60 protein-coding genes and 4 pseudogenes (1 of these 64 only partly in view) are annotated in these 56130 nt (G+C 68.6%); 44 read left to right on the top strand and 20 right to left on the bottom strand.

Going from position 1 to position 56130, the window contains the following annotated elements; all coding sequences use genetic code 11:
• Positions 1-1895, bottom strand: partial view of an aconitate hydratase AcnA gene (acnA, locus tag ABZT04_RS22690; protein WP_356058723.1) — the 5' portion only. 820 nt of this gene lie to the left of the window's left edge; only the first 1895 of its 2715 coding nucleotides appear in the window; its start codon is at positions 1893-1895; its stop codon lies beyond the left edge, outside the window.
• Between the two features lie 258 nt (positions 1896-2153).
• Here acnA and ABZT04_RS22685 point away from each other — a divergent pair, with 258 nt between their 5' ends.
• From ABZT04_RS22685 to ABZT04_RS22675, 3 genes are all read left to right on the top strand, one after another.
• A complete protein-coding gene (locus ABZT04_RS22685) occupies positions 2154-2351 on the top strand; it encodes a DUF4236 domain-containing protein (protein WP_355901981.1) in 198 nt (65 codons plus the stop codon).
• A gap of 64 nt (positions 2352-2415) precedes the next feature.
• Positions 2416-3945, top strand: coding sequence for a UDP-N-acetylglucosamine 1-carboxyvinyltransferase (locus ABZT04_RS22680; RefSeq protein ID WP_356058722.1), 1530 nt, complete (start codon positions 2416-2418; stop codon positions 3943-3945).
• A gap of 544 nt (positions 3946-4489) precedes the next feature.
• Complete coding sequence (locus tag ABZT04_RS22675) at positions 4490-5269, top strand: intradiol ring-cleavage dioxygenase (RefSeq protein ID WP_356058720.1); 780 nt, start codon at positions 4490-4492, stop codon at positions 5267-5269.
• A gap of 85 nt (positions 5270-5354) precedes the next feature.
• Here ABZT04_RS22675 and ABZT04_RS22670 read toward each other — a convergent pair.
• A pseudogene (locus ABZT04_RS22670) lies at positions 5355-5917 on the bottom strand (DUF4360 domain-containing protein).
• 267 nt (positions 5918-6184) lie between these two features.
• On the opposite strand from ABZT04_RS22670, the gene ABZT04_RS22665 reads away from it, so the two are divergent.
• A complete protein-coding gene (locus ABZT04_RS22665) occupies positions 6185-7042 on the top strand; it encodes an intradiol ring-cleavage dioxygenase (protein ID WP_356058718.1) in 858 nt (285 codons plus the stop codon).
• Positions 7043-7085: 43 nt separating this feature from the next.
• Here the strand turns inward: ABZT04_RS22665 and ABZT04_RS22660 are convergent, their stop codons facing one another.
• The 3 genes from ABZT04_RS22660 to ABZT04_RS22650 all read right to left on the bottom strand — a co-directional run bounded on the left by ABZT04_RS22660 (position 7086) and on the right by ABZT04_RS22650 (position 9748).
• Entirely contained in the window at positions 7086-7682 is a 597-nt protein-coding gene (locus tag ABZT04_RS22660) for a phage integrase N-terminal SAM-like domain-containing protein (protein ID WP_356058716.1), read from the bottom strand.
• Positions 7683-7750: 68 nt separating this feature from the next.
• A complete protein-coding gene (locus ABZT04_RS22655; RefSeq protein ID WP_356058714.1) occupies positions 7751-8890 on the bottom strand; it encodes a tyrosine-type recombinase/integrase in 1140 nt (379 codons plus the stop codon).
• A gap of 96 nt (positions 8891-8986) precedes the next feature.
• Positions 8987-9748 carry a site-specific DNA-methyltransferase gene (locus ABZT04_RS22650; protein WP_356058712.1) on the bottom strand — a complete coding sequence of 254 codons (762 nt, stop codon included), beginning with the start codon at positions 9746-9748 and terminating at the stop codon, positions 8987-8989.
• A 580-nt stretch (positions 9749-10328) separates the two neighbouring features.
• On the opposite strand from ABZT04_RS22650, the gene ABZT04_RS22645 reads away from it, so the two are divergent.
• The 11 genes from ABZT04_RS22645 to ABZT04_RS22595 all read left to right on the top strand — a co-directional run bounded on the left by ABZT04_RS22645 (position 10329) and on the right by ABZT04_RS22595 (position 20383).
• A complete protein-coding gene (locus ABZT04_RS22645; protein ID WP_356058785.1) occupies positions 10329-11456 on the top strand; it encodes a C40 family peptidase in 1128 nt (375 codons plus the stop codon).
• 87 nt (positions 11457-11543) lie between these two features.
• The gene (locus ABZT04_RS22640) at positions 11544-11852 is read left to right on the top strand and encodes a DUF6112 family protein (RefSeq protein ID WP_329553670.1); all 309 of its coding nucleotides are present in this window, start codon (positions 11544-11546) and stop codon (positions 11850-11852) included.
• The gene (locus tag ABZT04_RS22635) at positions 11852-12541 is read left to right on the top strand and encodes a hypothetical protein (RefSeq protein ID WP_356058710.1); all 690 of its coding nucleotides are present in this window, start codon (positions 11852-11854) and stop codon (positions 12539-12541) included. The genes ABZT04_RS22640 and ABZT04_RS22635 overlap by 1 nt, the downstream gene beginning before the upstream one ends.
• A 28-nt stretch (positions 12542-12569) precedes the next feature.
• Positions 12570-13949, top strand: coding sequence for an ATP-binding protein (locus ABZT04_RS22630; protein WP_356058708.1), 1380 nt, complete (start codon positions 12570-12572; stop codon positions 13947-13949).
• Between the two features lie 148 nt (positions 13950-14097).
• Positions 14098-15564, top strand: a complete 1467-nt coding sequence (locus ABZT04_RS22625) for an SCO6880 family protein (RefSeq protein WP_356058706.1) — start codon at positions 14098-14100, stop codon at positions 15562-15564.
• A gap of 34 nt (positions 15565-15598) precedes the next feature.
• Entirely contained in the window at positions 15599-16051 is a 453-nt protein-coding gene (locus tag ABZT04_RS22620) for a DUF6238 family protein (protein WP_356058705.1), read from the top strand.
• 28 nt (positions 16052-16079) lie between these two features.
• On the top strand, positions 16080-17585 hold the full coding sequence (locus ABZT04_RS22615) for an ATP-binding protein (protein ID WP_356058703.1): 1506 nt from the start codon (positions 16080-16082) through the stop codon (positions 17583-17585).
• 33 nt (positions 17586-17618) lie between these two features.
• Entirely contained in the window at positions 17619-18083 is a 465-nt protein-coding gene (locus tag ABZT04_RS22610) for a hypothetical protein (protein WP_356058702.1), read from the top strand.
• 25 nt (positions 18084-18108) lie between these two features.
• Positions 18109-18798 carry a hypothetical protein gene (locus ABZT04_RS22605; RefSeq protein WP_356058701.1) on the top strand — a complete coding sequence of 230 codons (690 nt, stop codon included), beginning with the start codon at positions 18109-18111 and terminating at the stop codon, positions 18796-18798.
• 132 nt (positions 18799-18930) lie between these two features.
• Complete coding sequence (locus ABZT04_RS22600; protein WP_356058699.1) at positions 18931-19512, top strand: hypothetical protein; 582 nt, start codon at positions 18931-18933, stop codon at positions 19510-19512.
• A gap of 97 nt (positions 19513-19609) precedes the next feature.
• Positions 19610-20383, top strand: coding sequence for a hypothetical protein (locus ABZT04_RS22595; protein ID WP_356058698.1), 774 nt, complete (start codon positions 19610-19612; stop codon positions 20381-20383).
• A 248-nt stretch (positions 20384-20631) separates the two neighbouring features.
• Here the strand turns inward: ABZT04_RS22595 and ABZT04_RS22590 are convergent.
• Positions 20632-21461 (bottom strand): annotated as a pseudogene (locus tag ABZT04_RS22590) (IS5 family transposase).
• A gap of 120 nt (positions 21462-21581) precedes the next feature.
• Between ABZT04_RS22590 and ABZT04_RS22585 the strand changes: the two are divergent.
• Positions 21582-22475 carry an HNH endonuclease signature motif containing protein gene (locus ABZT04_RS22585; RefSeq protein WP_356058696.1) on the top strand — a complete coding sequence of 298 codons (894 nt, stop codon included), beginning with the start codon at positions 21582-21584 and terminating at the stop codon, positions 22473-22475.
• 129 nt (positions 22476-22604) lie between these two features.
• On the opposite strand, the gene ABZT04_RS22580 is transcribed toward ABZT04_RS22585, so the two are convergent.
• Complete coding sequence (locus ABZT04_RS22580) at positions 22605-23891, bottom strand: endonuclease domain-containing protein (protein ID WP_356058694.1); 1287 nt, start codon at positions 23889-23891, stop codon at positions 22605-22607.
• Between the two features lie 214 nt (positions 23892-24105).
• Here ABZT04_RS22580 and ABZT04_RS22575 point away from each other — a divergent pair, with 214 nt between their 5' ends.
• The 4 genes from ABZT04_RS22575 to ABZT04_RS22560 all read left to right on the top strand — a co-directional run bounded on the left by ABZT04_RS22575 (position 24106) and on the right by ABZT04_RS22560 (position 26617).
• Positions 24106-24381, top strand: coding sequence for a hypothetical protein (locus ABZT04_RS22575; protein WP_356058692.1), 276 nt, complete (start codon positions 24106-24108; stop codon positions 24379-24381).
• Positions 24382-24393: 12 nt separating this feature from the next.
• On the top strand, positions 24394-24615 hold the full coding sequence (locus tag ABZT04_RS22570) for a hypothetical protein (RefSeq protein ID WP_356058690.1): 222 nt from the start codon (positions 24394-24396) through the stop codon (positions 24613-24615).
• Positions 24616-24653: 38 nt separating this feature from the next.
• Positions 24654-25823: a hypothetical protein gene (locus ABZT04_RS22565; RefSeq protein ID WP_356058784.1), complete on the top strand. Its 1170-nt coding sequence runs from the start codon at positions 24654-24656 to the stop codon at positions 25821-25823.
• 326 nt (positions 25824-26149) lie between these two features.
• Entirely contained in the window at positions 26150-26617 is a 468-nt protein-coding gene (locus ABZT04_RS22560; RefSeq protein ID WP_356058688.1) for a hypothetical protein, read from the top strand.
• Positions 26618-26798: 181 nt separating this feature from the next.
• Here ABZT04_RS22560 and ABZT04_RS22555 read toward each other — a convergent pair whose 3' ends face one another.
• Together ABZT04_RS22555 and ABZT04_RS22550 are read right to left on the bottom strand one after the other, a co-directional pair.
• On the bottom strand, positions 26799-27800 hold the full coding sequence (locus tag ABZT04_RS22555; RefSeq protein WP_356058686.1) for a hypothetical protein: 1002 nt from the start codon (positions 27798-27800) through the stop codon (positions 26799-26801).
• A gap of 28 nt (positions 27801-27828) precedes the next feature.
• Positions 27829-27966, bottom strand: coding sequence for a hypothetical protein (locus tag ABZT04_RS22550; RefSeq protein WP_356058684.1), 138 nt, complete (start codon positions 27964-27966; stop codon positions 27829-27831).
• A gap of 69 nt (positions 27967-28035) precedes the next feature.
• Here ABZT04_RS22550 and ABZT04_RS22545 point away from each other — a divergent pair, with 69 nt between their 5' ends.
• From ABZT04_RS22545 to ABZT04_RS22520, 6 genes and pseudogenes are all read left to right on the top strand, one after another.
• Positions 28036-28209: a hypothetical protein gene (locus tag ABZT04_RS22545; protein WP_356058683.1), complete on the top strand. Its 174-nt coding sequence runs from the start codon at positions 28036-28038 to the stop codon at positions 28207-28209.
• 1150 nt (positions 28210-29359) lie between these two features.
• Positions 29360-30631: a hypothetical protein gene (locus tag ABZT04_RS22540; RefSeq protein WP_356058681.1), complete on the top strand. Its 1272-nt coding sequence runs from the start codon at positions 29360-29362 to the stop codon at positions 30629-30631.
• Between the two features lie 5 nt (positions 30632-30636).
• Positions 30637-31899 carry an MFS transporter gene (locus ABZT04_RS22535; protein ID WP_356058680.1) on the top strand — a complete coding sequence of 421 codons (1263 nt, stop codon included), beginning with the start codon at positions 30637-30639 and terminating at the stop codon, positions 31897-31899.
• A 54-nt stretch (positions 31900-31953) separates the two neighbouring features.
• A complete protein-coding gene (locus tag ABZT04_RS22530; protein WP_356058678.1) occupies positions 31954-33186 on the top strand; it encodes an ATP-grasp domain-containing protein in 1233 nt (410 codons plus the stop codon).
• A gap of 154 nt (positions 33187-33340) precedes the next feature.
• Positions 33341-35129, top strand: a pseudogene (locus tag ABZT04_RS22525) (TraM recognition domain-containing protein).
• A gap of 223 nt (positions 35130-35352) precedes the next feature.
• The gene (locus tag ABZT04_RS22520) at positions 35353-36528 is read left to right on the top strand and encodes a DnaB-like helicase N-terminal domain-containing protein (protein WP_356058676.1); all 1176 of its coding nucleotides are present in this window, start codon (positions 35353-35355) and stop codon (positions 36526-36528) included.
• 143 nt (positions 36529-36671) lie between these two features.
• On the opposite strand, the gene ABZT04_RS22515 is transcribed toward ABZT04_RS22520, so the two are convergent.
• The gene (locus ABZT04_RS22515) at positions 36672-36881 is read right to left on the bottom strand and encodes a hypothetical protein (RefSeq protein WP_356058674.1); all 210 of its coding nucleotides are present in this window, start codon (positions 36879-36881) and stop codon (positions 36672-36674) included.
• 265 nt (positions 36882-37146) lie between these two features.
• Here ABZT04_RS22515 and ABZT04_RS22510 point away from each other — a divergent pair.
• From ABZT04_RS22510 to ABZT04_RS22465, 10 genes and pseudogenes are all read left to right on the top strand, one after another.
• Positions 37147-37329, top strand: a pseudogene (locus ABZT04_RS22510) (hypothetical protein); the annotation flags it as partial.
• A 115-nt stretch (positions 37330-37444) separates the two neighbouring features.
• Complete coding sequence (locus ABZT04_RS22505) at positions 37445-38344, top strand: DNA cytosine methyltransferase (RefSeq protein ID WP_356058783.1); 900 nt, start codon at positions 37445-37447, stop codon at positions 38342-38344.
• Positions 38345-38437: 93 nt separating this feature from the next.
• On the top strand, positions 38438-39043 hold the full coding sequence (locus ABZT04_RS22500; RefSeq protein WP_356058673.1) for a DUF4913 domain-containing protein: 606 nt from the start codon (positions 38438-38440) through the stop codon (positions 39041-39043).
• A complete protein-coding gene (locus ABZT04_RS22495; RefSeq protein WP_356058671.1) occupies positions 39040-39900 on the top strand; it encodes a glycosyl hydrolase in 861 nt (286 codons plus the stop codon). Before ABZT04_RS22500 ends, ABZT04_RS22495 begins: the two co-directional genes overlap by 4 nt.
• The gene (locus tag ABZT04_RS22490) at positions 39897-40373 is read left to right on the top strand and encodes a hypothetical protein (RefSeq protein ID WP_356058670.1); all 477 of its coding nucleotides are present in this window, start codon (positions 39897-39899) and stop codon (positions 40371-40373) included. The genes ABZT04_RS22495 and ABZT04_RS22490 overlap by 4 nt, the downstream gene beginning before the upstream one ends.
• Positions 40370-41038, top strand: a complete 669-nt coding sequence (locus ABZT04_RS22485) for a hypothetical protein (RefSeq protein WP_356058668.1) — start codon at positions 40370-40372, stop codon at positions 41036-41038. The genes ABZT04_RS22490 and ABZT04_RS22485 overlap by 4 nt, the downstream gene beginning before the upstream one ends.
• A complete protein-coding gene (locus tag ABZT04_RS22480) occupies positions 41035-41859 on the top strand; it encodes a large ATP-binding protein (protein WP_356058666.1) in 825 nt (274 codons plus the stop codon). Before ABZT04_RS22485 ends, ABZT04_RS22480 begins: the two co-directional genes overlap by 4 nt.
• Before the next feature lie 23 nt (positions 41860-41882).
• On the top strand, positions 41883-42719 hold the full coding sequence (locus tag ABZT04_RS22475) for a winged helix-turn-helix transcriptional regulator (protein WP_356058665.1): 837 nt from the start codon (positions 41883-41885) through the stop codon (positions 42717-42719).
• 121 nt (positions 42720-42840) lie between these two features.
• Positions 42841-43782: a DUF317 domain-containing protein gene (locus tag ABZT04_RS22470; RefSeq protein WP_356058663.1), complete on the top strand. Its 942-nt coding sequence runs from the start codon at positions 42841-42843 to the stop codon at positions 43780-43782.
• A gap of 62 nt (positions 43783-43844) precedes the next feature.
• A complete protein-coding gene (locus tag ABZT04_RS22465) occupies positions 43845-44333 on the top strand; it encodes a hypothetical protein (protein WP_356058662.1) in 489 nt (162 codons plus the stop codon).
• A gap of 4 nt (positions 44334-44337) precedes the next feature.
• Here the strand turns inward: ABZT04_RS22465 and ABZT04_RS22460 are convergent, their stop codons facing one another.
• On the bottom strand, positions 44338-44598 hold the full coding sequence (locus ABZT04_RS22460; protein ID WP_356058660.1) for a hypothetical protein: 261 nt from the start codon (positions 44596-44598) through the stop codon (positions 44338-44340).
• A gap of 244 nt (positions 44599-44842) precedes the next feature.
• On the opposite strand from ABZT04_RS22460, the gene ABZT04_RS22455 reads away from it, so the two are divergent.
• From ABZT04_RS22455 to ABZT04_RS22420, 8 genes are all read left to right on the top strand, one after another.
• Complete coding sequence (locus ABZT04_RS22455) at positions 44843-45271, top strand: DUF317 domain-containing protein (RefSeq protein ID WP_356058782.1); 429 nt, start codon at positions 44843-44845, stop codon at positions 45269-45271.
• Positions 45198-45458 (top strand): hypothetical protein, encoded by a 261-nt coding sequence (locus ABZT04_RS22450; RefSeq protein WP_356058658.1) that lies wholly within the window; start codon positions 45198-45200, stop codon positions 45456-45458. Before ABZT04_RS22455 ends, ABZT04_RS22450 begins: the two co-directional genes overlap by 74 nt.
• 51 nt (positions 45459-45509) lie before the next feature.
• On the top strand, positions 45510-45722 hold the full coding sequence (locus tag ABZT04_RS22445) for a hypothetical protein (RefSeq protein ID WP_329348930.1): 213 nt from the start codon (positions 45510-45512) through the stop codon (positions 45720-45722).
• A 115-nt stretch (positions 45723-45837) separates the two neighbouring features.
• A complete protein-coding gene (locus tag ABZT04_RS22440) occupies positions 45838-46143 on the top strand; it encodes an esterase (protein ID WP_356058656.1) in 306 nt (101 codons plus the stop codon).
• A 96-nt stretch (positions 46144-46239) separates the two neighbouring features.
• Positions 46240-47391 (top strand): DUF3800 domain-containing protein, encoded by a 1152-nt coding sequence (locus tag ABZT04_RS22435; protein ID WP_356058655.1) that lies wholly within the window; start codon positions 46240-46242, stop codon positions 47389-47391.
• Between the two features lie 79 nt (positions 47392-47470).
• Positions 47471-47797: a hypothetical protein gene (locus ABZT04_RS22430; protein ID WP_356058653.1), complete on the top strand. Its 327-nt coding sequence runs from the start codon at positions 47471-47473 to the stop codon at positions 47795-47797.
• Positions 47794-48423 carry a hypothetical protein gene (locus ABZT04_RS22425; protein ID WP_356058652.1) on the top strand — a complete coding sequence of 210 codons (630 nt, stop codon included), beginning with the start codon at positions 47794-47796 and terminating at the stop codon, positions 48421-48423. Before ABZT04_RS22430 ends, ABZT04_RS22425 begins: the two co-directional genes overlap by 4 nt.
• A gap of 76 nt (positions 48424-48499) precedes the next feature.
• Positions 48500-48733, top strand: a complete 234-nt coding sequence (locus ABZT04_RS22420; RefSeq protein WP_356058650.1) for a hypothetical protein — start codon at positions 48500-48502, stop codon at positions 48731-48733.
• Positions 48734-48797: 64 nt separating this feature from the next.
• On the opposite strand, the gene ABZT04_RS22415 is transcribed toward ABZT04_RS22420, so the two are convergent.
• The 9 genes from ABZT04_RS22415 to ABZT04_RS22375 form a co-directional block, all read right to left on the bottom strand.
• Positions 48798-49202: a hypothetical protein gene (locus ABZT04_RS22415; RefSeq protein ID WP_356058648.1), complete on the bottom strand. Its 405-nt coding sequence runs from the start codon at positions 49200-49202 to the stop codon at positions 48798-48800.
• A gap of 104 nt (positions 49203-49306) precedes the next feature.
• Positions 49307-51082, bottom strand: coding sequence for a mobilization protein (locus ABZT04_RS22410; RefSeq protein ID WP_356058646.1), 1776 nt, complete (start codon positions 51080-51082; stop codon positions 49307-49309).
• A complete protein-coding gene (locus ABZT04_RS22405) occupies positions 51082-51738 on the bottom strand; it encodes a MobC family plasmid mobilization relaxosome protein (RefSeq protein WP_356058645.1) in 657 nt (218 codons plus the stop codon). The genes ABZT04_RS22410 and ABZT04_RS22405 overlap by 1 nt, the downstream gene beginning before the upstream one ends.
• Entirely contained in the window at positions 51735-51959 is a 225-nt protein-coding gene (locus ABZT04_RS22400) for a hypothetical protein (protein ID WP_356058643.1), read from the bottom strand. Before ABZT04_RS22400 ends, ABZT04_RS22405 begins: the two co-directional genes overlap by 4 nt.
• A 101-nt stretch (positions 51960-52060) precedes the next feature.
• Positions 52061-53110, bottom strand: a complete 1050-nt coding sequence (locus ABZT04_RS22395) for a DUF2637 domain-containing protein (RefSeq protein WP_356058641.1) — start codon at positions 53108-53110, stop codon at positions 52061-52063.
• Positions 53107-53679, bottom strand: a complete 573-nt coding sequence (locus tag ABZT04_RS22390) for a WhiB family transcriptional regulator (RefSeq protein ID WP_356058639.1) — start codon at positions 53677-53679, stop codon at positions 53107-53109. The genes ABZT04_RS22395 and ABZT04_RS22390 overlap by 4 nt, the downstream gene beginning before the upstream one ends.
• Positions 53680-53781: 102 nt before the next feature.
• Positions 53782-54489 (bottom strand): ATP-binding protein, encoded by a 708-nt coding sequence (locus ABZT04_RS22385; protein ID WP_356058637.1) that lies wholly within the window; start codon positions 54487-54489, stop codon positions 53782-53784.
• Complete coding sequence (locus tag ABZT04_RS22380; RefSeq protein WP_356058636.1) at positions 54489-55508, bottom strand: hypothetical protein; 1020 nt, start codon at positions 55506-55508, stop codon at positions 54489-54491. The genes ABZT04_RS22385 and ABZT04_RS22380 overlap by 1 nt, the downstream gene beginning before the upstream one ends.
• A gap of 1 nt (position 55509) precedes the next feature.
• The gene (locus tag ABZT04_RS22375) at positions 55510-55836 is read right to left on the bottom strand and encodes a transcriptional regulator (RefSeq protein WP_356058634.1); all 327 of its coding nucleotides are present in this window, start codon (positions 55834-55836) and stop codon (positions 55510-55512) included.
• Positions 55837-56130: the final 294 nt, after the last annotated feature.

Raw genomic sequence — 56130 nt, 5'->3', positions numbered from 1 at the left:
TGCCACTGGGCGTCGCCCGCGAAGACGTCCTGGTAGGACTTGTTGAACATGTCCTCGCCGATGGCGTTCGCCACGACGTCGTTGACCTCGGCCTCGGTGGGCCAGATGTCCTCGAGGTAGACCGGCTTGCCGTCCTGGTCGGCGCCGAGCGCGTCGCGGGTGATGTCCACCTTCATGGAGCCCGCGAGGGCGTACGCGACGACCAGCGGCGGGGACGCCAGGTAGTTCATCTTGACGTCCGGGTTGATCCGGCCCTCGAAGTTGCGGTTGCCGGAGAGCACCGACGTCACGGCCAGGTCGTGGTCGTTGACGGCCTTGGAGACCTCCTCCGGCAGCGGGCCGGAGTTGCCGATGCAGGTGGTGCAGCCGTAGCCGACGAGGTTGAAGCCGACCTTGTCGAGGTAGGGGGTGAGCCCCGCCTTGTCGAAGTAGTCGGTGACGACCTTGGAGCCGGGCGCGAGCGTGGTCTTGACCCAGGGCTTCCGCGTCAGACCCTTCTCCACGGCCTTCTTCGCGACGAGCGCGGCGGCGACCATGACGTACGGGTTCGAGGTGTTGGTGCAGGAGGTGATGGCGGCGACGGTGACCGCGCCGTGGTCGATCTCGTAGGTCGAGCCGTCGGGGGCGGTGACCGTGACCGGGTTCGACGGGACGCCGTTGGAGGACGCCGGCGCGTCGGAGGCCGGGAAGGACTCCTTGCCCGCCTCGTCGTCGTCGGCGACGTAGTTGCGCACGTCGCTCTTGAACTGCTCGGCGGCGTTCGCGAGGACGATACGGTCCTGCGGGCGCTTCGGGCCGGCAATCGACGGGACGACCGTCGACAGGTCCAGCTCCAGCTTCTCGGAGAAGTCGGGCTCGGCGGCCGGGTCGAGCCAGAGGCCCTGCTCCTTGGCGTACGCCTCGACCAGCGCGACCTGCTGCTCCGAACGGCCGGTCAGCTTCAGGTAGTTCAGGGTCTCGTCGTCGATCGGGAAGATCGCGGCGGTGGAACCGAACTCCGGCGACATGTTGCCGATGGTGGCGCGGTTCGCGAGGGAGGTGGCGGCCACGCCCTCGCCGTAGAACTCGACGAACTTGCCGACCACGCCGTGCTTGCGGAGCATCTCGGTGATGGTCAGCACGAGGTCGGTGGCGGTGGTGCCCGGAGTCAGCTCGCCGGTCAGCTTGAAGCCGACGACGCGCGGGATGAGCATCGAGACCGGCTGGCCGAGCATCGCGGCCTCGGCCTCGATGCCGCCGACGCCCCAGCCCAGCACACCGAGGCCGTTGACCATCGTGGTGTGCGAGTCGGTGCCGACGAGCGTGTCGGGGTAGGCCTGGCCGCCTCGGACCATGACCGTACGGGCCAGGTGCTCGATGTTGACCTGGTGGACGATGCCGGTGCCCGGCGGGACGACCTTGAACTCGTCGAACGCGGTCTGGCCCCAGCGCAGGAACTGGTAGCGCTCGCGGTTGCGGCCGTACTCCAGCTCGACGTTCTGCGCGAAGGCCTCGTGGGTGCCGAACTTGTCGGCGATGACGGAGTGGTCGATGACCAGCTCGGCCGGCGCCAGGGGGTTGATCTTCGCCGGGTCGCCGCCCAGCTCCTTCACGGCCTCACGCATGGTCGCGAGGTCCACCACGCAGGGCACGCCGGTGAAGTCCTGCATGATCACACGGGCCGGCGTGAACTGGATCTCCTGCGACGGCTGGGCCTGCGAGTCCCAGGTGCCGAGGGCGCGGATGTGGTCGGCGGTGATGTTCGCGCCGTCCTCGGTGCGGAGCAGATTCTCCAGCAGGACCTTAAGGCTGTAGGGGAGCCGGGCCGAGCCCTCCACCTTGTCCAGGCGGAAGATCTCGTACGACTCGTCGCCGACCTGCAGCGTGCTGCGGGCGTCGAAGCTGTTCGCCGACACGACAGTCTCCTTCATTGATGTGCGCGTTCCCACCGCATCCTGCCGCCACAACGTCTTGGCCGATCCGCTAAGGTAAGGCTAAGTTAGGTAAGCCTTACTCTCACGATCGGCGGAGTGTGCGACTGCGGTGCACCTCGGCAGATATCTCGATGTCGAGATAACTCTAGTATATGGGGGCGGGCTGGTCATGCCCGGATCCCCCCGCCGCCATATACGCCCACCTTCGGGGTATCCGATGCGGGACGAAAGGGGGCGGGAATGCCGCTCACATTCCGCAAGAGTTTCCGGATCCTTCCCTGGCTCCGGCTGAACATCAACAAGGGGTCCATGTCGTTCACCACAGGTGGCAAGCGTGGTCCGCATTACACCCGCAGCACTTCGGGACGTCGTACGACATCGATGGATTTGCCCGGACCTTTCGGGTGGCGCAAGACCCGCACCAGGAAGCACGACTGACCGGCCGTCACCCGAATGGCCCCCTCAAGAGGCGCCATCTCATATCTGAGATAACCTCGGCCTCATGGCAGACGACTACCTCGTACGTATCGGCAAGCTCATCCGTGACGCCCGCCAGCATCGGGGCTGGACACAGACCCAGCTTGCCGAGGCACTCGGCACCAGCCAGAGCGCCGTCAACCGCATCGAGCGCGGCAACCAAAACATCAGCCTTGAGATGATCGCTCGAATCGGTGAAGCGCTGGACAGCGAAATCGTCTCACTGGGCTATGCCGGTCCGATGCATCTGCGGGTGGTCGGCGGTCGTCGGCTGTCCGGCGCGATCGACGTGAAGACCAGCAAGAACGCGTGCGTGGCACTGCTGTGCGCCTCGCTCCTCAACAAGGGGCGCACAGTGCTGCGCCGGGTGGCGCGGATCGAGGAGGTGTACCGCCTTCTGGAGGTACTCGGCTCGATCGGCGTCCGCACCCGCTGGATCAACGACGGCGTCGACCTGGAGATCGTGCCGCCTGCCGAGCTGGAGATGGAGTCGATCGACGCGGAGGCGGCCCGCCGCACCCGCTCGATCATCATGTTCCTCGGCCCGCTGCTGCACCGCATGGACAGCTTCAAGCTGCCGTACGCGGGCGGCTGCGACCTCGGCACGCGCACGATCGAGCCGCACATGATCGCGCTGCGCCGCTTCGGCCTCGACATCGCGGCCACCGAAGGGCTCTACCACGCGCGGGTCGACCGGTCCATCTCCCTGGACCGGCCGATCGTGCTGACCGAGCGCGGCGACACGGTCACCGAGAACGCGCTGCTCGCCGCCGCCCGCCACGACGGTGTCACGGTCATCCGCAACGCGTCCTCCAACTACATGGTCCAGGACCTCTGTTTCTTCCTGGAGGCGCTCGGCGTAAGGGTCGAGGGCATCGGCACCACCACCCTCACCGTGCACGGTGTGCCGACCATCGACGTCGACGTCGACTACTCCCCCTCCGAGGACCCGGTCGAGGCGATGAGCCTGCTGGCCGCCGCCGTCGTCACCGAGTCGCAGCTGACGGTCCGCCGGGTGCCCATCGAGTTCCTGGAGATCGAGCTGGCGGTCCTGGAGGAGATGGGCCTCGACCACGACCGCACGCCGGAGTACGTCGCGGACAACGGCCGTACGCGACTGGTGGACCTGACCGTCCGGCCCTCCAAACTGGAGGCGCCGATCGACAAGATCCACCCGATGCCGTTCCCGGGCCTGAACATCGACAACGTGCCGTTCTTCGCGGCGATCGCGGCGTCGGCGCAGGGCCAGACCCTCATCCACGACTGGGTCTACGACAACCGCGCGATCTATCTGACCGACCTCAACCGCCTCGGTGGGCGGCTGCAGTTGTTGGACCCCCACCGCGTTCTGGTCGAGGGCCCGACCCGCTGGCGCGCCGCCGAGATGATGTGCCCGCCGGCCCTGCGGCCGGCCGTGGTCGTCCTGCTGGCGATGATGGCGGCGGAGGGCACGTCCGTGCTGCGGAACGTGTATGTCATCAACCGGGGTTACGAGGATCTGGCGGAGCGGCTGAACTCGGTCGGGGCGCAGATCGAGATCTTCCGGGACATCTGATCGGCGGAGTGTCGTGCCCCTAGGAGATGAGGGGTACGACACTCCTAAATGCCAGCTGACCTGCTGTTACACACTTGCAGGACCCTCCATTTGTCATCGCTGTTTTTCATCACCTTGTGCAAGGTGCGTGCAAGATGATCTTAAATTAGTGACGATGCATCAGGGATATCTGAGTGTCCGTCAGTCTTCACGGAGAGTGCTCGCCAAAGGGGCCTCGCAATGTCCGCACCGACGGTGCCACTGAACCGCCACCGACCCGTTCGAGGGCATCCAGACCTGACTGGTCGGCCATCCGCTGCTCGGTCGACCCTCGCCGCCGGCGCCCGACTCCTCCTCGACAAGGGAGCGGCGGCTTCTGGCCGGGCGGGGTCGGCGCGGCGAGAACGGCAGGGGTTCATCACCCACCCCTGTCCCGACCCATCGAGCCGGCAGCAAGCAGGTATCGGCAGTCGCCATTCCCCCTGTCTTGCAAAAAACTTGACGTCTCGTCACTTTGCGACGCTCACAGCCGACGGACAGGCTCCACTCCTACGGTGCCGTGTTCATGACAGATGCATCGAAAGGCGCGACAGGAGCAGGACCCAACGCGATCGGGCGCCGCACGGTCCTGATCGCCACCGGCACCACGGCCGCCGTACTGGCCGTCGGCGCCGCCGCGCCCGAAACCCCCACGACCACCGCCCCCACCACCCCCGCAGCGGCCGCGGCCGTCTGCACCCTCACAAAGGAGATGACCGAAGGCCCCTACTACCTCGACGACGCCCTTGTCCGCGCCGACGTCACCGAAGGCAAGGCCGGCGTCCCGCTCAAGCTGGCCCTGACCGTCGTGGACGACAGCACCTGCGCGGTGATCCCGAACGCGCTCGTCGAGATCTGGCACTGCGACGCGCTCGGCGAGTACTCCGGCTACGTCGGCAACAACGGCCACAGCGAATCGGACGACGGCACCTTCCTGCGCGGCGGTGTGCTGACGGACTCCAGCGGTCTCGCCAGCATCACCACGATCTACCCCGGCTGGTACCGCGGCCGGTGCATCCACATCCACGTCAAGGTGCACACCGGCGTCACGCTCACCTCGGACGGCTCGTTCACCGGCGGCCAGGAACTCCACACGGGCCAGCTCTTCATCGACGAGACCATCACCGCCGCCGTCGCCCAGATCTCGCCGTATTCGACCAACACGGTCACCCGCACCACCCTCGCCCAGGACTCGATCTACGACGACGGAGGCGCCGCGTCCGGCCTCATGACCCTGACCGCGCTGGGCAGTTCGACCTCGTCCGGCTACACGGCCACCCTCACCCTCGGCGTCCAGGAGAGCTGAGCCGGCCCGTCCCCCGATAGATTCCCCCACCGAAGGGGTGGCCCGCGGTGCGAAGCGGGCCACCCCTTCCTCGTGCCGTCTCAGGTCAGGAGCCCGGGCACTCCTTCCACGCCATGTGGTACACCGTGCTGATGTCGCCGTCCGTCGAGTCCATCGTCATGAAGCTGACCGCGCTGGACGGCGAGGAACCGGCGTTGACCCGCAGCTCCGTGTTGATGTTGAAGTTGCGCTGAACTCCGCAGGGTGCCCAGACCAGTTGGGCCACGTCCGTGGTGTGGTTGGCCTGCCAGTTGTCGTCGTAGGGGCCGTTGAAGGGGTGGTTCTTGGCCGCGGTGTTCGAGGAGCCCTGGAAGTAGTACGAGGCCTTCTGGGCGCCGCTCGCGCCGGGTTGGAGCGAGGCGAAGCCGCGGTAGTCGGCACTCGCGATGGCGTAGGTGAAGCCCTGCGGGACGTGGACGACCAGGTTGAGCTGGCAGTTCTTGCGGAACGCCGTGGGGTCGGAGTTGCCGCCGACCTGGGCGAGATACGCGCTGCAGGTCACCGTGAAGGCGGCGGGTCGTCGAAGCCGGGCGAGGGCGCGTGCCGCACGGGCAGCACGGTGGTGAGGAGAGCGGCGGCCGCGCCGCTCAGGAGGAGCCCACCAGGGATGGTTTCTCCTTGGGGTTGGGGGGTGGCCGCTCCCAGTCTTTGAAGAAACAATGGCGCTCCTGTGACGACCGACGGCGCGATCGCATCGTGGGAAGCCGCACACGGAACAGTCAGGGTGAACTCAAGCCATTCACAGAAGCGCCTTTCACACGCTCTCCACAGTGTGTGAACTCTGTTGAAATAAGGGGGAGTTGGCACATCCGTCCCCAGGCTCTTCACAGCCGCACATTAAGGAACTCTTCAGGTACGACCGTAACTTCGCTGCCCATGACGGAAAAACGAGAGCACAACGAGCAGCACGACCAACAGCCCGCCCGGCACCGCCGGGACAAGGGCCTCCAGCGCCGCCGCGTCCTGATCGGCGGCGGCACCGTGGCCATGGCAGGCGGTCTCCTGGCCGCCGGACTCGCCTCCGCCGACACGCCCGACTCGACGTCCAGCACGACCACTTCGGGATCGGAGGCGACCACCAACGTCTCCACCGACGCCTCCGCCTCCGCAACCACCGGCGTCTGCACCCTCACCGCCGAGGTCACCGAAGGCCCGTACTCCCTCGACGGCGCTCTGATCCGCACGGACCTCAGGGAGGAGAAGGACGGTGTCGAGGTCCAGTACACGTTCACCGTCGTCGACCAGGACAACGACTGCGCGCCGCTCGCCGACGCCCTGGTCGAACTCTGGCACTGCGACGCGCTCGGCGAGTACTCCGGTTACGTCGGCAAGAACGGCCACACGGAGGACGACGACGGCACCTTCCTTCGCGGCGGCCAGATGACCGACTCGAACGGACAGGTGGGCCTCACGTCCATCTGGCCGGGGCACTACGTCTCGCGTGCCGTCCACGTCCATATGCGAGTGCACACGGACGTGACGCTCGCCGACGGCACGTACACCGGCGGCACGGTCGTCCACACCGGCCAGTTGTTCTTCGACGCCGACATCAACGAGGAAGTGCAGGCCACTTCGCCGTACTCGGACAACACCACCGCCGAGACGGTCCTCGCCGACGACACGATCTACGACGACGGCGGCGCCGCGTCCGGTCTGCTCACGCTGACCGCCCTCGGCTCCAGCGTGTCCGACGGCTACACGGCCACCCTGACCGTGGGAGTCAGCACCAGCTAATCGGGAGGCGGTTGACAAGCACACACCGATCGGCGATCGCCGATCACACCCCAGTTGGCTGCCGCCCCTCGGCGGACTCGGACTCGGTCCGCGCCTCCAGCGCCTTCTCCCGGCGATGCGCGCGGATCGAGTACGCCAGGGCGGCAGCCCACATCCCGTACAGCACGACGTACACCGGAGCACTCGGCCGTGCCTCCGGGCCGCCTTCGTAATCCTGCAGGTGAGGGAGGGTATTCCACTCATGGCAGATCGCCACCGGATAGGTGCCGAATGCTTCTTCGCATGCCGGGCCCCAGCCGTAGCGGGCGTCGATAAGGAGCTCGGTGAACAGACGAACGGTGCCCTGGTAGCTGCGGATCGTGGAGGGCGCCAAGTGCCTCTCGCTCGTCAACGATGCTGACCACTCGTCCAGGTGGGCCGGCGTCCACTGCCACGGGTACTCGTTCGCGAACTCAAGGAACCGGCGGATAAGTCGTTCTCTCGGGTCGATCGTGTCGTCCCTCAGCCCTCGCGACTTCTGCTGAGCCCGCCAGCCACTCAGCATCGCGTCGAACATCGCGTCCTCCGGACGCAGCTGGACCACGCCGGAGACGAGCTCCATATGGACTGCCCCGGCCAGGGCCACCTTGCGCTGATGCACCACTCCAGACCGTCCCTCCTGAAGGGCGGATCATGCATCAGAAGGGATCACATCGGCAACATGCCTGTTCAGGCGGCTAGTTCGTAGTAGCGTCGGAGTCCATCAGTCTCTCGCCGTGACCTGGCGACCTGCGACTTCTCGCCCGTCAGATGCAATTCCCGAGGGTTCGTGTACAACGCCGTGGTCGACGCGTACGCGTGACCGACCTGGTCCTGCACGAACTTCTCCGGATAGCCGAACTCGACCAAGTGCGTGACGTACGAGTGCCTCAGGCAGTGCAGGTCCAGCTCCGGCGGCAGCCCGGCCGCCGTACGGGCGTGTGTGAACGCCTCGTTCGCGCAGTGCCGCGACAGCCGGCCCCGCCGCTCCGTCATCCACAGCGCAGGATGCCGCCCCGGACCGAAGTGCGGACGGACATCATCCACCCACTGCTCCAGCACCGGCACGATCCAGTCCATCTCGGGCACGGTCAGCACGGTGCGCCGCTTCGGCGCTCCCCCTCGCGATGCCTTGCCGTAGCGGACGAACACCGCCCCGAACCGGCCGAAGACCGCTGCCTTCGGGTTGTGCCGCAGGTCGGCCACGTCCAGGCCGCACGCCTCCTGACGCCGCAGTCCATAGGCGTAGACCGCCTTGAGCAACGCGGCATCCCGCATCGCCGCCATCGCCCCCTTGCGCCGCGTGGAGCGGATCTCCTCCACCCGGCCGTCTGTCGCGTCGAACAGCAATTGCACCTCGTCGTAGGTCAGCGGACGCCGCCGCGGGTCACCCTCGTACTCGCTGACGTGCGCGATGCTGTTCCACTCATGGAAGATCTGCTGCGGCGCCCGGCCGAACCTACGCACGCACTCCGCCGGCCAGCCGTACCGGGAGTCGGTGACGAACGCGCAGAACAGCCTCAGCACCACCTCGTAGCCACGCGCGGTCGACACCGCAACCGGCCGACTGGCCGAGCGCAGGTGACTGATGAATGCCTCCGCCTCGGCCGGCTGCCACTCCCACGGGTACTGACCCGAGAACGCGGCCAACCGGCGCACCAGCGCGATCCGTGGAGCGATCGTCTGGGATTCCTGCAGGAACCGAGCCCTCTGTTGACGGGCCCACGCTGACAGCATCGCCTCGAACACCGCCGTCGCCGGATCCAACAACGCCACGTCCTCGACGAGCTCCAAGCGGACGGACCCGGCCAAGTCACCTGAGTTCGACACCACGACCTCCGTTGCATCGAATGCAACAATGTTGAGCCCGATGCATCCTCAAGGCAACCCCCAAGGCACAACCCTCGGGGTCACCCTGACGGTCTGTCACTCATCGCCCGGACCTGCGAGAACGAAGTCCTCACGAGTGCGAGTCTGTTGCATCGTCTGCAACAGTCGCTGTTCGGCCACCTCGGCGTAGTGCGACGACAACTCGACCCCCACGAACCGTCGGCCCTCGCGCAGGGCGGCCACTCCCGTGGAGCCGCTACCGGTGAACGGGTCGAGGACGGTGCCTCCCTCGGGGCAGATCTGCACGAGCTGCCGCATCACTTCGACCGGCTTCTGGGTGATGTGCATCCGGTCCTTGCGAGGCTGGGACGCGATGAAGTGGCCGGGCAGGTACAGGTCGCGGTCCTTGGCCAGGCTGCCCTTGACGCCCCAGGTGATGAACTCGGACGACTGCTTGAACCCGCCCTTCCGAGGCCGGCTGGCGGGCTTGATCCAGGGAATCGTGCCGCTCCAGGTCCAGCCCGCCATCTGCAGGGCGTCGGACGTGGTCGGCTCCTGGCGCCAGTCGGAGAAGACGACGGCGACCGCGTGCTCGGTGGAGGCGCGGTACGCCTCGGTGAGCAGGGCGGTCAGCCAACTCCGGTACGAGCGCTGGTCGCGGTTTTCGCCGGGGAAGTTCTGGAGGTCGTGGGCGCTGTTGCTGGTGACGTACTTGGTACGCGCCGTACGGCTGGTGCGGTCCGAACTCGTGCGTCCGCCGGAGTTGTAGGGCGGGTCGGTGATGACGGCGTTGACGCTCTCGTCCGGGAGGGTCTTCAGCACGGTGAGGGCGTCACCTCGGTGCAGCGTGTAGCTCATGTGCGGGGCCTCTTTCAGGGCACGGCGGGACTTAGCCCGCTCCGGACGGCGCTCAACAGCGGTCGTTCGGGGCGGGGTTGCGCCGGACGGTAACCGCGATTTCCGGCCGCACCCAACGAACCGCGTCGCGGCCTGGGCTCGGTTCAGAGTGCCGTTTGGTACGGCCGGAATCCGGGTCTACTGTCTCGCACTGTCACCGAATGGAGCCCTCCTCCACTCCCGCTGACCTGTGTCTTTCCATGTTGCCGCGTCCAAGTGAGTGGCCTGGAGGGCCCGTTGCCCCTCGTTTGTCGAAGCCGTGAGGAGACCGGGTGTACCGCCTGAGATTACGAGCGCGGCCGGCTGCCGCGCGTGACCCGAGACTGGCGTCCGGGAGCTACCAACTCCCCTGACGCGGGGCCGCCTTGAGAGGCGGATTCACATCGGTGCGGTGCCGACGGCTTTGCACGAGGAGTCGGCACCGCGCCTCCTCCTGCGAACCACAAGGAGCCGCTGCGATGCAGCATGCCCTGACACCCCCACGCCCCGGCCCCACACCACCGTTCGATTGGCACCACCGTCTCGGTGAACGGCGATGGCGATGAAGAAGACCACCGGGGCCGTCGTCGGTCTCGTCGGGTCCGGTTCCCTGCTGCTGGCCGTTCCGATCCTCGCCGTCAGCGCCGGAAGCGCTTCGGCCTCATGCTCGACCAGCGACGCGCAGACGGTGGACGCCTCCGCCGTTGCCGTTCAGGTGAAGGCGATCCTGGACGACGGCGCCAAGGGGACGGTCTCCGTGCCGGGACTCGACGATCCGGCAGAGCAGTTGCCCAACGCCAAGACCATCCAGGCCACCGGCGTCGCGATGAACATCCCGGTCCGGGGACAGGTCGTGGCTCTGGCAACCGCTCTACAGGAGAGCGGCCTGCGCAATCTCACCTACGGCGACCGCGATTCGCTGGGTCTGTTCCAGCAACGTCCGTCGCAGGGGTGGGGCACCGCGAACGAGATCCTCGACCCGGTGTACGCCTCGACCAAGTTCTACGAGGCGCTGGAGAAGGTATCGGGCTGGCAGTCCCTGTCCATCACCCAGGCCGCCCAGGCGGTGCAGAGGTCCGGTTTCCGAGACGCTTACGCCAAGTGGGAGCCCCTGGCCTCCGCCTTGCAACAGGCCATCGAGCCCCTGTTGACGAACAGCGATAGCACGTCCGCCTCCGCCGGTACCAGCAACACTTCGCCCACTGCCGCGGGCAGGTGTACGAGCGACGGGGACGGAACCGACTTCGGAACCATCCCGGCGGGCGCGGTACCAGCCGGATACAAGATCCCCACCGACGCCCCGGTGAAGGTCCAGAAGGCGATCCGCTGGGCGCTCGGCCAGCTCGACACGCCGTATCAATGGGGCGGGAGCTGCACCAACTCCCACGGGTCTAATCCCATGGGCCGCTGCGACTGCTCCTCTCTGATGCAGCAGTCGTACAAGGCCGCCGGAGTCACCCTGACGCGGACGACGTACACGCAGGTCAAGGAGGGCAAGCCGGCATCGGTCGATGCCCTGCGGCCGGGTGACCTCGTCTTCACCGAGGGGACGACCCAAGTCCCCGAGCACGTCGGCATGTTCATCGGCGCGGGCCTGATCATCAACGCCCCGCACACCGGTGACGTGGTCCGTATCGCGACCCTCGCGTCCTGGAAGACGCAGATAGTCGCGGCCCGCCGAGTCGTCTGACCGGCGCTTCCCCTCCCCCTCTTCTTCTCGTACCGCCGCTTCGCCCTCGCGGGCTTTGGCATGCATTGAATCGAACTGGAGTTCTTAATGTTTCTCGCCGACAAGGTCGTCCAGCTCGCCTACGACCCCGGGATCAAACCGAACGAGGGCGGGCTGCCGGGCCTTTCCGTCCTCAAGCAGGTGATCGGCTCCATCAACCTCTTCGGGATCATCGCCGTGGTCGGCGCGCTCGCCGTCAGCGCGGGCGTATGGGCCTGGGGCCACCACTCCGGCGGTCACCAGGCCGAGGCCAACGGCAAAAAGGGCGTGCTGGTCGGCGCCGGCGCGGCCCTCCTGCTGGGCGCCGCGAACGGCGTAGTCGCGTTCTTCAGCACGCTGGGGACGCAGGTCCACTGATGCCTGCCCACTCCTCGAACCCCGGCGGCGCATCCCGCGTGCGCCGCCGGGCGCTGCTCGGCACCACCGTCCTGGCGGTGCTCGTCGCCCTCGCCGGCCTGGCCGCCTACCTCACCCGCGACAGCAAGAAACCCTCCAACTCCACTGCCCCGCAGGCGAGTCCGGCCGCCCCCTCTTCCTCGGCCGCTTCTCCGTCCGCCTCGCCCTCCCCCAGTGCGCACCCGCACACCCTCCCGGTTCCGCCCGACACCCACGATCCGGTCGTGTTCGGGAAGGCCGCCGCCGTAGCGCTGTGGGCCTACGACACTCGCGCGTACTCCCGGGCGGAGCTGCTGGCCGCGCTGCACGGGTGGCTGACCACCGAGTCCAGGTACGCCGACTCCGCCTCGGTCGACGCGGTCGTTCCCTCGGCCGTGCTGTGGAAGGAGATGGCCGCCAACGGCCAGTTCGCCACCGCCGCCGCGAACGAGGGGCACTTCCCGGACTCGTTCACCCAGGCCCTCCAGGCGGATCCCGGAACGATCACGCAGGCGTACGTCTACGCCGTGACCGTCTCCGGCAAGCAGTCGATCGCCTGGAACGGCTCTCCCGCCGGCGGTGCGGAGAGCCGTGCCACCACCCTCGCCATCCAGTGCCGTCCCTCCCGCTCCTGCGCCCTGGCCGGCGTCATGCCGTCCGTCGCGCCCTGACCCCTATTTCCGGAAAGGAGGCAGCGTCATGAGCGTCTGCGACTACCCGCTGATGGACAAGGTGTGCGGTGCTGTCGACTTCGCCACCAACCCCGCCGGGACCGTCACCGACGGCATCGGAGCTTGGATCGCGAAGTCGGCGGGCCAACTGGCCGCAAGCGCTGCGGATCTCGCGGCGAAGGCCGTCGACGAGACCACAGCCATCGATCTCAACGCCGGATGGTTCCGGGACAACTACGAACTCCTGCTGCCCATCGGGCTCGCGCTGACCGTCGGGACGTTCTGCATCCAGTTGATGTTCGCGGCCTGGCGGCGGGACGAACGCGCCCTCGCCCAGGCCGCGATCGGCACGATGACGGGGGTCCTGTTCTCCTTCTGCGCCGTCGCCTTCACCTCCGTCGCCGTCACCGTGGTCGACGCGTTGTCCGACGGTCTGTTCCAGGCGGCCAACACCTCGGTCGACGACGCGGTCCGGCGTGTGGTGAAGGTCAGCGAACTGGGGGCGATGTACAGCCTGGGCTGGGGCGTCCCATCCCTGGTCGCCGTCGGCTGTGCGATCGGCGCGTTCATGTACTGGGGAGTGATGGTCGCCCGGAAGGTCGGCGTTCTGGTCCTGGTCGCGCTCGCCGTGTTCGCCGGATCCGGGGGCGGCTGGGAGGTCGCCAAGCGGTGGCGGCGCGGCTGGATCGAGGCCACCGCCACACTGGTCGTCTCGAAACTCCTGATGACCGTCGTCTTCCTGATCGGCGTCTCGGCGATGGGCAAATCGGACACCCACGACGGCATGGCCGCCCTGTCCGACGCGATGGCGGGCATCGTCGTGATGGTGCTGGTCCTGCTGTGCCCGTACGCCACCTACAAGTTCGTCCACTGGGCCAGCGACGGCGGCGGCCACGACGACGTGCACCGCACGGGCGTGGCCGGCCTGGCGGTCGCCGCCGGGGCCGCGAAGACCGCGGGCAGCCTCGCGATGCAGACCCGGACCGGAAGCCCTGCTCCGCAGGGTCCCAGCCAGGTCCCCGGCGCAGGCAGCGACGGTGTTGCCTCCGGGATCAGCCCCTCGGGCGGCAACCTCAGCAAGGAGGGCATCGACGGCGGCTCGCCCAAGCCGCAGACCCGGTTCCGGTACGGCGAGGACCCCAACGCCTCCGGCGACAAGGGCCGAGCCCTCATCCAGCGCCCCGGCATCCCGCCCCTCATCACCAGGCCCGGCGGGGACGACACCGGAGGTTCCGAAGGAGGCGGCCCGGAAGGCCAGTTCGCCGGCGCTTCGGCGCCGGGCGGCAGCATGACCCGCGCCGGAAGCGCGCTGCCTGCCGCACCGCCGCCTTCCGCTGATCCGTCGGCAGCCGGTTCACCGACGCCGACGAACTGGGTGTACCCCTCCCAGCCACCGTCGGAGTCCTGAGCAACTCACCGACAGGGGGCGGGTTGCACCCGCAGCCCGCCCCATCGCCCCGCGCCACCGATCACCACAGCCGGAGTCCTGCCATGACCCCCGCCAGAAGAGTGCCGCACGCCTCGCTCCCCGCCCGCAACCACCGTCTGGAACCACCATGCCCGACAAGCCGCAAGTCACCACGGCCACAGTGAAGTTCCCGCACCGCAGCAGGCGCGGCATCCTGCTCGGCCTGACTGCCCCGCAACTGATCGCCGTCACTCTCGCCGGCCTCCTCCTACTCGCCGTGATCCTCACCTGCGGCGTGGCCGGCGCTCTCGAACTCATCCCCCTCTGGGCCACGATCGCCCTGTTCGTCTTCGTCCGCCACCGAGGCCGCGCCCTGGCCGACTGGGCTCCCATCGCCACCCGCTACGCCCTGCGCCGGATGCGCGGCCAGCTTGTCTGGCTCACCCGACCCTCCCGCCGCCCGGTCCGCGAAGGACTCCTCCATCTGCCCGGCACCGCGGCCAGCTTGCGGGTGGTCACCGCACCCGACCCCCGCTACGGCGCCGTCCACAACCCCCACACCGGCACCCTGACCGCCATCGTCAAGGTCTCCTCCCGCGCCTACGCGCTCCTCGACCCGGGCACCCAGCACGCCAACGTCACCGGCTGGGGACGCGCGCTGGCCGCGCTCGCCCGCACCGGCCACATCGCCCGGATCCAGGTGATCGAACGCACCGTCCCGGACTCTGGCGACGCCCTGCGCCGCTACTGGGAGGAACACGGCCGGCCCAACGCCCCCGTCGCAGGTGCGATCTACGGCGAGCTGATCCAGGGTGCGGGGCCGGCTGCGGCTCCGCACGAGGCCTACGTCGCGATCGCGCTGGACGCGAAGGCCGCACGGCGTCTGATCAACCAGGCCGGCGGCGGCCTGACCGGGTCCTTCAGCGTCCTGGCGCAGCTGACCTCAACCTTCGACCAGGCCGCGCGGACCGCCGGGCTCAACCCCACCGGCTGGCTCACCGCCCGCGAGATCGCGGCCGTCGTACGCACGGCGTACGACCCCAAGTCCCTTGCCAGGCTGGACCGTTGGTCCCCTGCTGGGCATCCCGAGGCAGAGCCCGCCGCTGCCGGACCCGTCGTGGTCGTGGAGAAGGCGGACCACATCGCGACCGACTCTGCCGTCCACGCCACGTACTGGGTGGAGAACTGGCCCCGCACCGAGACCTCGGCGGGCTTCCTGCACCAGCTCCTGTTCACCGCCGGGATCCGGCGCACGCTGTCGCTGTCGTACGAGCCGAAGGGACTGGACGCCGCCCTGCGTGACGTCCAGCGCAAGAAGGCCAGCGTGATCGCGGATGCCGCCGAGCGGGCCCGGCGCGGTCAGGTCGACTCCGAGGCGGACTCGATCGAGTACCAGGACATCAAGTCTCGTGAGCGCCAGCTCATCGCGGGCCACGCGGATGTCGCCCTGACCGGCCTGCTGACCGTCTCGGCGGACTCCGAGGAGGAACTCCGTTCCGCCTGCGCGGTCGTGGAAACCGCAGCCGTCGGCGCCCAGCTCGACTTGCGGCCGCTCACCTGGCAGCAGGCCGAAGCGTTCACCGCCGCCGCCATGCCGCTCGCCCTCGCCGCCTGACGCCGGCCCTCCTCCCCTCCGAAAGTGCACCCCCATGTCCCGCACCGCCAGCCCGACCACGCAGGACTTCGTGCCCTTCGCCACCGCCGCGCTCGACTTCCACCGCGCGCTCAACATCCCGGCCGGACCTCTGGTCACCACGCGCGCCGAGCTGGACGCCCTGCACGCCCACCTCATCGCGCTGCACGGTCTCCTCGATGCCCATACCTGCCGCACCGGACAGCTCGTCCCGGCCGAGGGCGACCACCTCCAAGCCGCCCGCACGCGGATCTGGCAGGCCGCCAACCACGTCCACGCCGCCTACCACGCGGCACCCCGGCAGGACTCCGGCGAGATGCCCGACCGCGAAGCATGCCAGGCCCAACTACCCGAAGGAGCACCCGAGTTGAGCATCTGCCAGCGCCACCAGCGCACCGCTCACCTGGTGCGCCGACGCACCACCCCGGCCGACCTGCACACGCCGTTCACCGGCCTCGTCCGCCGCTGACCCACCTTTTCTGTCTGGAGAAACCTTCATGCCCCGCACCCGCGCCAGCGCCTCCCCCCTGTTCGTCCCCCGCAAGGCAACACGCGCCGAACAACGAGCCGCCCGCACCGGTTTCGCCGCAGCCCGCCACAAGGCCCGCCGCGCCACAGCCCCGCCGAGGCACCGCGCCGAGGAGACCCTCGACCCGCAACTGCGGCCGACCTATCCGCCGTCCGGACGCCCCGGCCCCTCCTCCGCCCGGGGCGGCAAACTCAACCTGCCCGCCCACCGCATGACCACCGCCACCGTCTCCGGGGCCTACCCCTTCCTCGCCGAGGGCGGCCTGGGCGCGGAGGGCATCTTCATCGGCAGGGACGTGCACGCCGAAGCGGCGTTCTGCTACGACCCGTTCTCCCTGTACAGCAGCGGCCGGATCGAGGGCTTCACCAACCCGAACGCCGTCCTGGCCGGGATCATCGGCATGGGCAAGTCCGCGCTGGCCAAGTCCATCGCCACCCGGGCCATCGCCCACGGCTACCGGGTCTACGTCCCCTGCGACCCCAAGGGAGAGTGGACACCCGTCGCACAGGCCCTCGGCGGCTACAGCATCGCGCTCGGCCCAGGGCTCCCTGGCCGACTGAACCCCCTGGACGCTCCGGCCCGGCCTGCCTCGGTGAGCGAGAGCGACTGGTCGACCGAGGTCCGCAAGCGCCGCCTCCTGCTCCTGGCGGCCCTGGCGCGCACCGTGCTGAAGCGCGATCTGATGCCGATGGAGCACACCGCCCTGGACCTCGCGCTCGACTTGGTCGTCGCCGAGGCCGATGCTGACGGTACGGTGCCGCTGCTCGGCGATATCGCGCACGCCCTCGGCTCCCCCCAGCGTCTCGACCGGGCCCTCGGTGATCAGGCCGGGCGCATGGGGCCTGCCGCGCAGGATCTCGCGCATGCCCTGCGCCGTCTGGTGCACGGCGACTTGAGCGGCATGTTCGACGCTCCCTCGACCGTGGCCTTCGACCCGACTACCCCGATGCTGTCCATCGACCTGTCCCGCCTCGGCGGCTCCGGCGACGACACCGCCCTGGTCCTCGCGATGACCTGCGCTTCGGCGTGGATGGAGAGCGCGCTCGCCGACCCGGACGGCGGGCGACGCTGGGTGATCTACGACGAGGCCTGGCGCGTGATGAGGCACGTCGGCCTGCTGGAGCGCATGCAGTCCCAGTGGAAGCTCTCGCGTGGCCTTGGCATCGCGAATCTCATGGTCATCCACCGCCTCAGCGACCTACTCAGCGCGGGCGACGCCGGCTCGCGCGGCCGAGTGCTGGCCGAGGGCCTCCTGGCCGACTGCTCGACCCGCATCATCTACCGCCAGGAACCCGACCAACTCTCCGCTGCCGCCTCACTGTTGGGCCTAACCGGCGTCGAGACCCAAGCGGTGTCCGCCCTGACCAAGGGCCGGGGCCTGTGGAAGGTCGCGGGCCGGAGCTTCATCACCCAGCACATCCTGCACCCGGCCGAACGCGAGCTGTTCGACACCGACGCCCGCATGGCCGCCTAACCCAACATGCCTGCCATTGAAGGGAGTTGGGCCATGACGTCATCTGTATCGCGGGCAGACCAGCGAGTGCACGGGGAAGGCCAGGCCGTCAGCCCGGGCACCGCCGCGCTGGCCGTCGACTGGAACAAGCGTCTCGCCGCAGCCCGGCCCGGGGAGTTCGCCGAGCTGTTCCACGAGGCGATCACGGAGGACTTCGGCGCGGTGGCCGGGCTGCACCAGATGCTCGAAACCGCCTCGCAGTGGTGCCGCGCCCACGACGCCCGCGGCAGTGCCGTCGAGCTGGACGTCCTCGCCAACCGCCTGACCGACCTCGGCGAAGAGCTGCACCTCGTGGGAGAGGCCGTGGGCCAGGAGATCCACGCCCGCTCGCGTCGAACGGCAGCAGCAGCCCGGCTCTCCCCCGCCGTGCCAGTCCGCAGGACTTCCGTCGACTGGCAGAGCGAGGCTCCTGCTCCCCTCCCACCAAACACCGTCCGCTCGCAGCCGCGTTCGCGGTGAACACCGGCACAGAAACGAGGACAACGTGCCCACCCCTCCTGGTCCCCACGAAACCCAGCCGCCAGCGAGCACCGACCACCTGGCGTGGCGCCGACACATCCCGGCTCTGGCCTCTGCCGCTGCCGGCATCAGGCAAGCCTCCGACGCCTGGGACGCTGTCTCGGACTCCTTCTGTGACGCCGACGGCTGGCCCACCTATGAGGAGGAGTATGCGGAAGGCAAGGCGACGCGCGACGCCGAAGCGTGGAAACACGTCGAGGTCTTCCTCGCCCACGGCCCCGAGGTCCTGGCCGGCGTCCGAGCCGCCGCCAACGGTGCCGACTACGTCGAGGGACCGATCAGCGACGACCTCCGGCGGCTGCGCGGCATCGACACCACCCTCGCACGAGCAGGCCAGATCCAACACGAGTGGGACCAGATCATGGCACTCATGGAGGGCTCGCAACCCGGCTCACTTGAGCTCTACGAGAGCCGGGCCAAGGAGATCCGCAACGCCGAAGGCTGGCACTACGCGGACGAGCTGTCCTTCCAAGGCCCGGCACTCGCTCGGGCAGCCGACTACCTGGCCAACCGGATGAGTACCGATCAGCCCTCGCGGACCGATCGTCCCGAGGTCGCCCTCTCTCGATCCACCTCCGGCAACCGCGTGGTCGCGCCCGCTTCCCCGTCCGCGCCCGTGGTGCCGAACTCACCCGTCCCTCGCCGTTCCCGCTGACGCTATTAGCACCTATCTGCGGCGCGGCCGAACCGGCCGATCACCGGATCCTCGTGGAACACCACCGCCCAGGCCCACACGCCCACGCCTCACACCCTCAACCGCTCGGGCAGCCAGCCACGGAGAACACTCATGCACGCCGATCAACCCCTGGTCACCATCCAGCCGGAGGGCTCACGCATCACCGCGCCGACCAGCGGACCGACACCCCATCGTGCCGCCAGCGATCCTCCGGAACGAGAACACGGGTACGAACACCTCACCGCTACCCTTCGCCGACGCGGCCTGGAGTGCACCGTCGAGTACGGCCTCAGCGACTACATCGTGCACGCCCAACTCCCCGACGGCAGCGCACTGTTGATCTCGCCACCCCAGGAACCACCGACCGACCACCCACCCGGGCACCCCGAAAGCTGGATGGTGACTCGCACGCACCCCGACGGCTCCGCAGTCCACGAAGTGCTCTACGACTCGGAACCCGACGGCCCTCAGGCTCAGCACGGTGGCAGCGTTCCGAGCCTGCTCGCCGCCATCAACGTGCGTCTGGATCAGCTCGACGTGCCTCAACGGGTGGACGCCGCCTCACCGCGAGTGAGTGCTGCACTCGCGCCCTCACCGACCGCCCAGCGCACGGTCCCAGCCCACCTGCCAGCAGCCCCGGCCGTACTCCTGAGGCTGCCGCCCACCCATCCCCCGTCCGCACCCGGTCGCTGACCGCGTCCCGCCTCGGAGTCCTCCTTGTCCCAAACCAGCAGAACCGTCCCGGCCCTCGACCGCCCTGCTCCCCGAGCCCGCACCGGATGGATCAGCTATGCCAGTCCCCGATCACGACTCGCGTCCCGACGTCGCAGTCGGCCACCACCCCGACTACGGCATCGTCGCCGCGAACCCCAAGCAGCTCGCCGCCAGCACATGGATGTTGAAGCGTCTCGACTTCCACCCCGTCCCCAGCCAGCCGACGCTGTACGCACTGGCCGACCAACAGCGTGACGGACAGAGCCGTGCCACCCGGGCCGTCACGCTGCTGCAAAAAGCCGGCTACCAGGTCGACGTGGACGCCGCCTTCGACCCGGCGTCGACCTCCAGTACAGCTCTCGCCCGCGACCGGCACCCGTACACCGAACCCGACGTCGCATTCGCCGAACATCCGCAACTCGGCATCGTCGCGGCCACCAGGGACCACTCCTCCGCGCTCGGCGGCCCACTCATCCTGGAAGAACACGGCTGGCGACACCACCCAACCCTGGACATCTACACGCTGCCCATCACCACCGACCGCGGCGAGGCCCTGGGCAACGTGGCCAACGCCACGCTGTCGATGCACCGATCCGATCTCCAGGTTGCGATCCAGCCCCGCCTCGCCCAGGACGTAGCAGCACGCCGGCCCCCTGCCCGCGTGACGGCCGCGCGCCACAAGCACAGTCAGAGCATCACCACCGGCAAGTTCCCCATCAGCGCCGTCGCACTCGCCGCCAGCCCAGCCCGCGCTGGCCTCCCGGGCAAGGCGCCCCTTCCCCCTCCTGCCTCCTCCGCTGCGGCAGCCCGACCGGTCGACCCGCGCATCGCGTTCTCCCGCAACCACTGACCCAACTCTCGTAAGGAGCAGTTCCCATGGCTGCGAAGACCATCTGGCAGATCACCCACTCCTTCTTGGGCCAGTTCCGATCCGTCTCATGAGGTGTCGCTCGGTCTGATGAATGGGGCCCGCAAGCCCTTCGGTCCGCTGCTGTCTCTCGTCTCCCGCGTTGCCTCACACTGAGATGGACATGCTGCTGCATGTACCCGTTTCAGGGGGCCTCCGGCACAGCCGGCGCTAGGAGTTGTCTTCAAATGTCACGCCCACATCAGGAGCGAGGCGAGGGCGACGGCCGCCTGGTAGGACTCGGCGGTCTTGTCGTAGCGGGTCGCGATGCCGCGCCACTGCTTGAGGCGGTTGAAGCACCGTTCCACGACGTTGCGCCGCTTGTAGAGCTGCTCGTCGAAGGCTGGCGGGCGCCCGCCCCGACTGCCGCGCCAAAGCCGGTTGCGGATCTGGTCGGCCCGCTCGGGGATGGTGTGGCCGATGCCGCGGCGTCGCAGCCAGGTCCGTATCGCCCGGGAGCTGTAGCCCTTGTCGCCCAGCACGTGTGTGGGCCGCACCCGCGGACGGCCCGGGCCGACGCGAGGCACCCGAATCGCCTCCATCACGGTGGTGAACTGGGTGCAGTCGTTGGTGTTGCCGCCCGTGAGCACGAGGGCGAGCGGACGCCCGACAGCGTCGCAGACCAGGTGGATCTTGCTGGTCAGGCCGCCCCGGAAGCGTCCGAGTACGGGGCTGCGGCGCCCCCTTTTCGGGCCCCGGCGGCATGCTGGTGGGCGCGCACGACGGTGGAGTCGACCGATACCAGCCAGTCGACGTCTCCCGCCGCGTCCGCCCGGGCCTGGGCAGCCCGGAGCATCCGCTCGAAGGTGCCGTCCCGGGCCCACCGGCAAAAGCGGGTGTGCAGCGTGTGCCACCGGCCATACCACTCAGGCACGTCCCGCCAGGCTGTGCCCGTCCGGAACTTCCACACGATCCCGTCGAGCACCCTTCGGTCGTCCAAACGCTTCCGCCCACGCAAGGACCCGGGCAGCAGCGGACGGAAGAACTCCCACTCCTCATCGGACAGTTCATGACGACGTATCACCCGACCATGATCCACCACTCAAGATCAATTGAAGACACGCCCTAGGACCAAAGTCCACCGCGAGTGCTTGCTCAAACAGGTCCGCCATTGTCGTTGGGTCCCCATATCGTCAAGTACGTGAGTGACTTCAGCCCCACCCCGAGGCTCTGCAAGGTGCTGTTCGGACGCGCATCCCACTGCGCCTACCCTGAGTGCGGGGAAGTGCTCATCGAGGAGCATCGTGAGCAGATCAGCGTCAACGTGGAGATCGCGCACATTCGCGCGGAAAAGCCCGGCGGCGCAAGGTACGACCCCGCTTTCGAAGGCAAGCGAGGCAACGCGGAAGACAACCTTCTTCTCCTGTGCACCAAGCACCACAAGTGGGTGGACGACTTCGAGGACGACTACCCCACCGAGGAGCTGCTTGCCTGGAAGGCCGAGCAAGTGGCTCAGGGTCGGAGTGCCGGCCTCACCGAGAACCAGGTCGAGCAGATTTTCCTGGCCTTCACGGCACCGAGGGCAGAGGTAGAGGTCGTAGGCATCATCCGGGCTCGTGGAGAGAACGTCGTCTCCAAGATCGAGAATCTCAGGAACCTCAAGCTCCTCAACGGTGATGCCGAGGAGCAGCTCCTTGGAGTGCGCGTCTCAAACGTGGGAGCGCTCGGCTTCGGCGTCGATGGCGTTGGCCTTGAGATCGATATCGACAGACCCGGTCCGATGATGTACTTGTTTCCGGCAGAACACATCCTTCACAGGCCGCCTAGGCGTCTGGAGCCGCACGCGAATAGCGTCTGGCTCGCGAATCCCCTCAGCATCGGTGCAGGCATCCGCCTTGAAGGAATCCCGAGAGGGCACGTGCCTGTACGGTTCCGTGCCTTTGCGGACTTGGGGTCCGGAATCAGAACGCTGGGCGCATGGGTGTCCGCTGTGCACCTGCCGATCTGGGAAGACCACGTCACCCAGGAGTGGCTTAACAACTTTGCCGCGCTCGCCAGGCGGGCGCGTGACCAAATGGGCGGGAACCCCCAGTGAGTAACAAAGAGCACCCACCCGAAGGCCCTGGGGCTGCGGATGAGGCGGAGGCGGCCGGCGCGGTCGTCGACGAGGTGATCGAGGAGTGGGCCATGGAACCGGGCCGGTTGGTCTGGACCTCACGACTGTTCACGCAGGGGACCTCGTGTCCGACACGGCACGCCTGGCCGGTACCACGGTATCCGGCTCCGCGGCGGCGAGCGCTGAGCAGACGAAGTCCCGTACGAGCGCCACAGTCTCAGGCACGGTGACGTCCTTCGTCCATGTCTCACCGTGCCACCAGCACTCCAGCTCAAAGCGGTGCACGCCGTGGGCGAGTTCCACGTGGTTGACCCACGTCCGGCGTCCGCATCGACGGCCGCGGTGGCGGTGGCGCTCGGTCGCCTCCAGATGCCTCTGGGCGATGTCTACGTGGTATCGGCCAGGCAGGGTCCGGCATTCCAGGCAGCCGAGGCACTGCAGCAGGTGCAGCACGGCCCCTTCCTGCCGTTCCAGGAAGCTGCTCGGAGAGCTCTTGCCCTCAAGGGTGTTGCAGCTGCCGCATAGGGGCCCGCGCACAAAGCCGTGATCATGGCAGTGGTCCCAGGCCGCCGCCCGGGTCTCAGCGCACAGGCGGCACAGGTAGTCGTCAGCGCGGGTCCCTCGAACGCGGGGCGAGTCGTACAGCACGCCACGCAGGTGACCGGAGTACCGCTGGAAGACGGCTCCCGAGCACGGCGGGCACAGCGTGACGTAGCCGAGCGGGCTCTGCGTACGCCAGCCACCCCAGCGCGGGCCCTGAGCAGCACAGCCCTTGCAAGTCCGGGCCCGGGCGACCATATCCTCCTCCACTCGCTCCCACCGGTCCAGGAGTTCGGCATAGGCCCTCGGCAGGAACAGACTGCCTCCAGAGAAGGTCATCAACTCCAGTGGCCGAGTGTTGGCCGCGTTCTCCCGCAGCCGGGCGCCGCTACGTGCCGCGAGGAATTCGTCCCAGGTCAGCTCGCCGGGCAGCCCGCCGACACCGATGCGCTTCCATCTGTCGTCCCACTCTTCGTAGGGCCGCCCTTCCTGATGCTTCAGGCGGGCCTGCCAGAACAGCCAGGACGCGATCTTCCGCCGCCAGTCGGCCCGCCCCCAGTCCTCCGGGTCCTGCTCGTCGTGGTCGCGGTAGGCAGGGAGTTGAACTTCCACGGTGTCGTCGGCGTCCAGGTGGAAGTCCGCGAACTCCTGGGCGGCGCGGCGGATGTCGCGTTCGTCGTACGTCCACTTCGACTTGTTCTTGTAGCAGCGCAACGCGATGTCGCCGATGACAACATGGTTGTGACGGCGCAGGTCAACCATGCGTAGGAGGCCGTCCAAGTCCAGCGGGACGACGGAGCCCGCGGAGATCTCCGTGAAGTAGGCGTGGGCGAGCTTGGGGCTGATCTGGGCCATAGCCGGATGGTGGCAGCGGGGTGTGACAACGCCCGCCACGAGCCCGTACCTATGTTCCACTCTCCGGGCTTTCGTTCGAAAACGGTGTAACCCTGCCGTAGTCCCAGTGGATGTGGAGTGGGCGCTGCCCTGGCCCCGCGAGGGATAGCAGGTGAGCGGAATACGTCGGCGCCTGGTTCCATGTCCCTGCCGCCTCGGTGATCGAAGGAGGAACGTGGAAGAGATCCAGGTGCACTGCGCGAGGTGTGGAAGCAACGACACCATCATCGAGCCGGGTGAAGGCGACGTGATGCGCGGCCGGTGCCTGCGATGCGACAAGGACTTCCAGGCCACGCCGTGCCCAGTCTGCGGGAGTTACCGTATCGAAGGCTCCTACGGCATCTCCGGGATCCGCTTCACGACGTTGCCCCAGACCGTCGAATGCAAGGACTGCCGCAGCGAAATCCCAGCGCGTGATCCGGGCCCCGAAGGACCGTCCGAGTACTCGTAGATACTGGCCGACATGGCAGAAGCCTCCGATCCGCAGCAGAACGTCACCTACCGAGCGCCGGTCGGCTCCGTCGACCTCAAGGCATTCGACGACGACGGCACCTCGTACGAGATCCATGCGTGCCACGACTGTCTGCCGTGGCACGCGGAAGTCGTGGTCGTAGCCGGGGAAGTCCTCGTCAGGGAGTGGCATGCCGTCGGGTGTCCACAGTTCCAGGAACTCATCCGAGACTGAGACGGGAATTCATCGCTCAAGGCCGGGACACATCCCCGATGGGTCATGATATTGCGGTGAGTCTGGACCTGTATAACTACGAACTCCTCTGGCCCGCACCGCTGTTCGTGTCCGAGGGGGAGCGCGTGCTCCGGTCCACGGGCTCCTGGCAGGCCCGGGCGACATGGCTCATGACGGAGGCCCTGGCAGGCACAACTGCGGTGGCCGACTTCGAGGATCTGCCCGACCACACCGCGCCAACAGCCGATCCATGGGCGACCACCGCCACCGGCTGGGGCGCCAAGCGGGCCGTGATGGATCAGCACGGCTGGTTCACGGAACTCATCACCCGGGGGACCGAGCTCAGGCACGCGGCCACGCCCCGGCCATACTGGCCGCAGCGCCGCGGCGGCGGACTCGCCCGCGACAGCAGTACGGCGCGGGACACTCGGCGAGACTTCGCGCGGCTCATCGGCGAGTTCACCGACAAGGGCTACCTGGTTGAGGTATTCGGCGAGGAATGCGTCGACGATCACAGCGAGTTCCCCGATGCTTCCGAGGTGATCGAAAGGCGCCTGGGCATCACCGATCTGTGGCCTCTGGCACCGGAGATGTGGGACGAAGACACCTTCTACGGGCTGATCGAGGTATTCCACGACCTGGTGAGCCGGCCCCGTATGCGGCGCTACCACTCATACAGCGGCTGCGGATGGCACCACTCGGAGTTCCACAACGGCCCGGCACGAGTCCTGTATCGGTGGAGGGTCAACCAGCTGCTGCACGAGGCCGGCATCGAGTACGAACTCGCCGCAGAAGGAGAGGACCTCGGGCGCCTGGTCGCCGTCACTGACGATGCTCGCAGCGAACTGGTACACCACGCTCTCAACGACAGCCCGCCCGACACGACCGCCGGCGTTCGCCACGCCATCGCGCTCTTCCGAGGACGTGACACATCGACTGAGAACAAGAGATCGGCCATCTTCAACCTCGCCCGCATCCTTGAGGAACGCCGTGCCCTGATCAAAGAGCATCTCCACAAAAAGGACGAAGGCGCCCTGTTCCAGATCGCCAACAGCTTCGACCTGCGACACAGCAACGCCAGTCAGCAACGCGAGTACGACGAAGCGTTCCTCGACTGGATCTTCTGGTGGTACCTGGCCACGGTGGAGCTGACCAACCGACTCATAGCCTCTCGCGATCTGGAGGCGGAAACTGACCGCCCCTTCTGAAGTCGATGACGCTGCCGGCGACGCGAAGCGCTACCCCGTTACACCAGAGGTGACGGAAATCTGGTCGGCGACGGTCGGCGGAAACCACGTCGACCCACCGTGGGCCTCTGCCGCACCCTCCCAGGCAGCAGGCCGTGAACATCACGTACGCCCGCATCCCCGCCCTCGGCGAATGCCGGAGCCATCCCGGAGGCGCCCTGAACAGTCCATTTTCAGGCAATTCACCGTCGAACAGGAGCAGTTGCCCAAGTGGTGATGGCAAAGTGACGGTCCGAAACCGTGATTGTTGACCCGCCGAGAGCGACAGGGCGAAGAGAGGATCCGTCGTGGACCGATGGAGCGGCTTCTTCTCCACCATCGCAGGCGTCGCCTCGGCGCTCCTAGCCGTTGCCTTCGTCACCTTCCAGCTGAAGATCGACGTATGGCGCGGAGGAGGCAGACTGCGGCATCTGGCCGCCCTCTTCACTCTCTGGGAGTTAGGCGCCCCGTTGCTGATTGCACTTATCCTGGCGATGCCCGCTCATCCATGGCGTGTGGCGGCAATCCTGACCGGAACAATCGGCCTGGCCATGCTGATCACCCATTGGGTCCTCTACGCCGGAACCGCCGAATCTGACCGCTCGCCATTCGACCAGAAGCAGTTCCAACTGTCGTTCGTCAGCCTCGCCACCTTCGGCGGCATGGCCGGAGCCGGGCTGACGGGCGAGCAGCCCGGATTGTATCTGCTGGCCTCCTTGTCGATCTGGTCGCTCATCTCGGGCACCTACGAGGCATGGATCTACCTTGAGCCATGATCCCGCCAAGCTCACGTGCTGTCCTCCCGCCCCTGCCGGAGTACACGCCGTGGCGGGCGAAGGGCGATTTCGACGGCCTGCTGGCCCGGGACGGTTTCAAGGGGATCGCGATACGACCAGGTCGCGGATGAGCTGGCCCTTGACGGCATCTCGTGATGCGCGGATGGAGAACCCCTCGGGTTCAAGCGGTGAGTTCGCGACGCGCGGTGGAGGCCGGTAGTGCCGTGCGGCGGTGGCGTCCGGACGCGCCGTCGTCCGGGTGGATGTCGCCAATGGCGAAGTCCATCAGCAGCTGCTCCAGCAGCTGGGCAGCGTCGGGTTCACCGGCCCGGCGGAGGACGTCCTGGGTGTCGCGGACCATGCGCTGGATCTCGATCTGCGCGCGTGCTTTGAGCCGGTCGGCTTCCCGTCTGGCGTCGGCGGCCACTGCATCGGCCTCACGCAGCAGAGCGTCGACCTGCCCACCGGCCCGCGCGTGCAACCTAGAAGCGTAGGTCTGGGCATCGGCGTTGACGCGCTCCGCCTGCGCCCGGGCCGCCTCGACAATGTGGGCAGCTGTGTCCTCGGCGCCGCGGATAGTCTCGGTGGCCACCACCTGTGCGCCCTCCTCGCTGAGAGTGGCCTGCCTCATCGCGTTGCTGATCATCTCGTCGCAGTGCCGTTGGATGTCGACGCGCATGTCCTTCAGACGGCGCAGCTCTGTCTGTACCTGGGTGAGGAGTTCCAAGGCATGCTGTTCGGTGTCCGCTGCGGTACGGGCCTGGTCGGTGGCGGCGCTCAGTTTCCGGTCAGCCCAGTACCCGGCATCATCCGGATTTGCGATCATGAGTTTGAGGGCAGCAATCTCCTCGCGAGCCTGCTGGAGTTCCTCCGCGAGGCCGTCGGCCGGCTCCTGCCGAGGTTCCTCCTCACGCTGGGCCTGGTCTAACAGCTCCAGAAACTCCCGGGGCTTTCCCCCGAGCCATTCCACGACATCCTGCAGGAGTTCACGGCTGGGCATCTGGCCGTTGAACAGTCCCGACAAGGCGGTACGCGAGTAGCCGGTGCGTCTGCTGATATCCGCATAGGTGGGATCCCGGGCCTGCTCCTTCAACGTGCGCAGACGCTGGGCAAGTTGGGTCCGAGCCGATCCGTCGGCGGGTAAGTCCTTGAGCCTGCGGCCTGCCACAGCGTCCTCCCCCATTGTTCACAGGCTGCTGATTGTTCCGGAACTACTGCTGCAACACCGCGCGTTCGGTGAAATCGATGTTGAGGACGCAGGTCACGGCATTGTTCGGCATTCTTCCCGCGATCTGTTCACGCGTTGGAAGGATCAACACGCAGCCCGTGTACTGGCTTTCCTCACCCATGCCTGAAGCCGGCTGCGCCCCTGGGACTGCGCTACTTCAGGCCGATGGCTACTCAGAAGAAGGAGAGCTGTGCACGACGCGCACGACCCATGTGAGCAGGAGCCTGAGCCGCCCCCTCGGCGGCGTCTGGCCGACGCCCTCAAGACCGTCGGCCGTATCGAGCCTCTGCTCGCCCTGGCGGTACAGATCGGCTCGCTCATCGCCACAGTGACCAGCAACTGGCCCGGCCACCCTCGCGGATGACCGGGCCAGATAGAAGGAGTTGATGACACACCGCCCCGGGGTGGAGCGGGCAGCGACATCCCCGGGGTTGGCTGTACGCCTTCGTCACGCCACTGTGCCACGCGAGGAGCCTGCGCCACGATCCATACTCCACATCCGACGAAATGGGAGCGGGGAGAGCTGCCGTCAGATCAGTGGATCGCGCGCTCAGCCTCAGTGATGAATGAGGATCTCCCGCAGCAGCCGGAAGACGTTCGCGGTTGCCGACACGGCGGCCAGGATTACACCCCACCGGGGCTTCGAGTTGCGCTTCTGCCCCTGCCTCGCTGTACCGTCAGGAAGCATGATGCATCACCTCTCTTTTGGTGATCTTCAGTGCCCGTCGGGGCGAGTCGAAGCTGTCCAGGCCGCTCGCACCGGCGGGTTTGCCCTGCCCATCGGGCTACAAGGAGCATCCCAAGAGATCGGCGTTTCGCAAATTCGATCTCGGCTATTCGGACACCGACTCCCCTTTCACAGCGGGGAGTTGTGACACGAGTGACCTGGGTTCCAGGCCTGTTGCTCCTGAGTGGTCGGCCAGTCGAAACCGCGCCCCTTCCTGTGGCCAAGCCAGGGCGGTGAGCTCACAAGCACCGCAGGAGTCCACAAGGCGGGTGTCCCCACCAAGGTCGGAGCGGCCCAAAGCGTGCACCGTGCACGAGCGGCCAGAAGCTGCTCCTCCGGATACAGCATGACCCAGCACGGATGGTTCTTGAGGTCAGTTCTGGCCATCGTGGACACCTCTCGTTACGGCTCGCTCAGTGAGACGAGGTCACTTCTTGGCCATCGTGGACGTCTTCCCGTTGTGGCTCACTACTTGAGGCGAGGAACGGGCAGTTCACGCAAGGCAGCTCGACGTCCACGGTTCCAGCGGCCCCGGCACATCGCTTACCAGCCCACCATTGCCTCTGAGCGTCACGGTGGCCCACTGGAGCACTGATTGGACAACTGTGGCGCCCAGTCACGCCTCTGTCCCGCCGCCCTGTGCCACCGAACCCCCTCAGCACGGGGCGATGAATCGGGCCTCTACCAGCGATCTCCGGCCGACCCAAACCGCGGATTCTGCGGACCCTCTCCTTCACGGCCCGAACACCCGGGCTCCGGTTCGCCACTCCCCTTCGAGGTAGACGCCGTGATCGCCCACCTGCAGCGCACCAGCAACACCGCCGGCTTGCTCACGTACCTGTACGGGCCGGGCGAACGCGGTAACCACACCAATCCCCGGCTGATCGCGGGCGACGGCCACGGAGCCCCGATCGAACTGCGCGCCGAGCCTGAGTCGCTCCCCTATCTGGCCCGGGCTCTCGACGCACCTGTCGAGCGCCTCGGGGTCCGAGCACCCGAACGGCCGGTGTGGGTCTGCTCGGTCCGCTCCGCCCCTCGCCGGCCGGACCTCACCGACGCGCAGTGGGCCGCCGTCGCCCGCCGCGTGGTAGCCGCAACAGGGGTCGCTCCGGACGGTGATCCGGACGCCTGCCGGTGGATCGCCGTGCGCAACCAGCCCCGGCAGGTGCACGTCGTGGCCACCCTCGTCCGTGAGGACGGCAGCCTCCACAACGCCTACCGCGACGCCTTCCGCCTGCAGACCGAGTGTCACCGCCTCGCCGTCGAACTGGGCCACCTGCCCAACGCTCCACATCCGATATCCCGCGCCCAGGAGACCCACGTGCCTGTCCCCTCCATCACCATCACCGCCGAGCCCAGCGGCAGCGTCTCGGCGAAGGGCGCCAGCGACGACCTCTCGGCCACGCTCCTCAAGCACGCCGGCTTCCAGCAGATCGAGGACTGGTACGGCCGACGCCACCGCCTTCCCACCACCACCCCGGCCACGAACCGCGCCGCAATCGCCACCCACGCAGCCGAGATGCTCCGCGCCGCCCGCTACGGTGTCGACCTCGCCCCCTCCCTCGACACCGCCCGGATCAGCGCCGCAGCGAACCCGCTCGGGCCCTACACCACCGGAGCCGAACTCCTCCGGCTCACCGACCAGATCAGGTCAGCCGAGAACGGTGCCGACCTTCGCCAAGCGGTCGACCACCTCCTCCATCCCGAACACGGTGCGCTGGAGCGTGTCCGGGAGGCGCTGGAGGCGACGGGTGAGCAGATCACCGACCTCGACGACGAGGCGTACCAGCTCGCCGACCGGTTCGATGTCGCTGCGGAGTTCGTCTGCGCAGCGCAGTCTGAACTCGTCGGCTCGGACCGCGAGTTGGGCCGCATCGGTAACGGGCAGCAGGCCCAAACCGAGGCGTGGGAGCGGTCCTCGGCACTCTCCGGCCCGCGAAGCGCCGCGCTGGCCACATCGCCAGCAGCGGCCAAGGTCACCTCCGTCCTCGGCGCCGGGGCAGCAGATACGAGCGCGGCCGTACGTCCGTCACAATCGCCCGGCCCCCGGACGCGGTGACCCGAATGATCTCGTCACACGCTCCCCTCGCCGGACTGCCGCGCACCTACGTCATGCGGGCCGCCGACGCTCTGGCCAGCGCGACGGCCACCTACGCCATCCCGCTCCTGGTCCTGGTCACCACCGGGTCCACCGCGCTGACCGGCGTTGCGTTTCTCCTCGAATGGGCGCCTCGTCTGGCTGCCTTCGCGTTCGCCGGGTCGCTGGTCGACCGGTGGAGTGCCGGCCGTGTCTTCCGTATGACCAACCTGGTGCGTGCCGCCGTAGTGGTCCTGGCGTGTGCGGTGCTGCTCGCTCTGCCAAGCGCCGGGACGATGACGACCTGTGTGGTTCTGACCTTCGGTGCTGTCTCCGGGCTACTTGCGGAGGTCTCCTTCGTCGCGGTGGAGACGCTCGGAGCTGAAGCGGGCCGCCGGTTGGGCACGGCGGCCCACCGTGTGCAGGCCACGCAGACCGGGATCGACCAGGGCGCGATGCTCGTCGGGCCGCTCCTGGGCGGCCTGCTGCTGATGGCTGGCCCCGCCGTACTGCTGACCGTGGTCGCACTGTTGGCTTTGACCGCCGCCACGACCACGTCCGGCGATGTCGGCGGCACGGATCACTGTCCGGTGCCGAGCAGTCTCCTGACGGGGTGGGCAACTCTGCGCCGTACGCCCGCACTTGGCTGGCTGGTGGGCGGGCTGGTCGCCTCGAATCTGACCCTCGGCGTACTGCAGGCCGCCGCCCCGATCACGGTCATCCACCGCTTCCGCTACTCCACCGTCGCCGTGGGGTCGATCTGGAGCGCGGCAGCCGTTGCCTCCCTGCTCGCCGTGTGGGCAAGTCGCCGCGCGATCGACCGTTTCGGCATCTGGTCGGTCGCTGCGGCGGCGGCCACGGTCTCGACCGCGGCGTGCCTGGCGACCGCCCTGGCGCCGGGCTTCTCCGCGTACACCGTGGCGGTGGCGATGGTCATGGCCGGCGATGGCGCGTTGACCGTCGTCCTGCGCACGCTGCGTTCCCGCCTTATCCCGGTGCAGGCGTTCGGCTCCACTCTGGCGGTGACGATCATCCTGGTGCTGCTGCCGTTTCCGCTGGCCGGTGTCCTGATCGCGGTCGTTCCCACCGCTGAGATCCCGCACCTGCTGCTCGCGTGTGCCGCGCTCCAGGGCCTGGCACTGAGCGCCTGCTTCGCCGGTCTGCGACGGCACCGGACCGCCTGCGAACTATCCCTCAAGCAGGTCCCCGCACCCCGCAGGAAGCCCGTCCAGCCTGCGGATGCGCGGTGACGAGCCGCTGAACTGCCCCGCCCCTTCCCGCTGTTGACCTCCGGAGGTCCTCCCATGTCCCGATCCACTCGCCCGCTGCTGATCGTCGTCGGCGGAACCGATCCCGCTTATCGCGGCTACTGCGTCGAACAAGCCGCAGCCGCGTACCCGATCGCGCTGATCGACACCAAGCCGCCGACTTGGCAGCAGCGCCTGGTGGTCGACCACGAGGTCGCCGACACCCACGATCCGGCGGCCGTGGTCGCCGCCGGCCTGGCCCTGGCCGCGCGCCACCTCATCGCCAGAGTCGTCACCTGGGACGAGTACACGCTCGTGCCGACCGCCGAACTCGCCGCCCGCCTCGGCCTGCCCGGCAACAGCGTGCCGGCGATGACCGCCTGCCGGGACAAGGCGACCAGCCGCCGCCTGTTCGCCGAGCACGACGTGCCCTCCGCCACGTCCACCCGCGTCGACACCCTGGAAGAGGCGACAGCCGCCGCGCTCCGCACCGGCTTCCCGGTCGTCCTCAAGCCGTCCTCACACGCGGGCAGTATCGGCGTCATCCGCGTCGACACTCCTGAACTCCTGTCCTCCGCCTGGCAGTTCACTGCCGCCGGAGCTGGTGAGCAGGGCCCGGAAGGCGGCGGTGTGCTGGTCGAGGAATACCTGTACGGCCCGGAGATATCGGTGGAGTGCGTCACCCAGCACGGCGTCACCACCGCGCTGGCCATCACTCGCAAGAAGGTCGCCTTCCCTCCGTACTTCCAGGAGGTCGGCCACACCGTGGACGCCGACGACCAGCTGCTGCCCGAGGTCGCCCCCGTCGCAGTCCAGGCCGTCCGGGCGCTCGGCGTCACCAATGGCGTCCAGCACGTAGAGATGCGCCTCACTCCCTCCGGTCCGCGGATCATCGAGGTCAACGCCCGGATCGGCGGCGACCTGATCGGCAAGCTCGTCCGCCTTGCCACCGGCCTCGACCTGCCACGGATCGCCGCCGACGTCGCCTGCGGGAGGACTCCCGACCTGACGCCCACGGCACACACCACCGCCGCGATCGAGATCCTCTACGCCCGGGGCACCGGCACCCTCTCCGCCCGAAGTCTGACCGCCGTCCCCGGTCCGGAGTATCCGTGGCTGCACCAGGTGACGTGGCTCCGCGACGTCGGAGAGCTGGTCGTGCTGCCGCCGGAGGGCGACTTCAACTCCGGCCGGGTCGGCTTCGTCATCGTCACCGCCGCCAGTCCCGAAGCAGCCCGGGACCGGCTCTCGGTCCTCGTCAGCGGTCTGACCCTGTCGGTCACACCGTGAACCTGCCCCGCCGGCCTCCGCCGCCTCGCGCGCCTCGCACCCGATAACCCCGGTCGCCAACTCGCTTCCCGAACAGGAGCTACCTCGATGATCTGCAGAAGAGCGCCGCGTGCCCCGCCCCATCACTCACCTGCGCTCATCCCCAGGACCAACCGTGCCCTCACCCCGTACCAGCGCACCCTCGACCACTACAGGGTCGGACGCGCTCCTCTACTTCCTCTTCGGCATACTCGGCATCGCGCTCGCCTTCGGTTCGCTGGCGTGGCTATCCGGCAATCTCGCCAACTCCCTTTTTGGCAGCGGCCCTTGGGGCCCGTTCAGTGCCACCGACGCGCTGCTTCATCCCGAGATTCTGTGGCCACACCTCAGTCCCACCGCCCTGCTGATCGGCGCGCGGATCATCCCCGGCCTGCTGTCCCTCTGCCTCACCGTCCTCGCTCTGGCGCTGTGGATGCGGGTGTGCGGTGGCGCGAAGAGCGGCCTCGCCCGGAAGGCCGACCTCGCCCCGCTGCTGGACAAGCAGATCACGGCCAAGGCCAGGAGCCTGCGGCCGTCGCTGAACGGCCAGGAGTGTAAAAGAGGTCGCGCCTGCTGACCGCGGCATCCTGCTCGGCGCCCTCTCCCCGGGGCGGGCCGAGGTCCGCGCGTCCTGGGAGGACGTGATCGTCGCGATCATGGCCCCGCGCAGCGGGAAGACCTCCGGACTGGCGATCCCCGCGATCCTCGCGGCTCCTGGCCCGGTGTTGCTGACCTCCAACAAGGCGGCGAACGACGCCTTCACCGCGACCGTGGACGCCCGCGCCGAGGTCGGCACGATCTGGGCCCTCGACCCTCAGCAGATCGCCCACCACCCGCGCGAGATGTGGTGGGACATTCTGGCCGACGCCCGCGACCTGGCCGGAGCGAAACGCCTTGCCGGACACTTCGTCGCCGCCAGCGTGGACGAGTCCAACGGCTCCGACTTCTGGTCCACCGCCGCCAGCAACACCCTCGGCGCACTGTTCCTCGCAGCTGCCAGCCACCGGCGACCTATCACCGACGTCCTGGCCTGGCTCGCCTCCCCCGCCGACCGGACCCCCGTCGACCTGCTCACCGACGCCGGCCACGACGCGGTCGCCGCCCAGCTCCAGGGCACCGTCAGCGGAGCCACCGAGACGCGGGACGGCATCTACGAGACCGCGCGCCAGTACGCGAGTTGCCTGCTCGACCCGGACGTCGCGGCCTGGGTCACGCCCAGCAAGGAACTCCCCGAGTTCAAGCCGTTCACGTTCGCCACCTCCCGCGACACGCTGTACCTGCTGAGCAAGGACGGTGGCGGCAGCGCGAGCGCGATCATCGCGGCAGCAGCCGACGCCGTGATGCGCGCGGCCGTGATCGTCGCCGAGCGCTCCGGCGGACGGCTCGACCCGCCCGCCCTGTGCGTCCTCGACGAGGCCGCGAACGTCTGCAAGATCTCCGATCTCCCCGACCTGTACAGCCACTTGGGCAGCCGTGGCGTCATCCCGATGACGATCCTGCAGTCCTACCGGCAGGGCCAGCGTTGCTGGGGCGAGGCCGGCATGGACGCCCTCTGGTCCGCCGCCACCATCAAGATCATCGGCTCGGGCATCGACGACGCCGACTTCGCCGACCGCCTCAGCAGGCAGGTCGGCGACCACGACGTCCAGACCACCTCGGTATCCACCAGCGAGAGCGGCAAGTCCACCTCGGTCAGCATGCGCACCGAGCGCATCCTGCCCCCGGACGCGATCCGCGCGCTCCCCAAGGGCAAGGCACTGCTCCTGGCCACCGGCATCCGGGTCGCCATGCTCGACCTACGGCCCTGGTACAAGGAGCCCTCCGCCAAGACCGTCGGCCCGGCCGCGGCCCGCGCGACGAAGGCCATCACGGAACGGGCACTCGCGAAGTCTCTCGGCCCCGACGACTTCGGGCTATCGGCATGAGCGCGCCCACGCCGCGCCTCGGACAGCTCGTACGCTCGCCGGCCGTTCGGCGCGACGGCCAGTGGCAGTTGGTCAGCGGGGCCGGCTCGATTCTCGCCACCGATCCCGCGTTCACCAGCATGCTGGACGGCTTCGCTCAGGCGATGACGGCTGCCGATCAGGCGGTCGCCGACCTCCGTGTCCGACAAAGCGGGACCCCCGCTTCCCGCGCTGGGGGTGAGCGATGAACCCGCTGCTGAGTGCCGAGCAGGCCGTGCTCGGATCGGTTCTGCTCGACCCCGGCCAGCTCGCGCATCTCGACTGGCTCGCGCCGGATCACTTCTACCGGCCGGTCCACCGGGCGCTGTTCGCCGCCCTGCGCAAACTGCGAAACGACGGCCACCCCGCGTTGGCCGCCGAGACATCCGTACCGCCGCTGTCCTGGGTGACCGACGCGGTCGACGAGGCCAGCCGCCGCGTCCGGGGACTGACCGCCTCATACCCCCATATCCTGATCTCGTCCTGCCCTCGCTCCGAACACGCCCCGGTCTACGGCCGCATGGTGCTGGAGGGAGCGATCCACCGCAGCATCACGGAACACGCGATCCGCCTCCACCAAGCGGCCCGTGCCGACGCCCTACAGGGCGAGGTCGAGGGAGCCCTGCACTACGCGGATGTGCTGACCGGCGTCCTCAACGATCTCGCACGGCGTTGGGGCACCGAACCGCGCCCCGTCGCGCCAACTCCCCCGCCCTCCACCACCACCGTCATCCCGCTGCCGGTCCGGGCCAACCAGGTCGCCGAGGACGAGCGGTTCCTCCTGGCCGTCCTTGTTGAGCGGCCGGGGGCCATGGACGAGGTCGTCGGCTGGCTGCGGCCGGGCGACTTCGCCGACCCGGCCCACGGACAGCTCTACCGCTGTCTCGGCGCGCTGCACCACCGGGGCGAACCCATCGACCGGATCACCCTGCTCTGGGAAGCCCAGCAGCGCGGGCTCCTGGCCGACAGCACGCTGACCGGCGACCAACTCACCGCCATCTGCGACGGCGTGGGCGCGGGCAGCGCCGAGTGGCTCGGCGAACAGGTCATACGCTCCTCGGTCACCCGCACCGCCGCCACCTCCGCGCGCGCCGTCCGGTCGTTGGCGGAGAACGAGACGCTGGCCCCCGGGCGGCTCATCAACCACGCCCTGCACGCGCTCGGCCCGCTCGACGACGTGCGTACCCGCTGGCAGACCGCGAACGGCCGCCCCGCCCCGAGGTCGCCGACCCTCGCTCTCGCACCGAACGAGTCGCCGCCTGCGCAGGTGCGCGCCGCTCTCTCCCGCAGCACACCGCGGGCAGCGCCGCCGCCCTCGGCACGCCCCGGTTCAACGCCCATCCCGACCGCCGCGCGACCGCCCTCACGCGGCCACAACTAACCCCCTCAGCCCATCGCTCGTCCCCTCCAATGGAATTCACCGTGAACAACACCCCCCTCTCCGACGCTCTGACTCTGCGTGCCACGGCCTCAGTCTTCGACGCCCAGCGCAGGAAACTGCCAGGCCCCGGAGACCTTCACCGTTCACCCGACAGCGTCGTCGTCGCCAAACAGATCTCCGAACTCGGCCAACTGATAACCGACTTGGGCGACGAGATCCTCTTCCGGGCTGCCACCCAGGACCAAGAGGCCCACGCTGCGCGGGTCATCACCAGCTTCGCCGCCGCCGTGCAGCCTGCCGGCGAAGCGGCATCCGCTCTCGGAGCAGTAGCCCACCAGCTCTCCTTCCTGCACCAGACCGAGCACCTCCGCAACCAGCCCGACGCCCGGGATGCCCGGGAAGCAGCGGCACGGGTGATGGACGACGCACTCGGTGTGGCGGACACGGCGCTAGGCGAAGCCGCTGACGCCCTTCGCGCCGCATCGGCGATGGTTTCGCCTCCGGCCGTGCGGCTCCAGGCCGCCCGCCACCGGTCTACGGCCGCAACTCCCGCTCCACCTCCCGCTGATGGCCCGGCCGTAGCAATTGCCCCGGCCCGAACAACGCGGAGCCGGTGACATGCAGAACACCATCACGCGCTCGCCGATGATCGGCTCGCTCTGCTCGGGATACGGCGGACTGGACCTCGGGGTGCAGTCCGCCCTCGGCGGCACGCTGGCCTGGCATGCAGAGGTCAATCCGGACGCTGAGCGCATCCTGGCCCGGCACTGGCCCACCGTGCCCAACCTCGGCGACATCACGACCGTCGACTGGTCCACCGTCCCCCGGGTGTGCGTCCTGACGGCCGGCTTCCCCTGTCAAAGACGTCTCGGTCGCCGGCCGCCGGGCCGGACTCAACGCCCATACCCGCTCGGGGCTGTGGCTGCACGTCGCCCGTGCGGTCGAAGCCCTCCGCCCCTGCCTGGTGGTGATCGAAAATGTCCGCGGCCTCCTCACATCGCCCGCTGGCTCCCCTGGCGACGTGGAATCCTGCCCGTGGTGTCTGGGAGACGACCCAACCCAGCCTCCTCTGCGGGCACTTGGTGCCGTACTCGGATCCCTGGCCGACCTCAGGTACGACGCGCGGTGGCTCGTACTTCGCGCCTCCGACATCGGAGCACCGCACCGCCGCGAGCGGACCTTCCTCACCGCTTGGCCCGCCGAACACCCTGTTCAAGACGCCGACCAGCAACATCGGCAAGAACGGCGGCTCTCAGCACCCCTCGAAGAGGAAGAGCGGGAGCCACGGCCCGAACCTGGCCGACGAGGTGGAGTGGCTCCTGCCCACCCCGAAGGCATCGGACGGGATCAAGGGCTCGCCGAACCAACGGCACGGCAACGGGGACATGACCCTGCCGAGCGCGGCAGCATCGCTGCTCCCCGCCCGGAGGTCAAACGGCACCGGCACCCGGGGCCGCCGTCCGGGCAAGGGCTCGGGCGCGCCCCTGTCGGCGGTAGCTCTGCCGTTGTGGGCCGAGACGCCCCCGGAATCCGAGGAAGCGACGGGCGATGGGGAGCGTACGCAGCCGCCATCACCCGATGGGAGACGCTCACCCGTCCCGCGCCGCCGCCCACCGACGCGGCCGGACGACTCCGTGCCGACTTCGTGGAGTGGATGCAGGGCCTGGAGCCCGGCTGGGTCACCGCCACACCAGGGCTCGGACGACCGGCTCAGCTCACCGCACTCGGCAACGGCGTCGTTCCTCAACAGGCCACCAGGGCAATGCAGTTGCTGGCCCCGCCCTTCCCCCGTTGCCTTCGCTGCACGACGGCATAGCGCCGCCCTACCGGGATTTCCCGGCCGCACCAAATCGCGGTTTCTGCGGACCCTCTTCGGCATGTCGCCGTCCCACAGATGGAGCACGCCCCCATGTCCGACACCAGCAAGACCACCCCCGACCCGGAGCCGTTCCGCGTCCCCGACGAGGATCTCGACGACCTCGCCAGCACCCTCGCCAAGACCATGGCCGAGGTCAGGCAGCACGGCGTCATCCTCGACCGCCTCGGCTCAGAGCCCGCTCCCCTACCCGCGGCGCCTCGGCCGGAGGATGGCACTCCGGGGGCAGAGGCTGTCGACTCCGCGCAAGTGGACGGCCCCGCCTCGGTGTTCATCCTCGCCCTGGGCGGCGAGGCGTACACCGTCGAACTCGCCGCCCTCAGCGACTGGGTGAACTACCTCTTCCTCCCGGTGTACGGTCGGGAAATCAGCACGACCCGGCCATGGTGTGCGCAGTGGCACGAACATCCCGAGGCCATCGCCCGGCTGCACGCCCTCTGGCTCGCGTGGCAGCAACTCACCGACGCCGAGGCCGGCCTGTCCGGTCCTTCGACGTGGCACCGCGATCACCTGGACCAGACGCTGGTCCATCTCCGGGCTCCCGACGGCCCGTTCGCCGCGTGCACGACGAGCCCGACCCGGCCCAACCACCGAGTGCTGACCACCCCTGCGCCCGAGGAACTGGGACTGGCGGCATGACCAACGAACCCGCCTTCGGCCCCTACGGCTTCGAGCCCGACGACGCGGAATCCGCGAACGCGGGGCAGGGGTTTTGGCCCGGCGACCCAACGGCTGACGAACTCGACTTCCGTCTCGGTGACTTCGTGCCCGCCGACGCGGCCTCCGAGCGCGCGGAGGAAGCGTTTTGGCCCGGCGACTTGACGGTCATGGCCAAGCACCACACCGCTCCTCACGGCTCGCACAGCTTCGTCGTCGCCCACGACCGATCCATGACCTGGGGTGTTCCGGGCGATCCGCAGGTCGTGGCGATCGTGGTCGCGCAGGATCTCAGCCTGAACACGTTCACCTTCGAGTCGACCTATCACGCCACGGTGGCCTTCGCGCAGAACTGGCTGATCGAACGTGGCTGCCCACCCGAGCCGATCGCTCAGGTTGACGGGAACTTCATGCGGCCCGTCGACGACCTCACCGTCCGGATCGAGCAGCAGATCCGGGAGTCGGGCGCTCGCTACGAGGTCCTCGCCAGCCAGACCTCGGACTTCGACCCGTGTGAGACGTGGACGCTGACCCGGGACTCGAGCACCGACCAGGCACCGATTCGGGTCTTCCTCGAAGAGGGGGACCCAGAAGCCCACAAGTACACGATGCGCGAGGGCGCCTTCGCCGACGAGGACACCGCCCGCGACTGGCTGGAGGACCGCAGCAGCCCGCTGCCACAGCCGCCGGCATACCGCGACGAGGCCGCTGCCCTCCGAGCCGGCGTTGCCCTCACCCGGTCGGCTGGTGTCCGCGCGCTCCCGAAGGCCGGCCTCGATGCCCGCCCCGCGCCGTCGGTACAAACGGCCCGGCAGCCGTCCCCGCGGCGGCCGATGTGAGCCGCGCCCGCTTCGCCTTCGCCGCACATCCGGACGCCATTGCGGACCTGCGCGAACTCCCTGGCGAGATAAGGGACTTGGCGCTCCTCGAATTGCAGAACCTGGTCCACGGAAGCGACGACTGCCTACCGCTGAAGGGCCGCCTCGCAGGCTTCCACAAGGTCTACGTCGACCCGTCCGTCTCCTACCGGATGGTGATCCAGTTCCGCCCGGCACCGCCCACGTCGAGCCACAAACGCGAGATCTATCTCGTCGCCGCCGGCAGCCGGCAGGACTACGAGGTCTACCGCACTGCCCATCTCCGCACCGGTCCTCGACAGGACACCGAGACAGCACGCGTCACTGAGGCGCGCGTCCAGGCCGCCCGGTCCCGCTCTCCCCGTCCGGTCAACCAGCCGACGGCAGTCGCGGCAGCTCCCCCAACGGCAGCTCAGCCTGCTGTCTCCGCTTCCCGAAAGGCTCACCAACGATGACCGCCAACCGCGCCCCCATGGCCCGCAGCGAACTGGCAGATCTCCTCACCGATGCCGCGCAGAGTGTCTCCGGGATCCTCACCACTGAGTACCCGACGGCCATCAGCCGCTCCTACCTGCACCCCGTGCTGGGTGCGCTGTCCGCCGGACCTCAGGTGGTCTGCGAACTGAACGACCGGCTCGAAGGCTTCGTGGCCGAAGAGCCACTCCCCACCACGCCCGCAGGGCTCTTCACTCTCGCCTCCTACGCCTCCGCGCTGGGGTGGCTCACCGAGTCCCTCGCCGAACTGACCACCTCGGTCGACCAGATCTGCACCCACGTGGGCATCCCCACGCATCCGCCGGCCCCGGCCTCTCCCGCGCCCGCTGACGTGGCGAGGGACGGCGAGTCCGAACTCGCCTTCAGTCGAGTGGAGTTGGCGGCGATCCACACCGCGGCCGAGGCCGCGGGTCTACCGCCGGGCGACTACGTCGAGGTGCTCTCCGAGTCCCTGCTCGCGGCCTCCCGGATCACCGATGCCTGCATGGAGATCTCCAGCGGTCTCCTCGACGACGCCTCGTACGTCCTCGGCGAGGCGACCGACCACGTCCGGATCGGCGACGGCCCTGACAGCCTGCCCACCCTGGTCCGTTCGCTGCTCGCCCGGATGGAGGCCGCCGAATGAACCCCCACGACGCGACCGAGCAGCCGGGCGCCCACCTCGCCGCCGAGTTGCTCGGCGTCGAGGACCCCTGGACCCTCAACATCGCCTACCGACCGAATGATCCGCTGTACCGCGCCTCGACGCTCGTCATCGGGGCTGCCCACGAACTCGACGAACTGCACGGCCGAGTGACACGCGCGACCCAGGCCGCTCTCGGAGTGCTCGAATCCGTCGGTCGAGGCGAATTCAACGGTTCACCAGGCTCGTACACGCCGCTGCGGTCTGCCGTCGAGCAGATCGGCCGGCTCGTCTCGGCGCAGAACGCGGCCTACGAGCGACTCACCCAGTCGATCTTCGCGTACCGCCGTCTCCTCCCCGAGCCGGACGCTGCTCCGCCCGCGGATGCGGAGGCCCGCGACCTGGACAACGGACAGGTCTCCGGCCGCGACGACGACTGGGCTGTGTCCGCTGATCTCCGACTCAGGGCCCTGGAATCCGTCGAGGCCGGCGGACTGCGGTTCCACCAGAGCGGGGTCTACGGCTACATCTCCCTCTCCGACGCGCGCGGCGAGCGCCCCGCCGACAGGGTCTGGCCCGAGACCGTCCAACGACTCATCGCCGACGGGCTGATGGACCGGGACACCAGCGAGGGACTGTACCGGCCGGGACAGCTCCTCTCGCTCACGCCGAAAGGCGAGGCGGCCCTTCGAGACGCACGTACAGCCACGCCGCGCGTATCCGCCGCACTCAACCGCAGCAACACCACAGCGCTCCCCGGCGCCGCCGACCCGTCTGTCGTACGCACCACAGACGCGGCCACGAAGCCTTCCCGCTCCCGCTGATTCCCCCAGAAAGAACATCCCCGATGTCGATCCCCGTACAGCCCTCCGTCTTCTCGATCGGTTTGATCGATGCCCAGCACGTCGAGGACGCGCTGTCCCTGATAGCGCCAAGGTGGACGACCTGGTCGGCGCAGACCCTGGCCCAGCAGGGCCGTCCCATGCGTGTTGGTGAGATCGCCGCCCAACTCCCCTTCATCAGCGAGACGTTCGTCAGTAAGCGGCTGGCCCAAATGCACGCTGATGGGCTGGTCGTCCGAGTCGGCCACCACCGCGGTGCTCCTTACCAGCTGAGCACATTCGGCGATTCGCTCTCCTCGGTCCACGAGGCCCTGTCGAACTGGTCCCAGACCCATCTGCCACTCGGCAACGTGGCCGGCGCCGAACGCGTCGAGAACGCCGTACAGCGTCTCTGCCTTCGCCATTCGACCACCGTGATCCAGCTCCTCGACGCGAACGAACCCATGCGGTTCGGCCACATCGCCGAGGAGACCGGCCTGGACAACGGCTACACCCGGAACCGACTCAACCGGCTTCAGGTCGACGGGTTGGTCGCCCGCACTGGTCCGCGCCACGGTGACCCGTACGTCCTGACCGATGCCGGGCGGGCGCTGGGCCCTGTCTACGGGGCCGTCGAGTACTGGAGCGACCCCATCTCCGCGTGGAGGAACTCAGCACCCGCGGCCCCCGTAACGACTGCCGCCCGGACCCACGCAGATGTCCCGCTGGGGGCAGACGGCATCCGAACCGCGGCGGCCCTGCGCCGGAGCTCCGCAGTGCCCAATGCCCTGTTCAGTCACGCACCGCAGCCGCACGTGCCAGCAGCCGTCGCCACCCGCTCGGCACCCTTCCGAAGCCGGTGATCCAGTTGACGCTGAGAGTCTGCCGCTTCTCCCCCGTTGCCACGGCACCCGCATGCAGTCGGGCAGGCCAACCCCCTGCGCATGCGGGCGCGTTGCCCTCCCACGCCCCGGAGCCCCGACGATGAGCCCCCAACTTCCCTACGACCAGAACCACTTCGAAAACGTACTGGTCAGCCCCAGGTACCTGGCCGGCTCCAACGGGTCCGGAGAAACCGGCTTCGCCCCCGTCGCTCACTGGCCACATCACCATCTCGACGAGGGCCCCTGCCAGCTCCTCGTCACCTCGCCCGACCAAAGGATCCGTATCGGCTGGTTCGGCGACGACTTCGAGCTGTGGAAGATCACCGCATCCCAGGAGGCAGCCTCCGCAACCCGCTGGACGGCAACCTTCAACCATGTCACCCCGGCCGAGATCGTCGCCGGTCTCACCAGCGCCCTGGCTCACGACTACGCCGAAGCCGACGCCTACGAGGGCAACGGACGTTTTCTGGCGAGCCCGTCGTTGTACTGGGCCGACGCCGTCCGACCGCTGACCGAAGCCGGCTGGCGTCGTGAGGCAGCCGAGCGCGGCACCGTCGAGATCGTCGCCCCCGACGGGCAGGCAGGCGTCCTGATCGACAACCGCCTCTCCGCCTGGGACGACGAAACCGTCACGCTGTGGGCCGGTCCACCAGGCTGGGGCACACGTGCGGAGGCGGTCTTCACCGCCCGCACCCCGTCCCACCTGATCGCCGCGACAGCAGCCGCCATGACCGATCCAGCACCGGTGATCCGCGAGAGGCACCAACTCGCCCGCGAGGTCCAGCACTTGGTCACGCTCACCCCCGTCGGCCCGACCGTCCCCCAGATCTCTCGCGCCCCGACCCCACTCGACGTGCGCCGTACCGCTGTCGCCCAGGCCGTCCACCGCGCCGCACGCACCCAGCAGACAGCCGCCGACCTCCGGATCATGGCCGCCCGCAGCCGCACGGCGACTTCGGCCCAGATCCGGTCGAGCAAGTCCGCGCACAGGCCCGGGGCCCTGCCGCCGACCATCTCGCCCGCCCAGCGCCACAGCCGCTGATCGTCAGGGCTCCGAGGCCACCTCTGACCGCAACAACACCCCCGAATGCCGGGAGTTCCGCCATGCCCGACGCCACCGCGCTCGACCAAGCGACCGCCATGATCGAGAAAGCCTGGGGCCGCCCCATCGAAGACCTCGAAGCCCTCGCGGTCCGCCGCCCCAACAACGACCCTCTCCTACGCTCGGCCATGCACATCCGCTCGGCCCTGGTCATCACCGACAACGCCGTGGCCGTGCACCAGGACCGTCTGCACACCCTTACCCGGCCCGGCCACGTGCCGGCCTTCTACGAGCTGGAACGGATCACCAGCACGGCGGCGGACCTTCGCGTCGCCCAAGCGGAGAGCCGTACGTCCCTGCAGGCCATCAGCCACGTGATCGAAGCGCGTGGAGCCGCCGCGACCGCAGACCGGGCTCCAGCAGTCCGCCTGGCCCAGGCCGCTGTCGCCCGCTCCGCGCACGCTCTACGCGCCCTGGGCCAGTCGCCCGATCAACCCGCGCCTTCAGCCGTTGTCGGCCCGTCGGTGGCCGGACTGAGGCCGCACCGCTGATCGGTCAGGCGCCGTCCTCGTCACGGTGGGCATCCCACATACGGGAGCCCACCACGCGGGCCAGCTCCTCCAACGTCAACTCGACGCGACGCCCGTCCGCGATCCGGTCCTCCAACTCCCCGCCCTCGTCCGGCCGTCCGTCGGACTGCGCGCCGACAGCCCACTGCCCGTCGGCGACCATCACGATGTCGCCCACCGTCCACGGCCTCCCCGCAGCACGGACCTTGCGCTCCAGCTCGGCGCCGTCCCAGTGTCTGCTCGCCACCCCTGCTCCCCCTCGTTCCGCGCGACCCGTCGCCGCAACCCACGTACGACAACTGCGTGCGTTGATCCATTCCCGGGTCACCGGCCAACTGCTGGCGGCTGCCAGTTCGCCCACGGCAGACGTCGCACCCCGGGAAACGACTACGCGCTTCGCCATACCGCATGTCAACGTACGGGTGCTGGAAAAACCGCAGATCAGCGAAGGGATCGTCCAACCGTGACCGCCTCCGCCACCCACCTGCCCGCTGTCGTCCGCCCTGCCGTGGAAGAACGCTGCTGGCTCTCCTCCGACCATTGCGCGGACCCGGTGCTCGAACTCCTCCACAGCCTCGGCTGGACCGTCGTCGACACCCCGCAAGCCAACGTCCACGCGACGAGCCCCGACGACCGCGTCTACGTCGGCTGGCTCCCCCGAAGACCCCACCGCCTGGAAGCGCGGCATCGTCTGGCAGGTCCAGGTACAGCCCGCCGAAGGCGAGCCGTGGGTCCAGGAGTTCGGCCTCCACACCCCCTCCGAGGCCATTGCCGCTTTCCTCACCGCGCTCATCGCCACCCCCCAGCCACTGACCGCGCTACCAACCACAGTCTCCGAAGGCTCCCTTGGCACACCGTGCTCCGCTCACCAACCACCACGCCGACGGCTCTCTCTGCCCGGCGGACGACAAACACACTAGCTCCGGCAAGCCGCTCCACCCCGACTGCCCCGGCCGCGCGTACACGCAGTCCATCTGCTTGTGCGGCGAGTGGGAGATGAAGCAGCCCGGCAAGGGCTACGTCAACGAGAGCCGCAGGCGACACCTCTCCAGCCACACCCAGGGCCCGAAGGTCCTTCGCGATCTGCTTCGCCTCGACGGTTCCTGACAAACCATCACCAGCGCCGCCCTGCCACCCCGTACCGCTCCCGGAGGTTCCGTGCCCCACTACCTGACCGTCGGCCACCTGCTCCGCCAGCTCCAGAACCTAGATCCCAACCTGCCGATCCGCCTCGCCATCAACCCCGACTTCCCCTTCACCCACTACGTGGGAGTCGAGGTCGTCGTCCGGGACGGCAAGGCGTTCATCGCCGACGACGGCCAGGAGGACTACCTCCCGGTGGCGGTCAGCGATGCCCTCGCCTGGGCCTGACCGGGCCCACCGCCACACCCTGGAGGCTTCTATCCCGTCGCAATCCCGCCCTTCGCATCTCCTTCCGCTGCACCGCCTCGCCGTACAACCCATACCGAGTGGAGTACGCGGCGCGTTGGTCCAGCGCGTGTCCTCCCTCCCCGACGGACCACTCGACGTCACCTGGCTCCCTGCCGAAGCACCGAGACTCCCCCTCGGCCGCGTTCGCCTGCACTGGGAACCAGCCGCCCTCGCAGGCTGGAACGTGATCGCCCACCTGGGCCTGGCCACCACCGAGGTCCATCTCGCCTCCTGGCCCGCCGCCCCGGACGACTGGCCGCACCTGGTCCGCCCTACCATCCACGAGGTGATCGGCCTCTGCGCCGCCCTCACGGTCGCGACCGCCGCCCTCGACCTCTCGAACCGCCGCGCCCAGGTCTGACCGAACCGTAGAAGGCCGCCCCGCGCCGATCAGGCGGTGGCGGCCTTGCCGTACGAGACGTTGCTCATGCAGTCCACGTCGCCGATCATTGCGCTCATGTCAGCTCCGACCACGCGCATCTCCAACGCCGGCACTGGACTGTCGGGGGAGAGGTATAGCCGCCGCAACCATCCGACCCCCACCAGCGACCAGCCCGGCCACAGCCGCTGGTTCGCCATTGATGAGGCCGGCACTGACGGGGATCAGCTCTATGGGCGCGAACACCGCTACTTCGTCCTCGGCGGTATCGCCATCGATGATGCTGAAGCCGCCGAGACCCTCCAGGACATCCGCACGCGAGCGCGTGTGCAGGCACCGGAGATCAAGTTCCAGCGATCCTTTAGCAAGCCTGGCGACTCCTGGAGGCGCGACATACTCGCAGACCTCCTGTCCCCGTCCGGCACCCTGGCTGGCCGGACCATGCTCTACGTCATTGACAAGCGGTACATGATCGTGGCGAAACTGGTCGACCTTCTCATTGAAGAGCGTTACCACTCCATCGGCATCGATATCGTGAGCAACGGGGTCGGCAGGAAGCTCGCGATCGATCTCACCACTTGGGGACCGAAAGCCGTAGGTGCTGACCACTTTGAAGTGCTGCTCTCCACTACTGCGATGTTCTTTTCCAAGAAGAACCGCCGGGGCGACAAAGTGAGCACCGACGAACTTTACGGAATCTATCGTGAGGCAGCGTCCTACTCGCGCCGCAAGAAGAACCCGTCCGTACGGCATCTCTCAGATGTTTTTGAACTTCTGGCAAAACGCACTCGCGGCCATGCCGAGGAGTTCGCTGCAGACCGCAGCAAGGCCGCTGCTGGCGTAGCTAGCAAGTTTGCAGATCTGGACGATGACGCTATGGATCCGATCATCCCTGCCCTTACCGCATTGCTGAGTTCCGCGTGCTCGCGTCTCGGGCGCCTCGACATCCTGGCAGACGAGCAGCGGCTCCTTACGGACGAGAAGTTCGACATCCTCGACAAGGCGATCGCAGCCATGACCACCATGTGGCACCCCCGCGACGGGCAGGCCCTGCCCGGTGAACTACTGCGTGGCCAGTCCGCCAGTCACCCGTCGCTGCAACTGGCCGACCTTGTCAGCGGGGCCAGCTTGGCAGCCGCTCGTCGCAGCGATGTCGACCCTGCCTCCCCGGAGGACCTGGATCTGACGGTGCGACAACTGTTCCTGCCCGAGAGCGTCCTCATTCCCTGAAGTCCCCGTGCGCTGGCGGGCGTTGCGCCAACGCCATAATCTGGTGGCCCCATGCCGCATCAGTACATACCCTGACGGGATGGGAAAAGGTTCGGCGCATTCAAATGCCTCGCCCAGCACGGTGCGTGTCGCCAGCGGATACGCCTCTGCACTGGATCTGCTGTCAGTTCGCCAACTACGCCAGCAGTTGCGGCAGGCTCGTGCGCTTCGGTTTCTGATTCCTCGCGATCAGCGCCCGGATCTTGCGGCCATCGAGCATCAGTTGCAACACATTTGCGAGACCGTGGATACGTTCTATCAGGTGCTGGGTCCCAGGAATTGGATCTTCCACGAGAACCTCCCCGTCGACGACATCGCCGAACTGCTTACGTCCGACGACGGGCCCGAGACTCGGAGCGGGCGTTGATCGCCCTATACGCCGACTACGATGCGCTCGCCTTGCGGCTGCGGATGATCAACAAGCTCCCGGCCTTGCGCAGACGGCGGCACCTGATCGTCCAAGCCCACGAGGACTACGCGGCCGGCCGCTACTACGCCTGCATTCACCTGCTGCTCAGTGTCATGGACGGCTTCGTCAACGAATTCGAGACCGTACGCAGGGGCCTGCATGCGCGGCAGGCCGAGGACCTTCATGCCTGGGACAGCGTCGTCGGGCATCACATGGGCCTGGCCAACGCGCACAAGACGTTCACCAAAGGCAAGAGCGCCACCAACGGCGAGCCTGTCTACGAGCTGTACCGCAACGGCATCGTCCACGGCAGCCTCCTCAACTACGACAACATCGTGGTGGCAACCAAAGCCTGGAACCGTCTGTTCGCGGTCGTCGACTGGGCCAACGCCACACTCAAGGAGAAGATCCCGCCACCGTCCCGCCCGACTATGAGGCAGCTATGGCAGTCACTGTCGGAACTCAGCAGGCGTCAACAGGCAAATGACGCCTGGAAGCCGCGCCGCATCAGCGCGGACGACACGGACTTCGGTCAGGAACGCCTCAGCCACCGAGGCGTTCCTGACGGCCTGGACGCAGCGTAACTACGGACGGATGGCCCAATGGATCTCACAACCGATTCGCGACAAGCACGGTGCCGCCATGCCCCGAGAAGTGAGGATGCTCTACGAGGACCGGCGGCTGTCAGCCTTCACGTTCGTAGGCATCGACCACATCGCGCCGGCTTCCTGTCTCGTCGAGGTCGAGCTCTATCTGGCCGATCAACCGGCCGATCAGGCAATCCCCGCAACTCTTCGGTGGCTCCATGAAGATGATCAGGGAGACCCGGTCTCGTCGCTGTTGCCGGGCCATTGGCGGTTGTACTGCTGGGAGCCGGATCAGTTCCTCCCATAGCCGTGCCTCAAGGGATCGTCCGACGCTTGAAGACAGGCCCTAGCTTTGGCGAGCATCAACGCTCCTAGTCCAGATAGGTGCCGGCGAAGGCCCCATCGAATCCGAGCGAGGCGAGGCCCTGCTCGACGCTGGGGTACATCGTTCCGTCCGGGACGGCGATCAGCGCGTCGAAGTCGGTGCAACTGATCTCGGGTTCGAGCCACTGGTTGCCGCACCGACAGACGATCCAGACGTTGCGGCCGTGGTTGATGAGCAGCCAGTCGCGCCGGGCACGGCAGGCGGTGCACATCACGGGGATCCCGCGCAGGGCGAGCGCGCGCGGGTGGCTGAGGCAGCGTGTCGCGCCGGGGCCGCTCGGCGGCTGCGTCTCGTAGTCGAGTTGAAGCAGGGGATCAGTGCCAGAGGGGACGACGGGCAGCACGGGGGTGGGCTCTGCGGGGCGGTCGGTAGTTCTGGGCACGAACGTCATCTCCCGGTCGAGGGCCTTCTTTTCATCCGTAACAGCTGGTGGAACCGGCTGTCCAGGGGTTTCGTGGCGTCGGGCGGCCTGGTGAGTGGCTTGCCCGACTCTGGTCAGCGGCGCGGTGGGCGGTCGCGCGGGTCGGAGGAAGTGGTGGGGCAAGCTGCGGGCGTGGGTGTCTTCCTAGTGCTGGTGCGGTTGTTCGAGGTCTTGGGCTGGCCGGTGTCGGCCTGCGGGCGGCGAGTCGCTTCGACGGGGTGAGCGGGGAGTTGGGCAAGGCGGCGTAGGCGCCAGACCAGGACGTCGTTCACGTCGTCGGCGGTGTCGAGTTCGCGCAGGTCGATGGCTTCCTGCAGAAGGGCCTCGGGGTTGTAGCCCGCTTGCTTGGCCTGGGCGAGGGTGGCGGTCAAGGCGTCGGGCTTCGACGACGTGCTGTCTATTCGCAGTCCCTGCTCTGCCAGGGCTGCGCGAATGGTGGTCTCGTGGGTTCGGCGTTCGGCCTCGGGCAGGGCACGGCCTTGGTCGTGCAGTGTCTGCATGGGGGTGGCGGCGGCTTGGCGGTAGGCGGCTCGTAGGTGCTCGGCGGTCTGTCGTGAGGCGTGGGCTTGCTGGGCGTGGCCACGTGCGGAGTGCCAGCGGGCGGCGGCGAGGGTGACCAGGATCAGGGTGGAGACGAGCATGGCGGTGGTGCCGCCATCCTCGCCCCGGCCGAGAGCGTTGCCGGCGTGGATGATGCCCCGGGCTGCCGAGCGGATGGCCCGGGTGTCGGCGTACTCCGCTCGGATGTGGCTGCGGGTGGCGCGTTCGAAGGCGCGGGCGGCGGCGCCCAGTTCGGCGCGGGTGGCAGCCGGGGAGGTCTGGGCGACCGCGTCCAGGAGTTCGCCGACCCCTACGAGTTGGGCTGCGGCTTCGTCGTCATCGCTGTCGAGGAGAACTGTGGCGCGCTCGGCGATACCGGTGGCGTTGCGTCGCTCCCGAGCGGGCGGGAACCAGTCCGGTCGGTCCCCGCTCGCGGCCGAGGCCGTCGTCTGGGCGGCGGTGCCGTCGGCCAGGCGGCGGCGGATCTTGGGGAGTGAGAGGTCGGGGGCGAGGGTGGAGCCCGCGAACCAGATGGGCTCTCGGTCGCGGTTGCGGTCGCCGGGCAGTGCGACGTTGTAACCCAGGGCGTCACCGGATGGGGCGTGTCGCATCTTCACGCGCAGGCCCGCCTCACGGAGCCGGGTGAAGAACTCGTCTTCGGTAGCGGCCCCGGCGAGGGCGTGGCGGACGGCTTCGCGGAGGGTCTCGCGTGAAGCCTCGGTGCGGCCGGTGCGCTCGGCCTTGAAGCGTTCGGCGCTGGTGGGGGTCTTGGCTCCGGTGCCGTCGCCTGGCTTGAGGCGACGCAGGCCCATCTCCTGTTCGATGCGGCGGCATTCGGCCTGGGCCTTCTTGAAGTCGTAGTTCATCCGAGGGCGGCGCAGGTCGCCTCGGACCATGGTGGCCAGGATGTGGATGTGGTCGTCCGCGTGGCGTACGGCGACCCAGCGGCAGCCGTCCGGATCGTCCTCGGGGGCGAGGTTGACGGCGTGGACCAAGCGACGGGCCACGGAGTTCCACTCGGCGTCGGTCAGGGTCCGGTCGCCGGGATCGGTACGGACCGAGCAGTGCCAGACGTGCTGGGCCGGGGCCTTGTCGCCGAGCTGGTTGACCCGCAGGTCCAGTGCTGCGGTGAGGCGGGCGAGCGTGACCTTGGGGTCCGGGTCGGGGCTGGTGTCGCGTCCGGGGTCGGGGGCGAAGCCGTCCCAACTCCCCACCAAGTGGGGGTCGATGTGCTCGTCGCGCTTGCCAGGGCTGTACAGGTAGACGAGCAGACCGTGGGTGCGTGAGCCGCGCCGGATCTTGGGGACCATCAGAGTCGCTTCTTCACCAGGGCGTCGGCCGCGTCGTCGATGCGGGCCAGGAGGCGGGTCAACGTCGTGAGGGCGTGGTCGAGTTCGCCGGGTCGGGGCTGTCCGCCGGCGTTGTAGGTGTAGGCGATCTGGTTGATGTTGTTGCCAATGCGGGAGAGGGCGGTACGCAGGGCGGCCAACTCGTCGATGGCGGTGTCGAGTTGTTCGTTGGTGTGCAGGGTGGTGGAACCGCGGGCGGTGGCGAGAGCAGCTGCGGCCAGGAACCGGGCGACGGTGACGCCACGCTGCGCGGCTGCGGCGACGATCTCGGCCTTCTCGGCGTCGGAGAGGCGGGTCGTCGTCTTGCGGGTGCGCTCACTCGGGTTGCGGCTGCGGCGGCGCGGTTTGCGGTCGGGGAAGGCGGGCGTGCTCGGGCTCGGCTGGTCGCGCTGGTCGGCTTCTCCCCCTGTGACCGGCGCCCCCTGGTGACGGTCGTCCGGTTGGTCCCCGTGCGCCCTCGCTCGGGGAGCCACCGGGCTTCCCCCACCCTCCTGGGCGGGGGCAAGTGCGTACGACGGGCCGTAGGACCGTCGTAGGCGACAACTTGCTCCGCCGGGAGCCGTGTTGGGGTCACGCTGCTGTCCGGCCGTGGTGGCCACCGGGTCGTTGGCGGTCACCGACGTGTCTCCGGGTTCTCCTGCCGGATTTCGCGGACGAGTTCTTCGATCCAGTCCATGGCCAGGACCGGGTGGTGCAGGGTCCAGGGTCGGCTGTCCCGGGTTCGTTGCACAGTCCAGGTGGTGTCGGGGCCGGACTGGGCGCGGTGGAGGTGACCGTGCTGGTGCAGGACGGTCAGCCAGGAGTCGACCTCGGCGGGTGCGGCCGGGTGGGTACGCATGAGGTGTGCTCCGGTTCGCTTCAGGAGGATGTGGGGCGCGTGTCCGGGGGCGGGTGACCGGTGAGGGCGTGCGGCTCGGTCACCCGCTTCGTGCTGTCCGGTCAGTCCCGGGCGGAAGTGACCGGCTGTCCGTGCTGCTCGCGGAGCTGGGCCATCAGCGCGGTCAAGGTGTCGCTAGACAGGGGGATCTGCTGACCTCGGATCGCCTGGGCGACCACCTTGCGGGTCAACTTGTCCTCGGCCCTGACCGCCGACCGGGCGATCTTCAACAGCTCCTCGGTGTCCGGGTCGGACCTCCGGTCACTGGTTGTCCGGGTGTCCCGGTCAGTGACCGGCGACGGGGTGACCAGGCGGTTGGTGAGCGGCACGAGGGTGTCCTGGTTGCCGGTGACCGGCGTGGTTCCGATCGGGCTGTCGGTGACCGACGGCGCGGTGTCCGGCTGTCCGGGCTGGTCAGCGGCTTCGTGCGACTGACCGGTGTCATCGGTGACCTGGTTGCCGTTGACCACCGTGGCGCTGTCCCCGATCAGTGACCGAGGAACCGGGGTCTGCTTGTACAGGGACAGTCGCGGCCGGTCAGTCAGCGCAGTGACCGGCTGCCCGGCCCTGACCTGACCGGCCTGCGGCTCGTGCTGACCTACCCGGTCAGTCCGGGTGACCGCGATGCCCTCGGGCCGGTCAGCCTGACCGAGGTCTTCGCGGTCACTGCCCTTGACCGGGCCCCGGGCGATGAGGATATAGAGGTGGACCGCGCCGGCCAGCGCGAGCGGGGCGATGGTGGACAGCACCGCGACCACCGTGTCCCCGAGCCGGAGCCCGGTGGCCGAGCCCGCTTCCTCGTTGAGGCGCACCGCGTGAAGAGCGTTGGCCCAGATGCTGGCGGCGGTGGCCGTGCCGAAGAGCGTCCAGACGTAGAGCCGGGCGCGCAGGGGCGCGTCGCGCAGGACCAGGAGCGCCCGTATGCCGTAGGCGATGAAGCCGTCGATCACCAGCGGGAAGAGGTAGGTCAGGAGACCGCGGACGTGGATGGCGACGGCCATCTGCTGGAGGGCGTCGTACGACAACGCGCATCCCGCGCTGCCCAGGGCGATGACGACCACGCGGTCCCAGCCGGTGATGTGCGCCGTCCTCGGCGCGCTCGTGTTGGTCACGCCGCCGTCCCGAAGTCGTCGCGGCCCAGGCGCTCGTCGTCGGTCTCGTGGGGCGGGGTGGTCGTCGGAGTCTGGTCCAGGTCCAGGTCCCGGTTGCGCAGGGCGCGGCGAATCTCGCGGTACTGCTTCTGAGCGTGCTCCTCGGTGATCTTCAGGAGCCAGGCCAGGCGCTGCTCGGTCACTCCGTGGTGGTAAGCGGCGAGGACGACCGCGCGGCGCTCGTCCTTGGTGAGGTGGACGTCCCGCCCGGCGATGGTGGCGTTGACGCGGCTGTAGTCGAGGCGATGGGCGAGCTTCGCGTGCAGCGACCTGCGCTCCTCCTCGGTCAGTCCGCCACGGATGCCGTCGGTGTCACCGTTGCCCAGGGCCGCGTCCAGGCAGGTGCGGCGGACCGGACACTGGCCGCACAGCGACTTCGCGGCGGTGATCTTGTCGGTCTCGTCGGGCTCGGGGAAGAAGATCTCGGGGTCCACCGAGTTGTACTCGGTGCTCTGGCAGACGGCCTGGTCCTGCCAGGTGTGGTCGCCGAGCGACCGGTGGCGGGCAGGGCTGATCGTCGTGGTGGTCATGCGGGTTGCTCCGATCGCTCTCCGCGCAGGGACGTTGGCGGAGGGGTGCGCTGGGTCGGGAGGTGCATGGGCCGGCGCGCTGAAGGCGCGGCCTGCGGCGGGTCAGGCTGTTGCGCGGAGGCGTCTGCGGTCGACCGGCTCGAACTCGACCCGGGTGGTCATCTGCGCGAGCCTGCTGGTGACGCGGTCGCCGAGGTAGACGCGGAGGTCCTTGATCGCCAGGTTGGTGGTGATCAGGGTCGGGAGCATGTGGTTGTAGCGGCGGTTGATCAGCCGGTACGTCACTTCCTCGACCCACTCGGAGGCCTTCGCGGCACCGAGGTCGTCGATGATCAGCAGCGGGCAGCGGCTGACGGCCGCTAGGTCCCGCTCGCTGTCGCCCCCGGGCCGGGGACGCAGATAGGCGTACAGGTCGGCGGCGGTGGTCGCACGCCAGCGCACGCCGACTCCGCTCTGCACCAGCCTCCGGACCGCGCCGTACGCCTGGTGTGTCTTGCCCGCGCCGACGACCCCTGCCATCAGCAGGCTCGGCCCGGTGGTGACCTGCCGCCGGGCTCCCCGGCTGGGGGCGACGGCCGCCTCGGCTACGTCGCGGGCCCAGGCCAGGACCTGGGGGTGGTCGGCGACCGCTGTCCGGTAGCGCGGCGGCATCCCCGCCAGAAGGGCGTCCAGCGGAGAGTACGGCTCGGGCTCGTCGACCAGGTCGGTGACGGCGGCCGGGTCGATGTTGCGGGCGGCCAGGATCCGGGCCAGCCGGTCCACGGTGCCTGCGCCACCGAGGGGCTGCGGTTCGCGGTTACGGGTGCGCATCACAGCTCCTCGGCGTAGGCGGCGGCAGCGTCGGCCGGGTTGGTCCACGCCTGGTGAGCGGGCACGGTAGGCCGGATTCCCGGCCGTGCCAAACCGCCGGGGCGGGTGTTCATGGCCTCGTTGACCATGCTGGTCAGCACGCTCGGGTGCTTGGGGTTGGCGGCGAAGTTCAGCAGCCCGGCCCGGATGTGCTCGGGGGCGATGCCCTCGCCCAGGAGCTTCTTGGTGATCCGCCCGAGGTGCCCAATCACGTCGCTGGGCGGCCGCTCCTCGCAGGCGGCGATGTACTCGCCGACGAGCTGGTTGGCCGAGACGGTGGCTGCGGGCGCCGTGCGCCCCGTAGGGAAAGAAGATCCAGGATCCAAGATCCTAGATCCAGGCGCCGAGCCCTCTCCGACGCTTCGGGGAAGGCTCGGAGAGTCCTCGGAGAATGCCGTCTGACCTGCTGTTTTCGTATGCGCGTGGTTAGGGGTGTCGGCCATGCCGTCGAGGGCGTCCTGCTGGGCGGCGGGGGCTCCGTCTGCGTGGCCGGGAGGCGTGGCGGCGGGCTGCATGGGCAGATCGAGGGCTCGGGGAGCATGCGGCAAAGCCTCGGCGAGCCCTCGGGGAGGGATGGGCGACTCCTCGATCCGCTTGGTGCAGATGCCCTTGCAGGCGCCGCACCGGTCACCGCCCTGGTGCTGCGGGCAGGAGGGGAGACGGGACTGGCTCGGCTTGTCGATCTTCTGGTGGTCGGACCAGGTCACGACGTGGAGGTAGCGGCGGCCGTCGCAGCCGGTGTACCGGCAGAGCAGACCGGCGTTCGCGAGCTGGTGGAGGTCGTCCTCGACGTGGACCGAGGTGTGCTCGGCGCGCAGCGGCCAGAGCAGCCCGGCGATGATCGCGGCGTTGTCGCGGTGACGACCGTGGTCGTCGGCCTGGGTGAGCAGCCCGAAGAAGGTCCGCTCGGCCTCGACGCTCACTTCCGCGAGCGACTCGGAGACGAAGGCCTCCGGCTTGACGGTTCGAATCCGCGCCATGTCAGCGGCCCCGAGCGGCGGCGATCAGGTCGCTGCGAGTGAGGGTCGCGTCGGCGAGGTCGAAGGTGTGCGGCCGGGTCCAGTCCACCTCCGGCCAGACCCGCAGGATCCAGCGGGCCGCGACCCCGGCGGCGATCCGGCTCAACTCCATGGTCCGACCGGCCTCGTCCTTGACGACGACGTGCGGGTGGGGCCACGTCTGCCTCGGGTCACTGAGGCCGACCCGGATGGTGGCCACGCCCGGGATCATGTCGGTGAGCTGGGCGGCGAGACGGTGCGGGCGGTCGGGGTCCGGGCAGGCCGGAATTCCGCTCGGCATGACGGGCATGCGATACTCCGTGATTCGTAGGAGCGCGGTGCGGCGGTTCTCGTGCAGAGGCCCCGCCGCCCGCGAGATGTGATCGGCGCTCTTCGGGGTGCCGGCCCGGCGCTTGGGAGTTGGTAGCTCCCGGGCGCCGGTCTCATTTCCCCGGTCCGCGTCATGGCCCGCGTGCGTGCATCGCCCCTCCCCTCCTGGCCCGTCCCCGACCGGTGATCCTTTTGTGCGGGGACCAGGACCATATGGCGGCCCGTGGCACAAGTCCAGCCTGTTCGCACCCGCCCTGACCAGGCATGAAACACC

The sequence above is a fragment of the Streptomyces sp. NPDC005492 genome (assembly GCF_040605995.1).
GTDB lineage: Bacteria > Actinomycetota > Actinomycetes > Streptomycetales > Streptomycetaceae > Streptomyces.
The sequence above is the reverse complement of the archived record's forward strand: the minus strand, read 5'-3'. Positions and strand labels throughout refer to the sequence as shown.

Bases quoted from the DNA above. Each gene is read 5' to 3' on its own strand.
- ABZT04_RS22400 (WP_356058643.1), bottom strand. From the start codon at position 51,959: ATGCGTACCCACCCGGCCGCACCCGCCGAGGTCGACTCCTGGCTGACC.
- ABZT04_RS22580 (WP_356058694.1), bottom strand. From the start codon at position 23,891: ATGGCCCAGATCAGCCCCAAGCTCGCCCACGCCTACTTCACGGAGATC.
- ABZT04_RS22620 (WP_356058705.1), top strand. From the start codon at position 15,599: ATGTCCCGCACCGCCAGCCCGACCACGCAGGACTTCGTGCCCTTCGCC.
- ABZT04_RS22635 (WP_356058710.1), top strand. From the start codon at position 11,852: ATGCCTGCCCACTCCTCGAACCCCGGCGGCGCATCCCGCGTGCGCCGC.
- ABZT04_RS22470 (WP_356058663.1), top strand. From the start codon at position 42,841: ATGAGCCCCCAACTTCCCTACGACCAGAACCACTTCGAAAACGTACTG.
- ABZT04_RS22495 (WP_356058671.1), top strand. From the start codon at position 39,040: ATGACCAACGAACCCGCCTTCGGCCCCTACGGCTTCGAGCCCGACGAC.
- ABZT04_RS22485 (WP_356058668.1), top strand. From the start codon at position 40,370: ATGACCGCCAACCGCGCCCCCATGGCCCGCAGCGAACTGGCAGATCTC.
- ABZT04_RS22625 (WP_356058706.1), top strand. From the start codon at position 14,098: ATGCCCGACAAGCCGCAAGTCACCACGGCCACAGTGAAGTTCCCGCAC.
- ABZT04_RS22600 (WP_356058699.1), top strand. From the start codon at position 18,931: ATGCACGCCGATCAACCCCTGGTCACCATCCAGCCGGAGGGCTCACGC.
- ABZT04_RS22520 (WP_356058676.1), top strand. From the start codon at position 35,353: ATGAACCCGCTGCTGAGTGCCGAGCAGGCCGTGCTCGGATCGGTTCTG.
- ABZT04_RS22565 (WP_356058784.1), top strand. From the start codon at position 24,654: ATGGGTCATGATATTGCGGTGAGTCTGGACCTGTATAACTACGAACTC.
- ABZT04_RS22550 (WP_356058684.1), bottom strand. From the start codon at position 27,966: ATGGGTGAGGAAAGCCAGTACACGGGCTGCGTGTTGATCCTTCCAACG.
- ABZT04_RS22595 (WP_356058698.1), top strand. From the start codon at position 19,610: ATGCCAGTCCCCGATCACGACTCGCGTCCCGACGTCGCAGTCGGCCAC.
- ABZT04_RS22410 (WP_356058646.1), bottom strand. From the start codon at position 51,082: ATGGTCCCCAAGATCCGGCGCGGCTCACGCACCCACGGTCTGCTCGTC.
- ABZT04_RS22685 (WP_355901981.1), top strand. From the start codon at position 2,154: ATGCCGCTCACATTCCGCAAGAGTTTCCGGATCCTTCCCTGGCTCCGG.
- ABZT04_RS22610 (WP_356058702.1), top strand. From the start codon at position 17,619: ATGACGTCATCTGTATCGCGGGCAGACCAGCGAGTGCACGGGGAAGGC.
- ABZT04_RS22555 (WP_356058686.1), bottom strand. From the start codon at position 27,800: ATGGGGGAGGACGCTGTGGCAGGCCGCAGGCTCAAGGACTTACCCGCC.
- ABZT04_RS22500 (WP_356058673.1), top strand. From the start codon at position 38,438: ATGTCCGACACCAGCAAGACCACCCCCGACCCGGAGCCGTTCCGCGTC.
- ABZT04_RS22645 (WP_356058785.1), top strand. From the start codon at position 10,329: ATGAAGAAGACCACCGGGGCCGTCGTCGGTCTCGTCGGGTCCGGTTCC.
- ABZT04_RS22475 (WP_356058665.1), top strand. From the start codon at position 41,883: ATGTCGATCCCCGTACAGCCCTCCGTCTTCTCGATCGGTTTGATCGAT.
- ABZT04_RS22675 (WP_356058720.1), top strand. From the start codon at position 4,490: ATGACAGATGCATCGAAAGGCGCGACAGGAGCAGGACCCAACGCGATC.
- ABZT04_RS22650 (WP_356058712.1), bottom strand. From the start codon at position 9,748: ATGAGCTACACGCTGCACCGAGGTGACGCCCTCACCGTGCTGAAGACC.
- ABZT04_RS22535 (WP_356058680.1), top strand. From the start codon at position 30,637: ATGATCTCGTCACACGCTCCCCTCGCCGGACTGCCGCGCACCTACGTC.
- ABZT04_RS22375 (WP_356058634.1), bottom strand. From the start codon at position 55,836: ATGCCCGTCATGCCGAGCGGAATTCCGGCCTGCCCGGACCCCGACCGC.
- ABZT04_RS22530 (WP_356058678.1), top strand. From the start codon at position 31,954: ATGTCCCGATCCACTCGCCCGCTGCTGATCGTCGTCGGCGGAACCGAT.
- ABZT04_RS22615 (WP_356058703.1), top strand. From the start codon at position 16,080: ATGCCCCGCACCCGCGCCAGCGCCTCCCCCCTGTTCGTCCCCCGCAAG.
- ABZT04_RS22640 (WP_329553670.1), top strand. From the start codon at position 11,544: ATGTTTCTCGCCGACAAGGTCGTCCAGCTCGCCTACGACCCCGGGATC.
- ABZT04_RS22630 (WP_356058708.1), top strand. From the start codon at position 12,570: ATGAGCGTCTGCGACTACCCGCTGATGGACAAGGTGTGCGGTGCTGTC.
- ABZT04_RS22415 (WP_356058648.1), bottom strand. From the start codon at position 49,202: ATGACGTTCGTGCCCAGAACTACCGACCGCCCCGCAGAGCCCACCCCC.
- ABZT04_RS22430 (WP_356058653.1), top strand. From the start codon at position 47,471: ATGGGAAAAGGTTCGGCGCATTCAAATGCCTCGCCCAGCACGGTGCGT.
- ABZT04_RS22465 (WP_356058662.1), top strand. From the start codon at position 43,845: ATGCCCGACGCCACCGCGCTCGACCAAGCGACCGCCATGATCGAGAAA.
- ABZT04_RS22570 (WP_356058690.1), top strand. From the start codon at position 24,394: ATGGCAGAAGCCTCCGATCCGCAGCAGAACGTCACCTACCGAGCGCCG.
- ABZT04_RS22385 (WP_356058637.1), bottom strand. From the start codon at position 54,489: ATGCGCACCCGTAACCGCGAACCGCAGCCCCTCGGTGGCGCAGGCACC.
- ABZT04_RS22420 (WP_356058650.1), top strand. From the start codon at position 48,500: ATGCTCTACGAGGACCGGCGGCTGTCAGCCTTCACGTTCGTAGGCATC.
- ABZT04_RS22480 (WP_356058666.1), top strand. From the start codon at position 41,035: ATGAACCCCCACGACGCGACCGAGCAGCCGGGCGCCCACCTCGCCGCC.
- ABZT04_RS22380 (WP_356058636.1), bottom strand. From the start codon at position 55,508: ATGGCGCGGATTCGAACCGTCAAGCCGGAGGCCTTCGTCTCCGAGTCG.
- ABZT04_RS22665 (WP_356058718.1), top strand. From the start codon at position 6,185: ATGACGGAAAAACGAGAGCACAACGAGCAGCACGACCAACAGCCCGCC.
- ABZT04_RS22390 (WP_356058639.1), bottom strand. From the start codon at position 53,679: ATGACCACCACGACGATCAGCCCTGCCCGCCACCGGTCGCTCGGCGAC.
- ABZT04_RS22435 (WP_356058655.1), top strand. From the start codon at position 46,240: ATGTCAGCTCCGACCACGCGCATCTCCAACGCCGGCACTGGACTGTCG.
- ABZT04_RS22680 (WP_356058722.1), top strand. From the start codon at position 2,416: ATGGCAGACGACTACCTCGTACGTATCGGCAAGCTCATCCGTGACGCC.